Annotated in this window: 57 protein-coding genes (2 of these 57 only partly in view); 36 read left to right on the forward strand and 21 right to left on the reverse strand. The window is 60.3% G+C overall.

Translation table 11 applies throughout. The features are described from left to right. From QA644_RS15920 to QA644_RS15930, 3 genes are all read left to right on the forward strand, one after another. Nucleotides 1-424, forward strand: the end of a protein-coding gene (locus QA644_RS15920; RefSeq protein ID WP_074069622.1) for an MFS transporter. Its footprint begins 857 nt before the window's first position; only the last 424 of its 1,281 coding nucleotides appear in the window; its start codon lies off the left edge, out of view; the stop codon is at nt 422-424. A 21-nt stretch (nt 425-445) separates the two neighbouring features. Further along, nucleotides 446-634, forward strand: coding sequence for a DUF1192 domain-containing protein (locus tag QA644_RS15925; RefSeq protein ID WP_022715796.1), 189 nt, complete (start codon nt 446-448; stop codon nt 632-634). 366 nt (nt 635-1,000) lie between these two features. Continuing rightward, nucleotides 1,001-1,516 carry a DUF1465 family protein gene (locus QA644_RS15930; protein WP_022715797.1) on the forward strand — a complete coding sequence of 172 codons (516 nt, stop codon included), beginning with the start codon at nt 1,001-1,003 and terminating at the stop codon, nt 1,514-1,516. A 627-nt stretch (nt 1,517-2,143) separates the two neighbouring features. Here QA644_RS15930 and rpmE read toward each other — a convergent pair. Further along, a complete protein-coding gene (gene rpmE, locus QA644_RS15935) occupies nt 2,144-2,365 on the reverse strand; it encodes a 50S ribosomal protein L31 (protein WP_027508080.1) in 222 nt (73 codons plus the stop codon). A 192-nt stretch (nt 2,366-2,557) separates the two neighbouring features. Here rpmE and QA644_RS15940 point away from each other — a divergent pair, with 192 nt between their 5' ends. Further along, nucleotides 2,558-4,360 carry an ABC transporter transmembrane domain-containing protein gene (locus QA644_RS15940; RefSeq protein WP_283069483.1) on the forward strand — a complete coding sequence of 601 codons (1,803 nt, stop codon included), beginning with the start codon at nt 2,558-2,560 and terminating at the stop codon, nt 4,358-4,360. A 3-nt stretch (nt 4,361-4,363) separates the two neighbouring features. Here the strand turns inward: QA644_RS15940 and QA644_RS15945 are convergent, their stop codons facing one another. Next, nucleotides 4,364-5,581, reverse strand: coding sequence for an adenylate/guanylate cyclase domain-containing protein (locus tag QA644_RS15945; RefSeq protein ID WP_283069485.1), 1,218 nt, complete (start codon nt 5,579-5,581; stop codon nt 4,364-4,366). A 234-nt stretch (nt 5,582-5,815) separates the two neighbouring features. Here QA644_RS15945 and QA644_RS15950 point away from each other — a divergent pair, with 234 nt between their 5' ends. Further along, nucleotides 5,816-6,799, forward strand: a complete 984-nt coding sequence (locus QA644_RS15950) for a tripartite tricarboxylate transporter substrate binding protein (RefSeq protein ID WP_283069486.1) — start codon at nt 5,816-5,818, stop codon at nt 6,797-6,799. A 66-nt stretch (nt 6,800-6,865) separates the two neighbouring features. Further along, nucleotides 6,866-7,054 (forward strand): YegP family protein, encoded by a 189-nt coding sequence (locus QA644_RS15955; protein WP_039846052.1) that lies wholly within the window; start codon nt 6,866-6,868, stop codon nt 7,052-7,054. Between the two features lie 30 nt (nt 7,055-7,084). Here QA644_RS15955 and QA644_RS15960 read toward each other — a convergent pair whose 3' ends face one another. From QA644_RS15960 to QA644_RS15985, 6 genes are all read right to left on the reverse strand, one after another. Continuing rightward, complete coding sequence (locus QA644_RS15960; protein ID WP_283069489.1) at nt 7,085-8,722, reverse strand: FAD-binding dehydrogenase; 1,638 nt, start codon at nt 8,720-8,722, stop codon at nt 7,085-7,087. Nucleotides 8,723-8,894: 172 nt separating this feature from the next. Continuing rightward, nucleotides 8,895-9,926, reverse strand: a complete 1,032-nt coding sequence (locus tag QA644_RS15965; RefSeq protein WP_183926888.1) for a peptidoglycan -binding protein — start codon at nt 9,924-9,926, stop codon at nt 8,895-8,897. Nucleotides 9,927-9,929: 3 nt separating this feature from the next. Continuing rightward, nucleotides 9,930-11,024 carry a flagellar motor protein MotA gene (locus tag QA644_RS15970; protein ID WP_074069625.1) on the reverse strand — a complete coding sequence of 365 codons (1,095 nt, stop codon included), beginning with the start codon at nt 11,022-11,024 and terminating at the stop codon, nt 9,930-9,932. A gap of 114 nt (nt 11,025-11,138) precedes the next feature. After that, on the reverse strand, nt 11,139-11,939 hold the full coding sequence (locus tag QA644_RS15975) for an inositol monophosphatase family protein (RefSeq protein ID WP_022715806.1): 801 nt from the start codon (nt 11,937-11,939) through the stop codon (nt 11,139-11,141). Between the two features lie 195 nt (nt 11,940-12,134). Beyond that, a complete protein-coding gene (locus QA644_RS15980; RefSeq protein ID WP_283072403.1) occupies nt 12,135-13,214 on the reverse strand; it encodes a tetratricopeptide repeat protein in 1,080 nt (359 codons plus the stop codon). A gap of 10 nt (nt 13,215-13,224) precedes the next feature. Then, nucleotides 13,225-13,878, reverse strand: a complete 654-nt coding sequence (locus QA644_RS15985) for a thiamine phosphate synthase (protein WP_283069491.1) — start codon at nt 13,876-13,878, stop codon at nt 13,225-13,227. Nucleotides 13,879-13,985: 107 nt separating this feature from the next. On the opposite strand from QA644_RS15985, the gene QA644_RS15990 reads away from it, so the two are divergent. Both QA644_RS15990 and QA644_RS15995 read left to right on the forward strand, forming a co-directional pair. Continuing rightward, nucleotides 13,986-14,750, forward strand: a complete 765-nt coding sequence (locus QA644_RS15990) for a sulfite exporter TauE/SafE family protein (protein ID WP_283072404.1) — start codon at nt 13,986-13,988, stop codon at nt 14,748-14,750. 81 nt (nt 14,751-14,831) lie between these two features. Continuing rightward, nucleotides 14,832-15,092 (forward strand): metalloregulator ArsR/SmtB family transcription factor, encoded by a 261-nt coding sequence (locus QA644_RS15995; RefSeq protein WP_022715809.1) that lies wholly within the window; start codon nt 14,832-14,834, stop codon nt 15,090-15,092. A 161-nt stretch (nt 15,093-15,253) separates the two neighbouring features. On the opposite strand, the gene QA644_RS16000 is transcribed toward QA644_RS15995, so the two are convergent. Continuing rightward, nucleotides 15,254-15,427 (reverse strand): DUF465 domain-containing protein, encoded by a 174-nt coding sequence (locus tag QA644_RS16000; RefSeq protein ID WP_022715810.1) that lies wholly within the window; start codon nt 15,425-15,427, stop codon nt 15,254-15,256. Between the two features lie 228 nt (nt 15,428-15,655). On the opposite strand from QA644_RS16000, the gene QA644_RS16005 reads away from it, so the two are divergent. From QA644_RS16005 to ggt, 7 genes are all read left to right on the forward strand, one after another. After that, nucleotides 15,656-15,859: a DUF465 domain-containing protein gene (locus tag QA644_RS16005; RefSeq protein WP_194728163.1), complete on the forward strand. Its 204-nt coding sequence runs from the start codon at nt 15,656-15,658 to the stop codon at nt 15,857-15,859. 19 nt (nt 15,860-15,878) lie between these two features. Next, nucleotides 15,879-16,373, forward strand: coding sequence for a 5-(carboxyamino)imidazole ribonucleotide mutase (gene purE / locus QA644_RS16010; RefSeq protein WP_028739727.1), 495 nt, complete (start codon nt 15,879-15,881; stop codon nt 16,371-16,373). Next, nucleotides 16,370-17,434, forward strand: a complete 1,065-nt coding sequence (locus tag QA644_RS16015) for a 5-(carboxyamino)imidazole ribonucleotide synthase (RefSeq protein ID WP_239597012.1) — start codon at nt 16,370-16,372, stop codon at nt 17,432-17,434. Before purE ends, QA644_RS16015 begins: the two co-directional genes overlap by 4 nt. Before the next feature lie 157 nt (nt 17,435-17,591). Then, nucleotides 17,592-17,717 (forward strand): type B 50S ribosomal protein L36, encoded by a 126-nt coding sequence (ykgO, locus tag QA644_RS16020; RefSeq protein ID WP_003582204.1) that lies wholly within the window; start codon nt 17,592-17,594, stop codon nt 17,715-17,717. Nucleotides 17,718-17,830: 113 nt separating this feature from the next. Beyond that, nucleotides 17,831-18,445 carry a hypothetical protein gene (locus QA644_RS16025; RefSeq protein WP_283069494.1) on the forward strand — a complete coding sequence of 205 codons (615 nt, stop codon included), beginning with the start codon at nt 17,831-17,833 and terminating at the stop codon, nt 18,443-18,445. Nucleotides 18,446-18,511: 66 nt separating this feature from the next. Further along, nucleotides 18,512-19,522: an alpha/beta hydrolase gene (locus QA644_RS16030; RefSeq protein ID WP_283069496.1), complete on the forward strand. Its 1,011-nt coding sequence runs from the start codon at nt 18,512-18,514 to the stop codon at nt 19,520-19,522. A 68-nt stretch (nt 19,523-19,590) separates the two neighbouring features. Then, a complete protein-coding gene (gene ggt / locus QA644_RS16035) occupies nt 19,591-21,336 on the forward strand; it encodes a gamma-glutamyltransferase (RefSeq protein WP_283069497.1) in 1,746 nt (581 codons plus the stop codon). Nucleotides 21,337-21,348: 12 nt separating this feature from the next. On the opposite strand, the gene QA644_RS16040 is transcribed toward ggt, so the two are convergent. After that, the gene (locus QA644_RS16040) at nt 21,349-22,056 is read right to left on the reverse strand and encodes a hypothetical protein (protein ID WP_283069499.1); all 708 of its coding nucleotides are present in this window, start codon (nt 22,054-22,056) and stop codon (nt 21,349-21,351) included. 157 nt (nt 22,057-22,213) lie between these two features. On the opposite strand from QA644_RS16040, the gene QA644_RS16045 reads away from it, so the two are divergent. Beyond that, nucleotides 22,214-23,284 (forward strand): helix-turn-helix domain-containing protein, encoded by a 1,071-nt coding sequence (locus QA644_RS16045; protein ID WP_283069500.1) that lies wholly within the window; start codon nt 22,214-22,216, stop codon nt 23,282-23,284. 70 nt (nt 23,285-23,354) lie between these two features. Further along, complete coding sequence (locus QA644_RS16050) at nt 23,355-24,329, forward strand: threonine/serine dehydratase (protein ID WP_239596998.1); 975 nt, start codon at nt 23,355-23,357, stop codon at nt 24,327-24,329. 17 nt (nt 24,330-24,346) lie between these two features. Here QA644_RS16050 and QA644_RS16055 read toward each other — a convergent pair whose 3' ends face one another. Next, the gene (locus QA644_RS16055) at nt 24,347-25,264 is read right to left on the reverse strand and encodes a LysR substrate-binding domain-containing protein (RefSeq protein WP_283069501.1); all 918 of its coding nucleotides are present in this window, start codon (nt 25,262-25,264) and stop codon (nt 24,347-24,349) included. A 115-nt stretch (nt 25,265-25,379) separates the two neighbouring features. Between QA644_RS16055 and QA644_RS16060 the strand changes: the two genes are divergently transcribed. Next, nucleotides 25,380-25,808 (forward strand): tautomerase family protein, encoded by a 429-nt coding sequence (locus QA644_RS16060; RefSeq protein ID WP_283069502.1) that lies wholly within the window; start codon nt 25,380-25,382, stop codon nt 25,806-25,808. Continuing rightward, nucleotides 25,805-26,353, forward strand: a complete 549-nt coding sequence (locus tag QA644_RS16065; protein ID WP_239596996.1) for a DUF4865 family protein — start codon at nt 25,805-25,807, stop codon at nt 26,351-26,353. Before QA644_RS16060 ends, QA644_RS16065 begins: the two co-directional genes overlap by 4 nt. Before the next feature lies 1 nt (nt 26,354). Here QA644_RS16065 and QA644_RS16070 read toward each other — a convergent pair whose 3' ends face one another. The 3 genes from QA644_RS16070 to QA644_RS16080 all read right to left on the reverse strand — a co-directional run bounded on the left by QA644_RS16070 (nt 26,355) and on the right by QA644_RS16080 (nt 29,015). After that, entirely contained in the window at nt 26,355-26,990 is a 636-nt protein-coding gene (locus QA644_RS16070) for a LysE family translocator (protein ID WP_283069503.1), read from the reverse strand. A gap of 118 nt (nt 26,991-27,108) precedes the next feature. Further along, complete coding sequence (pyk, locus tag QA644_RS16075; RefSeq protein ID WP_283069505.1) at nt 27,109-28,548, reverse strand: pyruvate kinase; 1,440 nt, start codon at nt 28,546-28,548, stop codon at nt 27,109-27,111. After that, nucleotides 28,548-29,015: a DUF1036 domain-containing protein gene (locus QA644_RS16080; RefSeq protein WP_283069507.1), complete on the reverse strand. Its 468-nt coding sequence runs from the start codon at nt 29,013-29,015 to the stop codon at nt 28,548-28,550. The genes pyk and QA644_RS16080 overlap by 1 nt, the downstream gene beginning before the upstream one ends. 218 nt (nt 29,016-29,233) lie before the next feature. Between QA644_RS16080 and QA644_RS16085 the strand changes: the two genes are divergently transcribed. From QA644_RS16085 to QA644_RS16100, 4 genes are all read left to right on the forward strand, one after another. Next, a complete protein-coding gene (locus tag QA644_RS16085; protein ID WP_283072405.1) occupies nt 29,234-30,025 on the forward strand; it encodes an N-formylglutamate amidohydrolase in 792 nt (263 codons plus the stop codon). A gap of 11 nt (nt 30,026-30,036) precedes the next feature. Further along, nucleotides 30,037-30,342: a DUF1244 domain-containing protein gene (locus QA644_RS16090; protein WP_074069639.1), complete on the forward strand. Its 306-nt coding sequence runs from the start codon at nt 30,037-30,039 to the stop codon at nt 30,340-30,342. A 90-nt stretch (nt 30,343-30,432) separates the two neighbouring features. Beyond that, nucleotides 30,433-30,696 (forward strand): DUF2312 domain-containing protein, encoded by a 264-nt coding sequence (locus tag QA644_RS16095; RefSeq protein ID WP_003585771.1) that lies wholly within the window; start codon nt 30,433-30,435, stop codon nt 30,694-30,696. Nucleotides 30,697-31,044: 348 nt separating this feature from the next. Then, complete coding sequence (locus QA644_RS16100; protein WP_283069510.1) at nt 31,045-31,866, forward strand: alpha/beta hydrolase; 822 nt, start codon at nt 31,045-31,047, stop codon at nt 31,864-31,866. A 110-nt stretch (nt 31,867-31,976) separates the two neighbouring features. On the opposite strand, the gene QA644_RS16105 is transcribed toward QA644_RS16100, so the two are convergent. Together QA644_RS16105 and QA644_RS16110 are read right to left on the reverse strand one after the other, a co-directional pair. Continuing rightward, entirely contained in the window at nt 31,977-33,800 is a 1,824-nt protein-coding gene (locus QA644_RS16105) for a DUF882 domain-containing protein (protein WP_283069512.1), read from the reverse strand. Nucleotides 33,801-33,980: 180 nt separating this feature from the next. Next, nucleotides 33,981-35,528 carry a sigma-54 dependent transcriptional regulator gene (locus tag QA644_RS16110; protein ID WP_194728175.1) on the reverse strand — a complete coding sequence of 516 codons (1,548 nt, stop codon included), beginning with the start codon at nt 35,526-35,528 and terminating at the stop codon, nt 33,981-33,983. A 207-nt stretch (nt 35,529-35,735) separates the two neighbouring features. Here QA644_RS16110 and QA644_RS16115 point away from each other — a divergent pair, with 207 nt between their 5' ends. The 10 genes from QA644_RS16115 (at nt 35,736) to QA644_RS16160 (ending at nt 47,055) form a co-directional block, all read left to right on the forward strand. Next, nucleotides 35,736-37,589, forward strand: a complete 1,854-nt coding sequence (locus QA644_RS16115; protein ID WP_283069515.1) for a M3 family oligoendopeptidase — start codon at nt 35,736-35,738, stop codon at nt 37,587-37,589. Between the two features lie 291 nt (nt 37,590-37,880). Continuing rightward, nucleotides 37,881-39,041, forward strand: a complete 1,161-nt coding sequence (locus QA644_RS16120) for an aminodeoxychorismate synthase component I (protein WP_283069517.1) — start codon at nt 37,881-37,883, stop codon at nt 39,039-39,041. Continuing rightward, nucleotides 39,038-39,664 (forward strand): aminotransferase class IV family protein, encoded by a 627-nt coding sequence (locus QA644_RS16125; protein ID WP_283069518.1) that lies wholly within the window; start codon nt 39,038-39,040, stop codon nt 39,662-39,664. Before QA644_RS16120 ends, QA644_RS16125 begins: the two co-directional genes overlap by 4 nt. 88 nt (nt 39,665-39,752) lie before the next feature. Continuing rightward, the gene (locus QA644_RS16130) at nt 39,753-40,037 is read left to right on the forward strand and encodes a YciI family protein (protein ID WP_239596983.1); all 285 of its coding nucleotides are present in this window, start codon (nt 39,753-39,755) and stop codon (nt 40,035-40,037) included. A gap of 209 nt (nt 40,038-40,246) precedes the next feature. Next, entirely contained in the window at nt 40,247-41,701 is a 1,455-nt protein-coding gene (locus tag QA644_RS16135) for a homospermidine synthase (RefSeq protein WP_283069521.1), read from the forward strand. A 169-nt stretch (nt 41,702-41,870) separates the two neighbouring features. Further along, entirely contained in the window at nt 41,871-42,233 is a 363-nt protein-coding gene (omp10, locus tag QA644_RS16140) for an outer membrane lipoprotein Omp10 (protein ID WP_027508040.1), read from the forward strand. Between the two features lie 207 nt (nt 42,234-42,440). Then, a complete protein-coding gene (locus tag QA644_RS16145; RefSeq protein ID WP_239596979.1) occupies nt 42,441-44,300 on the forward strand; it encodes a bifunctional UDP-sugar hydrolase/5'-nucleotidase in 1,860 nt (619 codons plus the stop codon). Between the two features lie 123 nt (nt 44,301-44,423). Beyond that, complete coding sequence (hemH, locus tag QA644_RS16150; RefSeq protein WP_283069523.1) at nt 44,424-45,458, forward strand: ferrochelatase; 1,035 nt, start codon at nt 44,424-44,426, stop codon at nt 45,456-45,458. A gap of 127 nt (nt 45,459-45,585) precedes the next feature. Beyond that, entirely contained in the window at nt 45,586-46,596 is a 1,011-nt protein-coding gene (locus QA644_RS16155) for an SPFH domain-containing protein (RefSeq protein WP_283072406.1), read from the forward strand. Between the two features lie 3 nt (nt 46,597-46,599). Further along, the gene (locus tag QA644_RS16160; RefSeq protein WP_074069651.1) at nt 46,600-47,055 is read left to right on the forward strand and encodes an NfeD family protein; all 456 of its coding nucleotides are present in this window, start codon (nt 46,600-46,602) and stop codon (nt 47,053-47,055) included. Here the strand turns inward: QA644_RS16160 and QA644_RS16165 are convergent, their stop codons facing one another. Next, entirely contained in the window at nt 47,056-48,048 is a 993-nt protein-coding gene (locus QA644_RS16165) for a KpsF/GutQ family sugar-phosphate isomerase (protein WP_074069652.1), read from the reverse strand. 145 nt (nt 48,049-48,193) lie between these two features. Here QA644_RS16165 and QA644_RS16170 point away from each other — a divergent pair, with 145 nt between their 5' ends. Further along, nucleotides 48,194-49,768 (forward strand): outer membrane beta-barrel protein, encoded by a 1,575-nt coding sequence (locus tag QA644_RS16170; RefSeq protein WP_283069524.1) that lies wholly within the window; start codon nt 48,194-48,196, stop codon nt 49,766-49,768. A gap of 2 nt (nt 49,769-49,770) precedes the next feature. Here QA644_RS16170 and galU read toward each other — a convergent pair whose 3' ends face one another. Further along, nucleotides 49,771-50,658, reverse strand: a complete 888-nt coding sequence (gene galU / locus QA644_RS16175) for a UTP--glucose-1-phosphate uridylyltransferase GalU (protein ID WP_074069654.1) — start codon at nt 50,656-50,658, stop codon at nt 49,771-49,773. A 203-nt stretch (nt 50,659-50,861) separates the two neighbouring features. Between galU and QA644_RS16180 the strand changes: the two genes are divergently transcribed. Then, complete coding sequence (locus QA644_RS16180; RefSeq protein WP_194728184.1) at nt 50,862-52,085, forward strand: lytic murein transglycosylase; 1,224 nt, start codon at nt 50,862-50,864, stop codon at nt 52,083-52,085. Nucleotides 52,086-52,173: 88 nt separating this feature from the next. Next, nucleotides 52,174-53,385 (forward strand): DUF459 domain-containing protein, encoded by a 1,212-nt coding sequence (locus tag QA644_RS16185; protein ID WP_194730238.1) that lies wholly within the window; start codon nt 52,174-52,176, stop codon nt 53,383-53,385. 187 nt (nt 53,386-53,572) lie between these two features. Here the strand turns inward: QA644_RS16185 and QA644_RS16190 are convergent, their stop codons facing one another. The 3 genes from QA644_RS16190 to gltB form a co-directional block, all read right to left on the reverse strand. Beyond that, nucleotides 53,573-55,027, reverse strand: coding sequence for a glutamate synthase subunit beta (locus QA644_RS16190; RefSeq protein ID WP_239596971.1), 1,455 nt, complete (start codon nt 55,025-55,027; stop codon nt 53,573-53,575). 19 nt (nt 55,028-55,046) lie between these two features. Then, a complete protein-coding gene (locus tag QA644_RS16195; RefSeq protein WP_156886478.1) occupies nt 55,047-55,220 on the reverse strand; it encodes a hypothetical protein in 174 nt (57 codons plus the stop codon). A gap of 64 nt (nt 55,221-55,284) precedes the next feature. Then, nucleotides 55,285-56,386: the 3' end of a glutamate synthase large subunit gene (gltB, locus tag QA644_RS16200; protein WP_283069528.1), read on the reverse strand. The gene runs 3,620 nt beyond the window's last position; 1,102 of the gene's 4,722 nt are visible here — the last part of the coding sequence; its start codon lies beyond the right edge, outside the window; its stop codon occupies nt 55,285-55,287.

The following is a 56,386-nucleotide window of genomic DNA, read 5'->3' on the forward strand; positions in this document are numbered from 1 at the left end:
TTCGCCCGCGCTTCTGATCGGCCTTGTCATCCTCTACGGCGCAGTTGCCAACACGCTCTATCCGATCGCCGTAGCGCATGCGAACGACTTCGCCTCCGCCGAGGATTTCGTGAAGGTTTCCGGCGGGCTCTTGCTGCTCTATGGTATCGGGACGGTGATCGGACCAACGATCGGCGGCCCTGTGATGGCGATGACAAGTCCGCACGCACTCTTCCTCGTCACGGCGCTGTCGCATGTCTTCATCACCGCTTACGCAATCATCCGCAGCCGCATTCGCGCCGCAGTGCCGGCAAGCGAACGCGACACTTACACGACGATGCCGACCGGCACCTCGCAGATGCTGACGCCCGAAAGCATGTCGCTTGTCGAGCCCATGTCGAACAAGCCTCCCGAAAGCGACGATCCTGCTGTAAAATACGGTTGAGAACCGGACGGAGGATTGCTCATGAGCTTCATTGACGATGACCTGCCTAAGAAGGCGGCTTACGAAATCGGATCCGATCTCTCCATGCTTTCCGTGGACGAGCTGAAGGAGCGTGTCGAACAGCTGAAGGCGGAGATTACCCGCATAGAGGCCGAAGTCACGAGGAAGGCTTCGGGCCGCGCCGCAGCCGAAAGCCTTTTTCGCTCCTAGCGTTCGATCAAAGGCGAATAACCGCTGCCGCAAGTCTTAATACGAAACAATGTTAATAGAATATTAAGCTTTATGAGATATTACTGTTCTTATCCAGATTTCGTCTGGATCTCAGACAGTTTTCCATGCGGCGAATTGGTCTGATTTTTCTCCCTGTTTTACCTTGAGAGCCGCTTTTGCGGCTCTTCTTTTTGCGCCGGCGCCGATTTCCCACGAAACTGTGGAAGTTAACCTTTTCTTAAGAAACGCCTTGCGCATTTGGGCTAAAGATACCATCCTAAAGACATAAAGACAGGCCTCTGAAACTTTTGTTTCAGGCTGGCGTTACCTGAACATATGTAGACGCGTGCAACAGGAACCATTTGAATGTCGGAACTCGGTTTGAACACCATCAGTTTTGCGGGCCGCGTTGCCGCATCCTCGCAGTTCAAGACACTGTACGCGGAAGGCATGTCGCTGGTCGAGGAAACTGCCGCCTATTTGGATGGCAATGGCCGCGCCGCATCCAAGGTTCTGCCCCGCATGGCTTCTGTTCTCTACGCTGCCGAATCGATGCGCCTCACGACCCGCCTGATGCAGATGGCGTCCTGGCTGCTCCTGCAGCGTGCCGTTAATAACGGCGAGATGTCGCGAGACCAGGTTCTCGCTGAAAAGAATAAGGTCCGCCTCGACGGGTTCAACGTGGACCGCAATGCTCCGGGCTGGGGCGATTTGCCGGAAGCCTTCCGCGATCTCGTCGAACGCTCGCTGCGCCTCCAGAACCGCGTTGCCCTTCTCGACCGTGAAATCTATCGCCCGAATGAAGCGCCGATCGTTCCGGACAATCAGAACAGCGTCCAGGCACAACTGAGCCTTCTGCAAACGGCTTTCGGCAACAACTGAGAGCTTGCATAGGCTAAAGATGGACCGGCTGCGTGATACGCGGCCGGTTTTTTGTTGCATACTGCTTATCGCTACATCCAGGAGGAAGGCGATGTCCGCACATGCCGTGGTGCGCGCGAGAATATAGATACAGAAACAATAGAGAAGGCGACTGCCGACCTCGAAGCGATGGGGTTTCCGTTTCCGACGCAATCCGTCTTCTGGTGATGCGGTGCCAACGAGCATCGCCTGCCATTTGAAGTGTGCCGAAGCGTTCCACGGAAAAAGCAATGAAGGAACCGGAAGATGGCCAAGGCAAGCGGTTCGAAAATGCCGACGCCCTCTTCGACGATCTTGGCCGCTGATCTGTGCTGACGCCTGTTCAATCCGGAAAGTTCAAACGGGACGTCCAGCGCATGGAAAAGTGCTGCAAGATATCCGCAAGCTAAAGGATGCCTGCTTTTCATGATCAATGAACAGCCACTACGTGCAGAGTACTCGGATTATCCGTCGCGCGGCGATTGGTTGCCGCTGTATCTCATCGAGGATCGTGAACTGCAGCTTGCATGCCCCGGCACTCATTCAGGTTCAAGCAATAAAAAAGCCCGGAAACCCGGGCTCTTTTCAAATTCCGTACCGCAGAAGCGATTAGAGGCCGAGGCCGCCGAAGCGCTTGTTGAACTTGGACACGCGGCCGCCGCGGTCCATGAGCTGCTGGTTGCCGCCGGTCCAGGCCGGATGGGACTTGGAATCGATTTCGAGGTTCATGACAGCGCCTTCCGAACCCCAGGTCGAGCGGGTTTCGTATTCGGTGCCATCGGTCATCACCACCTTGATGACGTGGTAGTCGGGATGGATATCAGCCTTCATAACAATCTTCCTGCGATGCCAGGGTCCAATTTGACGCAAGTCATTGCGGCAAGAGAACCGATTGAATAAATGAAGCCGCAGTCGCTAAGGCTACGGCTTCCCATTCGGATGCGGTGCCTATACATGAAGGCCGCCCGGATAACAAGGGCCTACAAACCGCTGATCAGCGGTATTGGGGCGATTGGAGATGATTTGGCAAACGCAGTGCAGACCGCGGAAAAGAAGTCGCGTTCCTTGAAGCCGCTCGGAAGGCTGGCACCCTATGTGAAGCGTTACCGCGGCATCGTCGCAGGCGCGCTGGTTTCGCTTGTCGTTGCCGCCGTGACATCGCTCACACTTCCGCTTGCCGTGCGCCGCATGATCGATCATGGCTTCACGCAAGCTGACGGCACCTTCATCAACAGCTACTTTGCCATGTTGTTGGTCATCTCCGTAATACTCGCGGCCGCAAGCGCTTTTCGCTACTATTTCGTCATCACGCTCGGCGAACGCATCGTCTCGGACCTGCGCCGGGATGTCTTTGCGCATGTCACACGGCTTTCTCCCTCCTTCTTCGATGTCAACCAGTCCGGCGAGATTGTGTCACGCCTGACGGCCGATACCACGCAGATCAAATCGGCTGTCGGCGCCACCGCCTCGGTGGCGCTTCGCAATCTGATCCTCTGTCTCGGTGCCATGGGCATGATGATCGTGACCTCGCCGAAGCTTTCAAGTCTTGTGCTCGGCGCAATCCCGCTGATCGTCTTCCCGCTCGTCGGCTTCGGGCGCTCCGTGCGCAAGCGCTCCCGTGCCGCGCAGGATACGCTCGCCCAAGCTTCCGCCTTTGCCACCGAGACGATTGCTGCCACGCGCACCGTCCAGGCCTTCAACGGCGAGGATGCGGCCGCAAGCCGCTACGGCGCTGCCGTCGAATCCGCCTATGAGGCAGCACGCTCCGCCGTCCGCTCGCGCGCGCTTTTGACAGGCATTGCGATCACCCTGATCTTCAGCAGCGTCGTTGCTGTCCTTTGGGTTGGCGCGCACAATGTGCTGACGGGAACGCTGTCCGCCGGCACGCTCGGGCAGTTCCTGCTCTATTCGGTCATCGCCGCCGGCTCTCTCGGCGCCTTGTCGGAAGTCTGGGGAGAACTCTCGCAAGCGGCAGGCGCCGCCGACCGGCTGACCGAGCTGCTGGACGAAGTCTCGACGATCGCAGCACCGGAAAAGCCCGAGACCCTGCCCGTTCCGGCCCTAGGACGCGTCGAATTCTCGAACGTGCACTTCGCCTATCCGTCACGCCCCGGCAAATCGGCGCTGCATGGCCTGAGCTTCAATGTGACGCCGGGCGAGACCGTCGCCATTGTCGGCCCATCAGGCGCCGGCAAGAGCACCGTCTTCTCTGTGCTGCTCCGCTTCTACGATCCGCAGCAGGGCAGCGTCGGGATCGATGGCATCGATGCGCGCGAAGTAACGCCCGGCGATCTGCGCGAACGCATGGCGATCGTGCCGCAGGACGTCACCATCTTTGCCGCTTCAATCCACGACAACATCGCCTTCAGCCGCCCCGGCGCGACGCGCGAGGACGTACGCGCCGCAGCGATTGCCGCCCAGGCCGATGAATTCATCGCGAGGCTGGACAAGGGCTACGACACCGAGGTCGGCGAGCGCGGTATTACCCTTTCCGGCGGCCAGCGCCAGCGTATCGCCATCGCCCGCGCGATCCTGAAGAACGCCCCGATCCTCCTGCTCGATGAAGCGACGTCAGCCCTTGACGCCGAGAGTGAAACGCTGGTGCAGAAGGCCCTCGACGGTCTCATGCACGGCCGCACGACGCTCGTCATCGCCCATCGCCTTGCGACCGTTTTGAAGGCCAACCGCATCCTCGTCATGGATCAGGGCCACATCGTCGAGGAAGGCACGCATCAGAGCCTGATCCGCCACGGCGGCATCTATGCCAAGCTGGCGAAGCTGCAGTTCGATGCAGGTGCAGAAGAGTTCCTGACTACCGCCAAATAGACGCTACTCCTGAGGAAACGCGTAGACATCCACAGGCTCATCCAAGCCGCGCAGCGGGTGGGATCCGAGGCTTTCCAGGTCGCTTTCGCACCCTGCCATTTCGACGAAGGCTTTCGACAGCAGCACAGGACGCTTAATTTCCTTGGTCAGGCTCTCCAGCCGCGATGCAATGTTGACGGCCGGGCCGATGACGGTGAAATCGAGCCGCTTGCGCGAGCCGATATTGCCGTACATGACATCCCCCACATGCACGCCGACGCCATAGCGCAGCTCCACATGTCCCCTTTCCGCGTTGAAGAGATTGAGCTCGGTCATTGCCGCTTGCGCTTCCTTGATCGCCCGGAGAAGATTGATGCAGGCATCCGGATTGGTCAGCGGAAATATGGCGAGCAAGCCGTCGCCCATGAATTTCAGGATTTCGCCGCCGTGCTTTTCGATTGGCTCCGACATGGCATCAAAATAGGCGTTGAGCAGTTCGATGACATCGTCGCGCGGCCATAAGTCGGAGATCGTCGTGAAGTCGCGCAAGTCGCAGATGAGGATCGCTGCGCCGACCGTTGCGCCGCTGCCGCGGGTCGTGGCGCCTGCAAGAATCTGCTCGCTGGCATGCGGCCCGACATAGGTCTGCAGCAGCGTGCGGGCAAGAATGTTCTTGATCCGGATTTCGGTGACAAGCGTGAGCGCCGGTAAAAGATCCTTGAGGAAAATCAGATGGTCTTCCTTAAAGCCGCCTGGCGTGTCGCTTGAGAAGGTAATCACGTGCCGTTTTCCGAGCGTGTGCTCCATCGGCCAGGCCACATAGTCCGTCAGCCCCTCACCCTGCAACTCGCCATAGAGCGGATAGGAAGCAACTTCGCCTTCGAGACCCTGCCGCACTTCCCTACCGCCGCTGAAGATCTCGTTGATCGGGCTGTTCAGGAATTGCGACGTTGTCTCGACGCCGTAGCCGAAGGTGGTGATCTTTGCTTCCTGCAAGCCGGGACGCCAGAGGATGCGCGCGCCGAGCCATTGAGGATGCAGCGTCCGGAAATGCATCGTCGCGCGGGCGACGGGAATGCCCGAAGCTTGCAGCCGCTCGCACATCTCCACTAAGATATTGTCGATGAACCGCTGGTTGCGCGTTTCATTAATCAGCCAGTCGAGGATCTTGTGCCGGCGCACCGGCCAAAGACCGTCCTCCTCGTTCTCAACTGCCGGAAATGGATTGGATACCGGCTGCATGTCAAACTCCACGATCTCGTCCCGCCAAGCGTACACATTCGATTGCGTCTTTCGCATAGATGGTTATCGGAGGACGGATTGTAATATCAATAGTCGGATAGTTTACCTCAGCGACTAAAGTTGCAATTCCATGCGGCGGCTTCGGTTGCTTTTATCCGCCTCCGCCCTACCCTCCTTTTGCCCGATTTGATGCAGTCGGGCGACATCATCGCTGAATTCCGGGAGGAGAATCGAATGGCACTTTTCAATATGACCCGCCGCATGGCACTCGGCCTCGGCTTGCTTGCGGCCTTGAGCGCCGGAGCCGCGCATGCCGAAGGGTTTCCGGAGCGCGCGGTTACGCTCGTCGTTCCCTTTGCCGCCGGCGGGTCGACCGATGTCGTGGCGCGCATCATCGCCGAGAAGATGTCGGAAGACCTTGGTCAGCAGGTGATCGTCCAGAACGTCGCCGGTGCGGGCGGCAATCTCGGTGCGGGCAACGTGGCTCGTGCAGAACCGGACGGCTACACCATCTTGATGGGAACGGTCGCGACGCACGCGCTGAACCCGCTGATCCTTAAATCCACGCCTTACGATCCGGAAAAGGATTTCGCGCCGGTTTCACTGCTCGTCATCGTGCCCAACGTGCTCATCGTCAATCCGGAGCTGCCTGCAAAGAACGTCCAGGAACTGATCGCGATGCTGAAGGCCGAGCCGGACAAATGGAGCTATGCTTCCTCCGGCAACGGCACGCCGCTTCATCTTTCCGGCGAATTGTTCAATTCGATGGCCGGCGTCAAGATGCAGCACATCCCCTATAAGGGTGCAGGCCCGGCGCTGACCGATCTGCTGGGCAATCAGGTATCGATCATGTTCGATAACCTGCCGTCGTCGTCCAGCCACATCAAATCCGGCAAGCTGCGGGCGCTGGCGGTCACTACGGCGAAACGTGCTCCATCCTTCCCGGATATTCCGACCATCGCTGAGTCCGGCGTTCCGGGTTACGAGACCTATACCTGGAACGCGCTCTTCGCGCCGGCGAATACGCCCGCGGATGTTGTGGCAAAGCTCAACGCGTCCGCCAACAAGGCTCTGAAGGACCCGGCCGTTGCCGAACGCATGAAAGACTTCAGCGCCACGATCGTCGGCTCCACGCCGGAGGAACTTGGCGCACATGTGAAGGCCGAACTGGCCAAGTGGGGACCCATCGTCAAGGGTGCGAATATCCAGATGGAATAGACTCAACTTTTGCACTAGATTGTCTCCCGTTACCGAGACAACTTCCTGATAATTGGGAGAAAATCGATGTATAAGTTTGAAGTGTACAAGGATAAGGCTGGCGAATTCCGTTTCCGCTTCAAGGCTTCGAACGGCGAATCCATGTTCAACTCGGAGGGCTACAAGGCCAAGGCATCCGCGCTGAGCGCCATTGAATCCATCAAGAAGAACGCGCCCGACGCAACGGTCGACGACCAGACCAAGGCAACGGCTTAACGAGACTGGCGGCGCTCGAAAGGCGCCGCCTCATACGGCTCTTCCCGCCACCCGGCCCGAAAAGATGCAACCGCCGAGAAAAGTTCCTTCAAGCGCTTTGTAGCCGTGCATGCCGCCTCCGCCGAAACCGGCGACCTCGCCGGCGGCATAGAGACCCGCCACCGCATCACCATTTATACTGATCACCCGCGCCGAAAGATCCGTCTGCAGACCGCCCAGCGACTTTCGCGACAGGATATGCAGCCGCACGGCGATCAACGGCCCTGCCTTGGTATCCAGTAGCCGGTGCGGCTTTGCCGTCCGCAACAGCTTGTCGCCAATGTAATTTCGGGCGCCGCGAATGGCAGTTACCTGTGCATCCTTGGAATAGGCATTGTCGATTTCCCGGTCGCGCGCCTCGATCTGCCCTCGCAGATGCGCAATGTCGAGCCGGTTTTCTCCGGTCAGCGCATTCATGCCTTCGACCAGTTCTTCGAGCGTCTTGCGGACGATGAAATCTTCGCCCTTCTCCATGAAGGCTTGCACCGGCCCGGGCGGGTTCTTGCCGAGCCGTTTCAAAAGCAACTGAATATCCCTACCGGTGATGTCGGGGTTCTGCTCCGAACCCGAAAGCGCGAACTCTTTCTTGATGATCGCCTTGGTGAGAATGAACCAGCTATAATCATGCCCGCTGGCGCGGATCACCTTCAAGGTGGCAAGCGTGTCAAAGCCCGGCATCGCCGGCGGAGCAAAACGGTTGCCGTCGGCATCGCACCAGAAGGACGACGGACCGGGAAGGATGCGGATGCCGTGGTTCGCCCAGATCGGATCCCAGTTCCTCACGCCTTCCGTATAGTGCCACATGCGGTCGCTGTTGATGATGCTCGCGCCGGTACGCTCGCCGATCGCCAACATGCGGCCGTCGACATAAGCGGGAACGCCCGCAACCATCGACGCAGGCGGAGGACCAAGACGCTCTACCGGCCAGTTCCGGCGCACGAGATCGTGGTCGCCGCCGATGCCGCCGGAAGTGATGATGACGGCGCCCGCACGGAATTCGAATGTTCCGGCAGCCCTGCGAACCGTTGCCTTGCCACGCGGCGCAGCATCGGGCTCGAGGATCGTCCCCTGGACGCCGCAGACGGCGCCATTTTCGACCATGAGCTCGTCCACGCAGTGGCGGAAGGCAAATGTGACGCGCCCTCTCGCCTCTGCCTCCCGAACGCGCCGGACAAATGGCGTAAGCACGGCAGGCCCCGTGCCCCAGGTCAGATGAAAGCGCGGCACGGAATTGCCGTGACCATGCGCCATGCCGCCGCCGCGCTCCGCCCAACCGACGACCGGAAACCAGCGCATGCCCTGTTGATGCAGAAAGGAGCGTTTCTCGCCCGCCGCAAAATCGAGATAGGCGTCCGCCCAAAGCCGCGGCCAGTAATCCTCGGGCCGGTCGAAGCCTGCCGAACCCGCCCAATCCTGTCTGGCAAGATCGAGGCTGTCGCGAATGCCCAGGCGGCGCTGCTCGGGACTGTCAACGAAAAAAAGGCCGCCCAGCGACCAGAAGGCCTGCCCGCCGAGGCTCTGTTCGCCCTCCTGGTCGAGAATGCAGACCTTGCGTCCCCCATCTGCCGCTTCCGCCGCAGCAACAAGCCCGGCAAGACCCGCACCAACGACCAGCACGTCATATTCCATCCCGAACGCCTCCCCGCATCCATCGGCATGAAATTACGCACACGTAAACGTCAATGCAACCGCAGGACTTCCCATCGCGAATTTTTCATCGATGATTTCGAATGGGTGGCAGAACCTTTGGTGGGGCCGCCCGTCCCTTGCGGCTGGAAAGGGCAGGTGTGCCTATCACCAACTATTTCTCGGTCAGCTTGAGCTCGATGCGGCGGTTGGTGGCGCGGGCTTCTGGCGTATCGCCGGGCGCGATCGGCTGGAATTCGCCAAAACCTGCCGCAACGAGCCGGTCGGAAGGCACGCCCTGCGAAATCAGGTATTTGACGACGGAGATGGCACGCGCCGAGGAAAGCTCCCAGTTGTCGCGAAAGCGGCCGGCCCCGGAAAGCGCCACATTGTCGGTATGGCCGTCGACCCGGAGCACCCAGTTGATTTCCGGCGGGATTTCCCTGGAAAGATCAAGCAGCGCAGTGGCAAGTTTCGTCATCTCCGTCGTGCCTTCAGGATTGAGATCGGAACTGCCGGAAGGGAACAGAACCTCTGACTGGAAGACGAAACGGTCGCCGACGATGCGGATGTTTTCGCGGTCGGACAGGATCTCGCGCAGGCGCCCGAAGAAGTCGGAGCGGTAGCGATTGAGTTCCTGAACCCGCTGCGCCAGCGCAACATTCAGCCGCCGGCCCAGATCGGCGATCTTCGCCTGCGAACTCTGGTCCTTCTGCTCCGATGCCTGAAGCGCCGCCTCGACGGCTGCGATCTGGCTGCGCAGGGCCGCAATCTGCTGGTTGAGAATTTCGACCTGGCTGAGCGCCCGGTCGCTTAACTGCTTCTGTTCGTCGAGTTCTTTTGTCAGGCCGCCGATGCGCTGTTGTGCCGCATCCTTTCCGCCGGAACCGGCATCGAGCAATGCCTGCAGCCGCGAGCGGTCACCTTCAGCGGTCGCGAGAGATGCCTGCAGATTGGCAACGGAATCCTCAAGATCCTGCTTGCTGCCCTTCTCAAGCGCGAGCAGCTGCGTCAGTTCGTTGATCTGGCTGTTGAGGCGGGTCAGCACTTCGTCGCGACCGGAAATCTCGCGGCTTAGAATGAACTGGCCGACGACGAAAACCGTCAGCAGGAACATGATGGCGATCAGCAGCGTCGACAGTGCGTCGACGAAACCCGGCCAGTAGTTCATTTCGCCGTGGCGGCGGCGGTTTCGGGCGAGCGCCATGGCTTACTTGCCCTCGCTCTTTTCGATCTGGCTGACGCGGTGGCTTCTCTCGGCGCCACTCTGCTTTTCCTGCGCGCCGATGCGTTCGGCCAGTCGGTCCAGCGTGCGGCGCATGGCCTTTGCCTCGTCCTGCTGCGCTTCGATCCAGTCGCGCAGCATCTGCTGTTCGTTGCGCATGTTCTTGACGAGACCCTGAATGCCTTCGGCAAGGCTTGCCATCGCGGCAACCGAGCGCTGGCTGCCGGCTCCGCCTTCTTCGGCAACCTTCTTCAGATAGTCCGACATCGCGCGAAGGTCCTCGGAAGACGTACCGGAGTCGAGCGCCGGAACGGCAATATCCGACCCGACATCGGTCACCGAGGAAAGCCAGTTTTCGAGTTCCGTGTAGAAGCGAGTCTGCGCCCGACCGGCCTGAAGATCGAGGAAGCCGAGAATGAGCGACCCGGAAAGGCCGAGCAGCGAAGACGAGAAGGCTTGGCCCATACCGGAAAGCGGCAAGGACAGACCTTCCTTGAGCGTGGTCAGCACGTCGCCGGTGCCGTTCGAGCCTGCATCCAGCGACTGAATGACGCCGCTGATCGAGCCGATCGTGCCGATGAGACCCCAGAAGGTACCGAGAAGACCGAGGAAGACGAGAAGGCCGATGAGGTAACGCGACGTATCACGCGATTCATCGAGGCGGGTGGCGATCGAATCCAGAATAGAGCGTAGCGCGGTGGTCGAAAGCGTCGCCGTTGACTTACGGTTACCGATCAGCGCCCGCATGGGGGCAAGCAGTCTCGGATTGCGGTTTACCTTGTCCGCACTGCCGGCTGCGCGAAAGGAATTGAACCAGCGCACTTCCGGACGAAGCGCCAGCACATGGCTGAAGACCAGGATGATGCCGACCGCGAGCACGCCGACGATGAGGCCGTTGAGGCCCGGATTGTGCATGAACGCTGTCTGCGTCTGCCGGAAAAGGATGGCGGCGATGAAGCCGACGATGACCAGGAACAGGAGCATCGTCCAGAGGAACGGCATCGGGCTGGAGAGTTTATAGACATAGTTGCTGCTCGGTTTTTCGGTCGAGCCGAATTCCGCCGCATTCACATTTTCCATGGTGGCGCAGCCCTCCGGATTGCTTGCAGCCGAAGACTAGATCAACATTGTGCCGAATTGAAGTGCGCGGGCAGAGAAAACCGTGTCTTTACAACAGTCGGTTTCCGACGTGTCTCACTTCGCAGGTATGGGGCGCTTGATGGTCTCGATCAGCGCCTTGTGAATATATTCATTGCCGGCGACGATCGCGCCGCCATCGAGGATATCCGTGCCGCCGTTCCAATCGGTCGCATAGCCGCCAGCTTCGCGGATAAGCAGGATGCCGGCTGCCATGTCCCAGGGCGACAATCCCATTTCCCAAAAGCCGTCGAAGCGGCCAGCCGCGACATAAGCGAGATCGAGCGAGGCAGCGCCCATGCGGCGGATGCCGGCCACTTCGCCCATCACATGACGAAGCTCGACGAGGAACTTGCCGTGGTTGCCGCGGCCGAGATGCGGCACGCCGCAGCCGATGACGGAATCCGAAAGAACGCGGCGCGCACCGACGCGCAGCCGGCGGTCGTTCAAGAAGGCGCCGCCGCCGCGCTCGGCAGTATAGAGCTCGTCCATCGCCGGATTGAAGACGACGCCCGCAACGACTTCGCCATTGCGCTCAAGCGCGATCGACACGGCAAACGTCGGAATGCCGTGCAGGAAGTTGGTCGTGCCATCGAGCGGATCGACGATCCAGCGGTGCGCCCCGTCCGTTCCCTTGATCTCTTCGCTCTCCTCTCCAAGGAACCCATAGGTCGGGCGCGCCTTCAGGAGCTCGTCCCTGACGATCTTTTCGGCTTTCCGGTCAGCATTGGAAACGAAATCGCCGGGCCCCTTCACCGAAACCTGCAGGTTCTGCACTTCCCCGAAATCACGCCCCAGCGACTTTCCTGCCTTGACGGCAGCCTGAACCATGACATTGAGAAGAGCAGAACGGGCCATTGGGGCATTTTCCTTGGAACTGGTACGGGGTGCGCTGTCAGGGCGGGAAAGGTCCCTGATCGCCGGAAAGGGCAGCGCTCTTAATTAGATGGCGGCCTCAAGACCACAAAATCAGGCAAATTTCAAGGGGGAGCGTTGCGGACGCTGAAAGAGGTCGCCGGCACCGAAGGCTTCGCCGATGCGCTGTTGTGAACCTCAGGGCAGGCGGCGGAACTTGTTTGCCCGGTCGATCGCCTGCTTTTGCTGAGCGTGCTCGATGCCGAGATAGAAATCCTCAAGCTCCGGATCGGGCAACCCTGCCCGGCGGGAGAGCACGTACCATTTCGCCGCTTCGACCGGGTCCGGCTTGGTGCCGAGCGCACCGATATAAAGATGTGCGAGCTTGTTTTGCGCCGCCACGTTACCGCGATTGGCAGCGAGCTTCATCCACTGAAAGCCCTTCACGAAGTCCCGCGGTCCATTTGTGCCATTGACGAGCCATACGCCGAGATCGAGCTGCGCGGTGTCGTAACCTGCGCGCGCTGCGCGGGCGAGCCATTCGCGCGCCAGCTTCTTTTTCTGCTTCGGCAGATCGGCAAGCACGGAATAGATTTGCGCCACGGCATATTGGGCGTCGGCAATACCCTGCTGGGCGGACTTTTCATAGTAGGGAAGCGCGAGCTTCAGTCCTTCGGGGCCGGGATGATCGGTCGTCAGCAACTGCCCCCAGTTGAACTGCGCTGAAGGATTGCCGCCGTCGGCCGCCCGGCGCATATAATCGTCCGCCTTCGCCTTGTCGCGCGGCACGAGCTCTCCCGCCATCAGGATCAGCGAATATTTGAACATCGCCGCCACATCGCCGCCTTCGGCGGCCTTGCCGTACCAGAATGCTGCGCTCTTCAGATCGCGACGAACACCGAGCCCGGCATACTGCATTTCCGCAATGAGCGTCTGCGCTGCCGGATCCCCAAGCTGCGCGCGCGGCAGCGCCAGCTGCATCGCCGTCAGATAATAACCGCGCTGATAGGCGCCGTAAGCCGTATCGATCGGCCCTTTGTAATCCTTCTCCGGCGGCAGGTCGGGCAGCTTGGCGCCCATGCGATCCAGCACGCCGAGACCGGTCGAGGGCTGCGCTCCTTCCGCCGGCCGGTTGGTCTTGAACGGTTCAGCTTCCGAACCCAGCGGACGTGTCACGACGTTGTCGACCGTTTGCGCCGAAGCGCCATACGGCAAAACAACCGCGAAAACGGCGGCAGACAGGAGGGATCGGCGCAAACAGGCGGAGAGGATCGGCATGGCCGCGATATCAATCCCCAAACCGTGGCGCTTTTTCGTCAAGAAGTGCGTTGACCTGAGCGACGACCGACGGGGCCAGCCCCGGCTCGCCAAACACCGCCAGGCGCAATGCTACGAACTCGGCACCGGACTCGGCGACGACAAGGGCAGAAGCCGGATCGGTCCCACCCATGACGATGCAGGGAATTTCGATCATCGAGGCCCACCATTCGCCGAGCGCCACGTTCTTCGGATGCGCCTCCGGCTTGATGTCGCCGTCGAGTTTGCCGAAGAAAATATAGTCCGGCCGTGCCTCGCCGATCTCCAAAGCCGTGTGGCGGTCGGTCGCTTTACCGCCGCCGATGATCAGCTTGCCGGCATGTTTATCGATCGCCTCGGCGATTTCGGCGGCTAAACCCGTCAAATGCAAACCGTCTGCCTTCGCGCGTCCGGCGACGCGGCTGTCGCCCGCAATTAACGCCGCTGCCCCTGCATTCTGGATGATCGGAACCAGTTTCTCGGCATGTTTCTGAAACGCGCCGGCATCGAGCCCGTATTGCGGCACGATCACCGAGGCAACGTCGCCGCCCTTCAGCGCGTCGGCGACAATATTTGCCTGCTCGTCGGCATCCGCGATGTCCGGGACGATCAGGACAAGGCGGCAGCGGTCTTCCGGTCCGGTCATGAACTCTTTCCATTTTCAGCGGGTTTCGCCAGTAGGCGGCAAATCCACACTCGTTTTGTGTGAGTAATTCCGTTAGACGGGGCTGGCAAGGGGAGGACTTGAAAAGCATGCTGCCGGAACTGTCATTCTTTTATGCCGCGGTGCCGGCCGTGCTGCTCGTCGGCCTCGCCAAGGGCGGCATGGGCGACGCACTGGCCTTGATCGGCGTCCCTATTTTAGCCCTGGTTGTCTCGCCTGTCGAAGCAGCCGCCATCCTGCTGCCGATCCTGATCTTCATGGACATGATCTCGCTCGTTGTCTGGCGCAAGCACGGCGACTGGACGACGCTGAGGATCATGCTGCCGGGTGCCCTCTTTGGCATCGCGGTCGGCTGGGCAACATCCGCACTGGTGCCCGGCAATGTCTTGCGCGTGGTCATCGGTGCAGTCACCGTACTCTTCTGCGCCCGCTATTTCTGGAACAATTTCGGCCCCGGTGCAGGAAGGGTCGTCCTGCCGCGCGGCCAGCGGCCCTTGCTTGCGAGCGCCTGGGGCACGCTTTCCGGCTATGGCAGTTTCGTCGCCCATGCCGGCGGTGCGCCGTTTCAGATCTACGCCCTGCCCTTGAAACTCCCGCCACGCGAATTCATCGGCACCAGCGTGCGTTTCTTTGCCATCTTGAACGCGGTGAAACTCATTCCTTATTTTGCGCTCGGCCAGCTCGATACCAAGAATCTCGTAACATCGGCGACATTGCTGCCTTTCGCCCCGCTTGCGACCATTGCTGGCGCCTGGTGCGTTAAGCGCATGAAGCCGGAGATATTCTATCCGTTCATGTATGCGATGGCACTGATCGCAGCGCTTCTGATCATTCACGAAGGGCTTGGATTCTAGGTCCTGACGCCGGCCAAGCGCCGCTCGGTTGCGGCGCACAATTTCCTTGCCCGGAGGCTGCCTTTGACGTAGCTTTTCGCCATGTCGACCACCGACCCTTTCGCCGCGATATCCGATCCGAACCGGCGGTTCCTGCTGGAGCAGTTGCGGCGCGCGCCGAGAACGGTCAACGAGCTCGCCGAAAGCCTGCCGATCAGCCGGCCGGCGGTCTCGCAGCATCTGAAGGCGCTGCTTGACAGCAACCTCGTGTCGGTAACCTCTGAGGGCACGAGGCGCATCTATGCGGTCAACAACCGCGGCTTCGACAAACTCAATCTGTGGCTTGATCAATTCTGGGCGTGAACGCCTTCGTCCAAAAGAAATGCGCCAGCCCAACTCCGCACTGTTTGGGACTGGCGCATGATTTTCTCAAAAATCGCCGGTTATTAACTAACCCGTTTGAAAGATTGGATTTTATCCTCTTTATGCTGCAGGATCAGCGCGCCGGCAATCGGCATTATCGCTTAGTGAACGGATGATTTCAGACGTTGGATTTCGTCTTTGATGCGCAGCTTTCTGCGCTTGCAATCCGCAATGTCGGTGTCTTTTCTGGAGGGAGATGCCATCAGCGAATGTAACTCCTCCTCAAGAGCTACATGCTTTTTTTCGAGTGACTCAAGATGAGCTTGAACAGTCATTTGACCCTTCCTTCCTCTTGCCTTCCCCAGCCATCCATCGCTGGAGTTCTAGGCGTCAACTTTTGGAATGTGACATATTTTTACATCCTTGTCGAAGGCGAAAACGTGCTCAGTCCATGGCAAATTCATGATCAACACCAACTAGCCGCTGCCGCTATTTGGTGATAGGAGCTTGCGGAAATCATCGGCAGGCCGGACAACGTCCGAAGACGATTATGGGGAATACGAATGGCCGATCAGGAACAGGCGGAAATCAGGCTCATGGCAGCGCGCTTGCGTCAGGAGCACGAGGATTACGACGCCGCGATCAACGCCATGATTGCCATGGGATGCGAGGCGCTGCGCATCCAGCGCATGAAAAAGAAGAAGCTCGCCATCAAGGACAAGCTGACTAAGCTGGAAGACCAGATCATTCCGGATATCATCGCCTGAAAGGGTAATGCCGTTGACGCTGACAGACAGACCGCCCGTCGCCATCATCATGGGCAGCCAGTCCGACTGGGAGACCATGAAAAACGCCGCCGACACGCTGGAGGCGCTGGAAATTCCTTATGAAGCGCGCATTATTTCGGCGCATCGGACGCCCGAGCGCATGGTGAATTTTGCCAAGACCGCGCGCGACGAGGGCTTCAAGGTGATCATCGCCGGTGCGGGCGGCGCCGCCCACCTTCCCGGCATGACGGCCGCGCTGACGCCGCTTCCGGTTTTCGGCGTTCCCGTCCAGTCGAAGACGATGTCCGGCCAAGACAGCCTTCTTTCCATCGTCCAGATGCCGGGTGGCATTCCGGTCGGCACTCTTGCGATCGGCAAGGCAGGTGCAATCAACGCAGCACTCTTGGCCGCCGCCGTTCTTGCGCTTTCGGACGAGGATATCGCCGAGCGTCTCGATGAATACCGCGAACGGCAAAGCGCCTCGATTGCAGAATATCCCATGGACAACCTATGACGGCAAAGACGATCGGCATCATCGGCGGCGGCCAGCTCGGCCGCATGCTTGCGATGGCCGCAGCACGGCTGAACTTCCGCACGATCATCCTGGAACCGCAAGCCGATTGTCCCGCCGCGCAGGCCGCCAACCGCCAGATCGTTGCAGCCTATGACGATCCCGCCGCGCTGGCCGAACTCGCAAAGGCCTGTGACGTGGTGACTTACGAATTCGAGAATGTGCCGGTTTCCGCAGCCGAGGCCTTGGCAAGGGATGTTCCCGTCTACCCCCCGCCTAAGGCGTTGGAAGTGGCACAAGACCGTCTCGTCGAAAAGCGCTTCATCAATGAATGCAGCATCCCGACCGCGCGCTTTCACGCCGTCGACAGCCAAAGCGAGCTTGACACAGCGCTGAAGGACTTCGGCGGTCAGGGCGTGCTCAAGACGCGCCGCCTCGGCTATGACGGCAAGGGCCAGAAGGTATTCCGTTCCACCGCCGACAGCGCAGAAGGCGTCTATGCCGGCCTCGGCGGCGTGCCGCTGATTCTGGAGAGCTTCGTCGCCTTCGAGCGCGAGATTTCGGTCATCGCCGCCCGCGCGGCGAACGGCACCGTCGTCGCCTTCGATCCGGCGGAAAACGTGCATCGCAACGGCATTCTGCACACGTCGACGGTGCCCGCGTCGATCTCAGAGGCGACCGCCGCGGCCGCACACCAGGCGGCGGAAGCAATCCTCTCCTCGCTCGGCTATGTCGGCGTCATCGGCATCGAATTCTTCGTGCTCGCAGACGGCAGCCTGATCGCCAACGAGATGGCCCCGCGCGTCCACAATTCCGGCCACTGGACCGAGGCAGCTTGCGTTGTCTCGCAGTTCGAGCAGCACATCCGCGCCGTCGGCGGCCTGCCGCTCGCCAACGCGGACCGTCATTCCGAATGCGTGATGCAGAACCTGATCGGTGACGATATCTTGAGCCTGCCGGAATGGCTGAAACGCCGCGATACCTTCGTCCACCTCTATGGCAAGACCGAATCCCGCCCCGGCCGGAAGATGGGGCATGTGACGGTACTGACGGGGAAAGCCTAGGTTTTTGCCCGAGAAAACGCCTTCATGTGGTTGACACAGACATGAGGCCGGGTTATCTGCACGCCCAACCTAAAGAGCGCGCACAGACGCGCTTTTTGATTGTTTAAAAGATACGGGCGAATGTGAAATTCCCCCACAGAGATCGCGGATCAGAAAAATGAAGATCAAGAATTCGCTCAAGTCGCTCAAGGCTCGCCACCGTGACAACCGTCTGGTTCGCCGCAAGGGCCGCATCTACATCATCAACAAGCTGAACCCGCGCTACAAGGCTCGTCAGGGCTGATCATAGCGTGAGCCGGATTACGCCTGCGCGTTTATGCGCTGCGGGCTTTTCCACTAGGGTCGCTTCGGTGATCACATCAAATTTTCTTTGATCTTCGGCGCTGGCGGGCTACATTGTCCGCCATGCGCTTTTTTGCTTTGACCTGCGCGGCGCTGCCGCTTGCTCTCGGTTTCCTTGCTCCTGCTTTCCCTGCCGCTGCCGCGGAGAAGGAAGTTATTGTCGACCAGTCGGATGCCAACTCCTCTCCGAAACAGCATCTCGACAATCTCTATGCCCAGCTGAAGCGCGAGCGCGATCCGGACAAGGCGAGCGGCATTGCGGAGGAAATCCGCCTCGAGTGGAATAATTCCGGCAGCGCCACTGTGAACTTGCTGATGCAGTGGGCCGACAAGGCGATCGAGGAAAAGCGCAGTCCTGCAGCCCTTGATTTCCTCGATCAGGCGATTGCGCTGAAGCCTGACTACGCCGAAAGCTGGAACCGCCGCGCAACGCTGAATTACGCCATGGGCAACTACCGGAAGTCGATGTCCGACATAGAGCACGTGCTCGATCTCGAGCCGCGCCACTTCGGTGCACTCTCGGGATTGGCGACGATTCTCAGTATGTCGGGCAATGACCAACTCACCTTGAAAGCCTGGGAGCGCTTCCTGGAGGTCTACCCCGCAAACCGCGCGGCGCAGCAGCAGGCGAATACCCTCTCCGAAAAACTCGCCGGAAGCCGGACCTGATCTTGACGCCGAACCGGCATGCGCAATCTTACGGATTTCTGCCGTAACTGTTGCCGATTCAAAGCCATGTTTGCCGAAATTTCCGCCATTCTCGTCCCCATCGCTGCCGCAATCGGGTATTCGTCTTACAAAGCCCGGCAGTTTGAACAGGCATTTCCCAATATCGGCGAACTGGCCGATATCGACGGCTACAGGATGAACGCCGTGCACATCCCCCGCCCCGACACCGCCGACCTACCGCCCCTGGTCTTTATCCATGGCGCGAGCGGCAATCTGCTCGACCAGATCGGCGCCTTCCTACTGCCGCTCGAAGGGCGCGCGGAAATGCTCTTCGTCGACCGTCCCGGACATGGCTATTCGGAACGCGGAGGACCGGAGAACGCTTTTCCCTCCGGCCAAGCGGATGCGATCGCAAAGCTCATGGAAAAGCGCGGGATTGAAAAGGCGATCATCGTCGGTCACTCCTTCGGCGGCGCGATCGCCGCGGCGCTCGGCGTGCACCATCCGGAAAAGACCGCCGGTCTCCTCTTCCTTGCCCCGGCGACGCATCCGTGGCCGGGCGGCATCGACTGGTACTATCATATCGCGACCGTGCCGCTGATCGGCTGGCTCTTTAGTCGAGTTGTTGTCGTACCACTGGGCCTGTGGCGGCTGGAGCAGGTTACGCTTAATGTCTTCCGGCCCAATCCGCGCCCGGCTGATTACATCTCAAGGACTGGGCCGTCCCTGGTGTTGCGGCCGAAGACCTTCCATGCCAACGCCACCGATTTCATCAGGTTGCTTGAATATCTGAAGGCGCAATCGCCCTTCTATACCCGCATCAAGGCGCCGACCGTCATCATTACCGGCGACAGCGACGGCATCGTCTGGGAGCACCTGCATTCTCAAGGCCTTGCCCGCGACATCGCCGGCTCCAAACTGCTGAAAATCAAGGGCGTCGGCCATAAGCCTGATTATCTCGCAACCGATGTCGCCATCGCCGCACTGGAAAATATCGCCGGAATTCCGCGCGATCTTGAGGCCGCCGTGCGCGTTGCCGAAGAAAGGTTGTCAGGCGGCAGCGCAATTGCCGCCTGAACGGACTTGCGCACCGCCAAAACGAAACCATATCCCTCCGAATAATTTGATGGTTTGGAGGGAAAGTGATGGCACGCTTGCGCATTAAAGCCATTTCGCTATTTACCGCTTTTGCCTTTGTCGTCTCGCCGTTCGCACCGGCTTTCGCCGCCTCGCCTGCGCCCGTCGAAGCCGAACATGGCATGGTCGTAACCGCACAGCATCTGGCGACGGATGTCGGTGTCGAAATCCTCAAGAACGGCGGCAATGCCGTGGATGCGGCAGTGGCGGTCGGCTACGCGTTGGCAGTCGTCTATCCGACGGCGGGCAATATCGGCGGCGGCGGCTTCATGACGATCCGGCTGAAGGACGGCAAGACGACCTTCCTCGATTTTCGTGAGCGCGCACCGCTTGCCGCCACCAAGACCATGTATCTCGATGCCAAAGGCGATGTCGTTCCGCGCGCCAGCCTGGACGGTTATCTCGCCGTCGGCGTACCGGGCTCGGTCATGGGCTTCGAAACGGCGCGTGAGCGATATGGCACCAAACCCCGCGCCGAGTTGCTGGCGCCGGCGATCCGCTTTGCCAAGGACGGCTTTACGTTGGAACAGGGCGACGCCGCGACTTTCGCCTCAAGCGCAAAGCGCCTCGCAAAAGATGAAGCTGCCGCAAAGATCTTCCTGAAGCCGGATGGCAAACCTTATTCCGCGGGAGAAAAGCTCCTGCAGCCCGAGCTCGCCGCGGTGCTGTCCGGTATTTCCGAGAAGGGCACGGACGCCTTCTACAAGGCCGCACCTGCCGAGGCGATCGTAAAGGCAAGCCAGACGAAAGGCGGCGTTCTCGCGAAGGAAGATTTCGAGCAATATAGCGTGCGCGAATTAAAGCCGGTCGAATGCAACTACCGTGGCTACGACATCGTCTCCTCGCCGCCCCCTTCTTCCGGCGGCGTCATCATCTGCGAGATCCTGAACGTGCTGGAGGGCTACCCGCTTTCCTACATGGGTTATGGTTCGTCCGAGACAGTCCGCGCCATGGTCGAGGCCATGCGTTACGCCTACGTCGACCGCAACGCCGCGCTTGGTGATCCGGACTTCGTCGACAACCCGGTTTCGAAGCTTCTGGACAAAGGCTATGCCAAGGAAATCCGCGAGAAGATCGATCCCTACAAGGCCGGTAAATCTGTCAACCTGAAGCCGCTCGGCGCCAAGGAAAGCGTTGAAACCACCCATTATTCGATCGTCGACGACGAGGGCAACGCGGTCGCCGTCACTTATACGCTGAACGGCTCCTTCGGTGCCGGCGTGGTTGCCCCCGGCACCGGTATCCTGCTCAACAACGAAATGGACGACTTCACCTCGAAGCCGGGCGTGCCCAACCTCTACGGGCTCGTCCAGGGCGAGGCCAACGCCATTGCGCCGAAGAAGACGCCGCTCTCCTCCATGAGCCCGACGATCATCTCCAGGGACGGCAAGCCCTTCATGGTGATCGGCAGCCCCGGCGGCTCGCGCATCATCACCATCACGCTGGAAGCGATCCTGAACGTCATCGATTTCGGCATGGACATCAGCCAGGCCGTCAATGCACCGCGCATCCATCATCAATGGCAGCCGGACAAGATCTATCTCGAACCCTATACCCTTTCTCCGGATACGATAAAGACGCTCGCCGCCATGGGCTACAGCTTCGACGATGGCAGTGGTCCGCCCCAATGGGGCCAGGCGGCCGGCATTCTTGTCGGCGGCAAGAGCCTTGCCGATATCGAGAAGGGTGGCGGCGCGCGCTATTATGGTGCGATGGATAGCCGCGCCACCGAGGGTGCGGCAAAGGGATATTAAGCGCCGGCTGGGCTACCGGATCCGGGCGCGTACATAATCTCCTTTGATGTTCACCAGCGGGCGCGTGCCCGGGACGCTTGGAACGAGGCTGTCAATGTAGGACGCCTTGGCGGTCACAGTGTAATCGACTGGGACATCCTTGCCGAATCCGAGATAGGCATCGAGCGACTGTGCGGCGATCTCGATCTTTTCGTCGTGTTTGACGGCATCGTAGGTGAGGGTTGCGCGAACGGCGGCGCCGGAGATATCGACGCTGGAAGCGTGGCCGTCGAGCGTGATGTCCGCCGCCTTTCCCGACGTGCCAAGACTTGCGAAGTCGCCGTTCAGTTTCGCCACGAATACCTGCTGCTCGATGCGCACGGCGCTGCCGGGCGGGACATTCGCCGATACTTCCGGCGAGCAATCGGCAATGTCGCTCCAGGCCGACATCGCTACGTCGAGCGTCAATGTCGCTCCGTCGATTTCTGCCCGGCTCGCGTCCTTGCAGATATTGAAGAACCAGCTCGAATACCAGGATGAAAACCAGCCGCTCCGGCGGCCGCTGGTTGCTGCACGATAGGGCTCATCGGATTTGGTGGTGATCTTGATTGAGCTTGCATCGCCAATGATCACGATCGTGCGGATGCTGGAAACATCAAAGGTCTCGCCGAGCGGCCTCACATCAGCGAAACTGGATATCAGCATCATGAAAAACAGGGGAATGGACAGGACTATCGACATCGGCTTTCTCCTTGATGGTGCCGTCGAAATGACCGGCCATATCAGGTTGCCTTCCAGTCCTCTTTGTTGAGACCTGAATCATGATCCGGGTCGCCTGCAATTGCGATCGAGGCCATTCTCGTGCTGATATCGAACCATCGAACCTGGACGCCGCCTCATGATCTTTGTTCCGCTACCCTTCGTCGTTGCACTGCTGCTCTTCATGGTCCAGATCCGCCTGCTGCGGCAGGAGGACTGGCGTGCGCCGGAAAAGCGGACGTTCCTGCTTCTCATCGGCATCTACGCGCTGCAGTCCGTGCTGATCGGAATTCGCTGGGGCTACGACGTCCTCGCGATCATGCCGGCACAAGCCATTCTGGCAGCGATGATTGCCGCACTCGCCTGGGTCAGCTTCCGGAGCCTGACGCTGGAAGGGCCGCGCTCATTCGCTCACCTGTGGCCTCATGCCCTTCCAGCGGTTCTGATCGCCGCCCTGCTGGTATTTTGGCGCGAGCCGGTGGGCGTTGCCTTGACCCTCATCTTCCTTGGCTATGGAGCGGCCCTGCTCTGGCTCGCGCGCCATGGCCCGGACGGACTTATCGCATCGCGGCTGGACGGCGCGCTACTTTCCTATCGTTCGCTCCTGATTACCGCAGCGGCGCTCATTGCTGCCGCCGTCGCCGATATCTACATCAGCCTGGACTTCGACCGCACCGGCGGCACACATGGCGGTGCCATCGTGGCGCTCGGCAACGTCATCACGCTCCTCGTTCTCGGGGGTGCTGCGTCCATCGCCAGCGGCGGCCAACCGGCGGAGGAGCAGAGCCTGGAAACACCCCCCACCCCGCCGCTGATGCCGACGGAAGAGGACGGCGCAGTTGCTGCCTCCCTCGATGCGCTGATGCAATCCCGCGAGATCTATCGCGATCCCGAGCTCAACCTTAACCGCATTGCGCGAAAGATGAGTCTGCCTGCCCGCCGCGTATCGATTGCCGTCAACCGCATCCACGGCGTCAGCGTCTCGCAATATGTCAATGAGTTCCGCATCCGTTCGGCCTGCGATCAACTGATCAAGACGGATGAACCGGTGACGCGCGTGATGTTCGATTCCGGCTTCATCAGCAAATCGAACTTCAATCGCGAGTTCCTGCGCGTGACCGGCACGAGCCCGACCGACTTCCGGCGCCGGCGCATCATCGGCATGGCTGACATCGCTGATGCGAAAGTGCCGGCTTTTGTGTCACGGTGACAAAGTCTGCGTTCACAAGTGAAGGCGGGCATCATATTCATGGATGAACTATCAGCCGAAAGAGCTCACAATGGCCAGCATTGAAATGATCGTCGCCGCTCGCGCCCGTCTCCGGGGCCATGCACGGCGAACGCCGCTTCTTTCTTCCCCATTCCTCAACGAGATCGCGCGAAGGCATGTCTTCGTGAAGGCGGAATGTCTGCAGCATTCGGGCTCGTTCAAGTTCCGCGGCGGCTGGTCGGCCGTTTCCGGCCTTGATCCTACAGTGCGTGCGAAAGGCGTTATCGCTTTTTCGTCCGGCAACCACGCGCAGGGCGTCGCCCTTGCCGCAAAGCTTCACGGCATTCCCTCCGTTATCATCATGCCGTCCGACGCGCCGGCGCTGAAGATCGACAATACCCGCGCTTTCGGTGCCGAAGTGGTGCTTTACGACCGCGCAAATGGGGATCGCGATGCGATCGGCGCCCGGTTTTCGGCTGAGCGCGGCCTCACTCTGATCAGGCCTTTCGACGAGCCGTTGGTGATTGCCGGCCAGGGCACGACCGGGCTTGAAATTGCCGAACAGGCAGAAGAGGAAGGCGTGAAGTCGGCAGAAGTGCTTGTTCCCTGCGGCGGCGGCGGGCTGACGTCCGGCATCGCGCTGGCGCTCGAAGCAAGTGCGCCGGGCTTCACCGTGCGGCCCTGCGAGCCGAAAGACTTCGACGACACCACGCGTTCACTGGCCTCCGGCAGGATCGAACGCAACGCGGCGATGACGGGCACGATCTGCGATGCGATCATGACACCAGAACCCGGCAAGATCACCTTCCCGATCCTGCAGCGGCTCGCAGGCGCGGGCATTGTCGTCACCGACGAAGAGGCGCTGCGCGCCATGGCGCTCGCATTCAAACGGCTGAAGATCGTCGTCGAGCCCGGCGGGGCGGTTGCGCTTGCCGCTGCCCTTTTCCATGGCGAGGCCCTCGAAAGCGACAACGTCATCGCCGTGACCTCAGGCGGCAATGTCGATGCGGATATCTTTGCCGCCGCTCTCGAGAAATACGGCTAACCCAGCGAAGTTACCGCCTACGCATTCTCCGATACCCGTTGCGGCATGAAATCCGAGATCGCCTCGCCTACCGCCCGCAGCAAGATCGAAGCGAGCCGTGCCGTCGCCGGATCAGGGTCAGCTTCCGCGCGGTGAAGCACGAGGCCCAACGACGGCAGCTCCGGCAATCCCAGTTCCGCGGGCTTCAGCGGCCTGACCTTTGCCGGCAAGCCGATCGGGGTGCGTATTGTCACCCCCAACCCGGCCGCGGTCGCAGCCCACAGCCCGCCGAGGCTGGGGCTGACGAAGGCAAGCCGCCAGGCAATATTGGCCCTGTCCAGCGCATTTGTCGCGGCGGTTCGCAGGAGACAGGGCGCCTCCAGCGAGGCGAGTGGCAGCGGCTCGCCGCTTGCGGCATTCCAGCCGGGCTCACCTGCGGCAGGACCGATCCAGCGCATCGGCACCTCGCCGATCTTTTTGCAATGGGCGGTCAGGGTTGCATCGCTCCAAGCGAGCGCCAGATCGAGTTTCCCCGTTGTGACCCGCTCGAGCAGTTCCGCGTTGCGGACGACTCGCGCCTCGATCCGCACCTTCGGATGGGCGCGGGCGAAACGGCCCAGAACATCGGGAAGCAGATTTTCGCCGAAGTCCTCTTGTAGGCCAAGCCGCACCCAGCCTTCCAACTCGACGCTTTGGACGGCCACTGCCGCTTCGTCGTTAAGGTCAAGCAGCCGTCGGGCGTAGGCGAGCATCGTCTCGCCCGCCTCCGTCAACGCCAGGCCACGGCCCGCCTTGCGGAAAATCGGCGTACCGGCCTGCTCCTCCAGTTTCTTGAGCTGTGCGCTGACGGCCGAGGTGGAGCGCCCAAGCCGGTCCGCCGCCTTTGCAAAGTTCCCGAGTTCCATTCCAGTCGCGAAGGTTCGCAGTACATCGAGGTCGAAGACCATCCTACGCATCGCTTAATCCCATTTTTCAGGACAATTAATCCACAAAATTCTGATTTTCTGCATCATCGTGGCGTGCGAGGATTATGAAGTCAAGGTTTGGATTAGCAAGGAAAAGGAGGCTCCAATGCCTTTCGTTCGAATCTCTCTGCTGAAAGGCAAGTCGCCGGATTATCTCCGTGCGCTCTCAGACAACATTCATCGTGCCATGGTCGAGACGTTCGACGTCCCTCCGAATGACCGCTTTCAGGTCATTCATCAGCATGAGCCTGGTGAACTGATCTTCGACCGCCACTATCTCGGGGGCCCGCGTTCGGACGATTTCGTGCTCTTTTCCATCACCGCGGGCAAGCCCCGCACGACCGGGATGCGCAAGGCCTTTTACCGGCGTGCGGCCGATCTGCTTGGACAGTCTCCGGGCGTGAGACCTGAAGATGTGATGATCGTGGTCAATACCACCTCTCCGGAAGAATGGTCCTTCGCCAATGGCGAAGCCTCGATGACGGAACCAGGTTGGCAAATCCGAGCGCTCGCGCCCATGGAGCCATCCCGATGATCGCCATGCAATACGGCTTCACGCTGCCGGCAGATTATGACATGACGATCATCGATCGCCGGATCCGCGACAAGGGGCCAATGCTGGACGGCTTTTCGAACCTTGGATTCAAGGCCTACCTCAGCGCCCGCAAGGGCGAATTCGGCAGCCGGGAGAACCTCTATGCTCCATTCTATCTTTGGAAGCAGCCGCAAGGCGCCAGCGATTTCCTCACCGGGCCCGGTTTCGAAGGGCTGACGCAGTCTTTCGGCTGGCCGCAGGTAAGGCACTGGATGGTATGGAATGCCGAGGTCGCGGACTTGCGAGCCGCAAAGTTTGCAAGCTGCGATATCCTGCCGATCCCTGCCTACGCGCCGCTTGCCGAAATCCGCAAGGAGGAGGTCACGCGGTCACGTGCTGAAGCGGCGCGACGCGGCGTGCTGGCCTCGATATCCGCCTTCGAGCCGTCCGGCTGGAGCCTTGTGCGCTTCACGCTTTTTCGCGACATGCCGTTGATCTCCAACGGAGACCAGATCTATCGCGTCGGCCATGTCTCCTTGCCGTAGGTCAGGCGGTCGCGCGCCGATAAAATGCCAATGACCCGGCGAGCGCGATGAGTGCGCCGCCGCTGATACGGTCAAGCCACATGGCGCCGGAGTTCTTGAGCAGGCGGACAGCCTGCGCGCCGAAGGCGGCGTATCCGAACATGATCACGAAATCGATCGAGGCGAAGATGAGGGCAAGCACCGCATACTGAGTAGGCTGCGGCAGCGTAGGATCGATGAACTGCGGCAGGAAGGCCGAGAAGAACAGGTAGCCCTTGGGATTCGTGACTGCCACCATGAAGCTTTTCAGCCCGATCGCAAAGGCTGAAGCGGCGCTGCCGGCGCTTTCCACCTTCATTGCCGTTTCGATCGTCCCCTGAGAGCGCAGCATCATGATGCCGAGAAAGGCAAGATAGGCGGCACCCAAATATTTCAGCACGGAGAACCAGAATTCGGAGGCCGCAAGCAGCGCACCGAGGCCGATCGCCACAGCACCGATCAGAACGAAATCCGAAAGCACGGCACCCAGCATGCCGGCAATCGCCCGGCGAGTGCCGTAACGCGAACCGTTGGTCAGCGCCAGGAGCACGGTCGGCCCCGGCGTTGCGATACCGACAAAGGAAACCGCGGCGAAAGCAAGAAGCGTGACGATATCCATAAGTCCCTCCAGAGCTCGGATATCGGAAGCTTGCATTTGCCGGGATCGCGATCAAGCCGAAAACGAAAAGCCCGTTTCCTTCCGAGGCAGCGAGCTGGTTCGAGCCAACGCGAACGGATCACATGCCGCTTTGGCCGTCGGAGCCGATATAGGCGATACGGAGCATGTTGGTGGCGCCCGGCGTTCCGAGCGGCACGCCGGCCGAAATGATGATACGGTCGCCCGGCTTGCCGAAACCCTCGCCGGCGACGATGCGGCAGGCCCGGTTGACCATGTCGTCGAGATCGGTCGCGTCATGCGTGACGACACAGTGCAGGCCCCAGACGATCGCCAGCCGGCGGGCTGTCTTGATGATCGGCGAGAGCGCCAGAACCGGCACCTGCGGGCGCTCGCGCGAAGCGCGCAGGCCCGTGGTGCCCGACGAGGTGTAACAGACGATCGCCGAAAGCTTCAGCGTCTCGGCAATCTGGCGGGCGGCGAGAGAAATCGCATCGGCACCGGTTGCTTCCGGCTGGGCGCGCTGGGCATAGATGATGCCCGGATAATGCGGTTCGCGCTCGATGGCGCTGGCAATCGACGCCATCGTCGCAACGGCTTCGACCGGATAGTCGCCCGAGGCGGATTCAGCCGAAAGCATGACGGCATCGGCGCCTTCGAAAACGGCGGTCGCGACGTCCGAGACTTCGGCGCGTGTCGGCACCGGCGCGGAGATCATCGATTCCAGCATCTGGGTCGCGACGACGACCGGCTTGCCGGAGCGGCGGCAGGCGCGGATCAACTGCTTTTGGATGCCCGGAACGGATTCGAGCGGCATCTCGACGCCGAGATCGCCGCGGGCGACCATCAAGGCATCCGAGAGTTCGATGATTTCTTCGATGCGCTCGATTGCCTGGGGCTTCTCGATCTTCGACATCAGGCCGACCCGACCCCTGGCGATCTTGCGGACCTCCGCGAGATCTTCCGGGCGCTGGACGAAAGAGAGCGCGACCCAGTCGACGTCATCGGTCGCCAGAACGGCATCAAGATCGGTACGGTCCTTGTCCGTCAGAACGCCGACGCCGAGCAGTGTGTCTGGAAGGCTGATGCCCTTCCGGTCCGATATCTTCGTGCCGGAAATGACCGTCGTAACGATGCTCTTTCCGTCGCACTTTTCGGCGCGCAATGCGAGCTTGCCATCATCGATCAGCAGACGGTGGCCGGGCTTGACGGCTTCAAGAATTTCCGGATGCGGCAGGAAGACACGGCTTGCATCGCCGGGTGCGTCATCGTTGTCGAGCGTAAAGGTCTGGCCCGGCTTTAGTTCAACCTTGGTTTCCGCAAACTTGCCGACACGAAGCTTCGGCCCCTGCAAATCGGCCAGGATGCCGATCGGACGGCCGGAGCGGGCCTCGACGGCGCGAATACGCTGGATCAGAGTGCGCATCAGGTCATGGCTTGCATGGCTCATGTTGATACGGAAAACGTCGGCACCGGCCTGGTGCAGCTTTTCGATCATCGCTTCTTCGCTCGAGGCGGGGCCGAGCGTCGCGAGGATTTTCACTTTGCGGTTACGCTTCATCAATTCGGACTTTCTTGCGTGCCGGGAGTGTCGGAAAGTTGAACCATCCAGCTGCCCTGGCGGCCCGTGTCATATTCCTTGAATCCCATCCTCTGATAACCGCGGGCATAGCAGTCCTGCACGCCCGCGATCTTGAACTCGTTTTCCGCTACGCACATCTGGATGTCACCCGTCCAACGTCCCCCCCGGGCGGCATCCTCTGCGTAGAGGTAATAGTATCGCGACTGCAATTCTCCTTCGATCAGCGTCGCGCAGGTCGTTGCCGGGACCTGCCACCAGCCTTCCGTGATCCACCCGTCCTTGGCACGGTATCCGATCGCCACACCCACAAGGTTCTGCGTGCCGTTGCAGACGCGAAGATCGGCGCGCGCAACATCGGCAGCGAAAAACGGTGAGAGGGCAGCGAATGCAAATAAGGCGAAACGGGCAATCCCGGACCGGGTGAGGAAACTTGGTGCGGCTTGCATCAACACGGCTTCCGAATGGCTCCCACGGTTATTCGTTGTCCGTGCCTTCTTGCGCCGCCATCAAACGAATGTCAACGCGATGCTAATCGATTATATTCCTTTCATAACCTGCTCGTGATCACTGACTTGCCGCGGGCTGGTGCGCATTGCGCTTGAACCTGCAGCATGTGCATGCGATCAGTGACGGCGAGCGCCAAATGACGATCGGCAATTCCCTGATGAATCCCTTCCAATCCTTCGAAATTCTACCTGGAAATCATGACAGCGGCATGGTGATTCTGGGCGATCACGCGATGAACCGCCTGCCTGAACGGTATGATAGGCTCGGGCTTGCCGAATCCGTCTTCTCCCGCCATATCGCCTATGACATAGGCATCGAAGGCCTGGTGCGGGAGCTTTCCGCGAGGCTGGGGGTTCCGGCCGTTCTTGGCGGCTTTTCGCGGCTTCTAATCGACCCGAACCGCGGCGAGGACGACCCGACGCTGATCATGAAGATTTCCGACGGCGCGATCATTCCTGGCAATCATCCGATCACGGATGAGGAGTGGAACTACCGCATCGAGGCCTTCCACCGGCCCTATCACAGTGCCGTTTCCAAGACGATCGACAAGGTCGCCAACGCGACCGGCAAGGCGCCGCTCGTGCTCTCGCTTCATTCCTACACGCCTGCCTGGAAAGGCGTACCGCGGCCATGGCATGCCGCCGTCCTCTGGGACAGCGACCACCGCGCCGTCGCCCCTCTGCTTGACATGCTGAGCCGCGATCCCGATCTGATGGTCGGCGACAACGAGCCGTATGACGGCGCACTCAAAGGCGATACGATGTACCGGCACTGCATGGTCACCGGCATACCGCATGCGCTGCTCGAGATCCGTCAGGACCTGATCGGAAACGAGGCCGGCATTTGCGAATGGGCCGAACGCCTGGCTCCGATCTTCGCGGCCATGAATGCCGATCCGGCGCTGCACGAATACGATGTCCATGTGTCGCGCACCGGCCCTTACGAATGAAGGAGAGCGAGATGACCGCACTCAGCAAGGAACAGCAGACCGAATTCGAAGCCGCCGCCTTCCGCCGCCTTGTCGCGCATTTGCGCGAACGGAGCGACGTTCAGAATGTCGACCTGATGAATCTCGCGGGTTTTTGCCGCAACTGCCTGTCGAACTGGTATCGCCAAGCCGCCGAGGCTGAGGGCGTGCCGCTGTCGAAGGACGAATCGCGCGAGATCGTCTACGGCATGCCCTACGAAGACTGGAAAAACCTGCACCAGAACGAGGCCTCGGACGCACAAAAAACTGCATTTGAACTGAACAAGCCGCACAAATAGGTTCATGACGCCCGATTGGACTTGACCGCGGCGCAGCTTCGCGGCAGTCACTCCCCACCGAATTCAAGACGAGAAAATCAGGAGAACACGATGTCCGATGCTCATGGCGTCGCCCGCGATCAGCTTCGCGCTTTCATCGAGCGCATTGAACGGCTGGAAGAAGAAAAGAAGACCATCGCCGACGATATCAAGGACGTCTACGGCGAAGCAAAGGGCATGGGTTTCGACACCAAGATCCTGAAGAAGGTCGTCGCCCTTCGCAAGAAGGACGAGCAAGAGCGCATGGAAGAGGAAGCCATCCTCGATACCTACCTGCACGCGCTCGGCATGATCGAGTCCCCGCCGGAAGGCTGAGGATTGCCGTTGGCAGTTTTCAAAGCCGCCGGATTTACCCCGGCGGCTTTTTGAATCATGCTTTGGAATTAGCCCGCTGTTTTCCCATTGTGCTTTGCATCCGGCGCGATAATATCCCTCCGCCGCATACTGGAGCCGCGTCCGGTTCCGCTTAATATTCAGTTATTTGACTTAATTGTAGCGAGTGGCTGCCGTTTTTTCTTTGCTGCGTGTCGCACACACAATGCATGCATTCCTATTCAGACATGCGCGAAGCCGCGAGCTTCGCTCACGCCCATCCGGTGCCTCGCATGGCGCCGAGATCAAAGCCGAAGCGAAAATCAACCCTGCTCAAGAGGAACTCAAATCATGTCGATGATTACCACGAAGGACGGAACGGAGATTTTCTACAAGGATTGGGGCAAGGGCCAGCCTATTCTTTTCTCCCACGGCTGGCCGCTTTCGGCCGACGCCTGGGATGCGCAAATGGTCTTCTTCGGCAATAACGGCTACCGCGTCATCGCACATGACCGTCGCAGCCACGGCCGTTCGAGCCAGACCTGGGATGGCAACCACATGGACCAGTACGCCGACGACCTGGCCGAACTGATCGAGACGCTCGACCTCAAGGACCTGATCATGATCGGCCACTCCACGGGTGGCGGCGAAGTCACCCATTACCTCGGCCGCCACGGCACGAAGCGCGTCGCCAAGGTCGTGCTGGTGGGCGCCGTGCCGCCGCTGATGGTCAAGACCGACAAGAATCCCGGCGGCTTACCGCTTGAAGTCTTTGATGGCATCCGCAAGGGCACGCTCGAAAACCGCTCGCAGTTCTACAAGGATCTCGTGACGCCCTTCTACAGCTATAATCGCGATGGCGCGACGTTCTCCGAAGGCATCCGCGACAGTTTCTGGATGCAGGGAATGATGGGCGGATTGAAGGGGCAGCTGGATTGCATCCACGAATTCTCCGAGGTCGATTACACCGACGACCTCAAGAAGATCGACAAGCCGACGCTCATCATTCATGGCGACGATGATCAGATCGTGCCGATCGGTGCTTCCGCATTGGAGTCCTCGAAGATCGTCGAGGGCTCTATTCTCAAGGTCTATCAGGGCGCTCCCCACGGTCTTGCTGAGACGCATTCCGACCGCTTCAACAAGGACGTACTCGACTTCCTGAAGGCCTGATCCTTCGGGCCATCAATCCTCCCGCCTCCAGTGCGGGAGGATGTGCCCAGCGCATAAACAAAGACCGCCGGATTTCTCCGGCGGCCTGTCGTTCATTTTGATTGATTCGCTCAGTTCGTATTGAACTTGCGCACTTCCATGAAGTTCACCGCCGAGCCGCTGAAGCGGGCCGGATCGATGGAAGCGGTCTTGACGTTGAAGCCTTCGGCGTAGACGGCGGTCGGCTGGGCGCGAAGCGTCTGGCTGACGAAACGGGGTGCCTTGACCGGCTTCGTGATCATTTCCATGCGGGAATTGGTCAGCGCCCACTGCGAAATTATCTTCTGGGTCAGCTTCGGCTCGGTACGGACCGTCGCGCGGCTTGCGTCGGCAGCGGCAGCAGCCTCCTTCGTCGGGCGCCCGCCCTTGGTTGCAACGCCATTGGCAGTGGAGTCTTCGGAAATCTGCTGTAGGTCGAAGGCGTCGCCGAAGCTTGCGGATTTGACAGGAGCGAGTGCGGCAAGTTGCACCGGTGCCTTATTCTCAGCCGGCTTGGCGGCAGGCATCGCTGCGCTGATGGCCTGCTCGACGGTGGCCGGCGCAAGGGCAGCCACCCGCCTATCAACTGCATTGTTCTGATCAAGCGCTTGAGCCAGTGCCGGAGAAAGCCGGTCCGCTTCGGCTTCGTCCGCATCCGCTTGCGGATCGATTACTGCCGCCGCAAGCAGATTTTCGGCGACCGCCGGACGTTCGGCCGGGGTTGGAACCATCGGATCGTTGGATGCGACTTCCGCATCACCTGGCGCGTTGCGCGGGCCAAGCAGCGAGGGAACCGGAACGTGATAGGCGCTGAGATCGGCGAACTGCTGCGGCTGGCCCTGCTCTTCGGTGGCAGCGGCAAGGGCCTGCTGTGCAGCATTGCCGGAATTCGGTGAAACGAGAGCATTTGCAACTTCGCCGCCGGCAAGCTGACCGGCAAAGGCTGGACGAACCTGGGGCACCGGTGCATTCACGGCGGCAACCTCAGTCGGCTGCGGCTCAGCCGCGGCAGCAGGCGCTTCGGCCTTCGGCGGCGTTGCCCTTGCAACGGCGACCGGAGCGGAATCCTCCGCGCTATCCTCTTCCTCGTCTGCGCCGCCGCCAAAGAGTGCAGCGAACAATGTCTTCGGCTTTCTCGTCTCGGCATCGCCGCCGCTTGCCATGACAAGCTGATTGGTGCTGACCCGGCGCTTATACTCGGCCATCGCCTGCTGGTAGCCCGGCAGGGGCTTGCCGTCCGACGGGATATGAATGGTGTTGCCGTTCGGGAAAAGCTGCGCCAGCTCCTGGCGGCTCATGCGCGGCCAGGCGCGAACGCCGCCGACATCCATGTGCACGAAGGGAGAACCGGACTTCGGATAGAAGCCAACGCCGCCGACCTGCATTTTCATGCCGATCGCACGCAGCTTTGCAAGCTTCACATCCGGAATGAAGAAGTCCATCGCCTTGCCGAGCATATGCTGGCTCTTCTCGGCAACGCCGGAATTGCGCGAACGGGACTTGAGCATTGAATTGGTGGCGGGCGAACGGAAGCCGCAGACAACGTTGATGTAGTCCCTGGAACCGCTCTGGCGGTAGACTTCCCAGATCAGATCGAAAAGATGGGGGTCCATCTTCGTCGGCTGGTTCTTGCGCCAGTCGCGAAGGAATCGATTCAGCTGCCCAAGACCCTTCGGGTCGAACCTGCCATTGCGTTTGTAGGTGATGACGGCCTTTTCGCCGGTATGGATGAAGTAGAGTTTCAGACTGCGCGTTTCGCCCGCTGCTTCGGACGGCGTGCCAACGAATACTGGTGAGGAAACCGCGAGTGCGAGAAGGACAGCCATGGCCGTCCTAACCGCCTTTCCGCCAATGTCGGCGCACACTGTACGCCAGCTCAAGCGCGAAGGCTTGGTGTTCTCATTCAGATCCGGCAAACTCAATCCCCGTCAGACTGCCCAGGTCCCCGAAATGTCCCAATGACTGTCAATTGCGGTGACACGATGGCAAAAATGCCACACTCGATCAACCTTTTCTTTACATAGTCAACGATCGACTAACAAGTAGTTTATATCGGGTAACAAAACATGCTTGCGGGAATATTAATGGAACGCCGCTTATGCCGCATCTTTCTGGGGATTGTCGGGATCGATGCCGTAATCCTTGAGCTTTCTGTAAAGCGTTGAGCGTCCGATGCCGAGTTTTCTGGCCACTTGACTCATCTGGCCGCGATAGAATTTAAGCGCGAATCGAATCAGTTCTTCCTCGACATCGGCAAGTTTGCGCACCTCGCCCGCCGGATTGACGCTCGCGATCGCATTCTCCGGCATCTCGTCGTGGTGCCCGCGTGACTCGCTCGCAGAGACCTGCGGAACGTGAAATTCCGCAAACTCCACCTCGTGCTCGCGATATGTATTGTCGGCAACCAGCGCCAGGTGATCGACCACGTCATATTGCGGCAGCTGGGCAGCGATCTGCGGAAAATCCGCTTCGCTGAGCTCGTGGCCTTCGGCGAGCACGACGGCGCGGAAGATCGCGTTCTCGAGCTGGCGGATGTTGCCCGGCCAGTCATAGGCCGTCAGCAATGCCAACGCACCCGCGCTGACCGTCATGCGATGGCCATTTTTCTGTTCGGACGAGAAGCGGTCGGCAAAGACGCGCACCAGATTCGGAATGTCCTCCTTGCGCTTGCGCAGCGCCGGAATGGTGATCGGAAAGACATTGAGGCGATAATAGAGATCTTCGCGGAAGTGGCCGTTTTTCACTTCCTCGATCAGGTCCTTGTTCGTCGCGGAAATGAGCCGGACATTGACCTTGTGCGCCGTGCGTGCGCCGACGGTCTCGACTTCGCCCTGCTGCACGGCTCGCAGCAGCTTGACCTGCACGTCGAGCGGCAGATCGCCGATTTCATCGAGGAAGATCGTGCCGCCGTCGGCCTCCATGAACTTGCCCGTATGGCGCTCGGTTGCACCGGTGAACGCGCCCTTTTCATGGCCAAAGAGGATGCTCTCGACGAGGTTGTGCGGAATGGCGCCGCAGTTCACCGTGACGAAGGGCTTACCCGAGCGGTCGCCGCCTGACTGGATGGCACGCGCAACCAGCTCCTTGCCGACGCCGGACTCGCCTTCGAGCACGACCGGAATGTTGGATTGCGCCGCTCGCTGCGCCAGATCGATGACGCGGATCATCGCCGGGCTTGCCGAAACAATGTCGTCGAAGCCGACGAGGCCGGAGCGCGAACGGCGACCCGAGCGGGCCCGCACTTCGCGCTGGTCCAGCTTCATTGCGTTGGCGATCGAGGTTGCGATGCGCTCCGGTGAAACGGGCTTGACCACGAAATCGAAGGCGCCGGCACGCATGGCCTGCACGACCGTTTCAATGCCGCCCTGCCCGGTCTGCACGATCACCGGGATCTGCGTGCCGAGTTCATGGAGCGCTTCGAGGAATTCGAGGCCGGTCATTTCCGGCATCATCAGGTCGAGAAGGATGACGTTGAAGAGACCACTGTCGCGCTTCACCATCTCCAGGCCGATGCGGCCGTTCTCAGCCTGATGGACGACATGCCCGTGACGCTCGATTGCGTTCTTCAGCAGACGGCGTTGCACCGGGTCGTCCTCGACCACGAGAATCTGCCCTGCACCCTTGAGCTCACTATAACCGGTCATTGTCGCCTCACTTCATGCGAAACCTGCGGGCACTCTGGCAGAAAGGCTTGAACATCCAGTTTTGAGAAATAATTGCATTTTAACGATTGTGGCGATACCGAATCCGTATCGAAGCGGGGCCTCCAGCATCCCGAAAACCCCTTGATACGGGGCCTTCCGGCGCTTAGACAGTCAGACCTGTTCGAAATGAGGAAGAGGAACCCAGCCATGAATTTCGTGCTCCCCGGCGCCGGTCTTAATTTTTCGGCAACAGTTGCCTCGGCCGCGACCGATCCGGCGCTCGGCGACCTCCCGGTCTGGAAGCTGCAGGATCTCTACCCTTCCGCCACCTCGACCGCCTTCACCAGCGACATGGAAAAGGCAGGCCGCAACGCGCTCGCCTTCGAGGAAAAATGGAAAGGCAAACTTGCCGATGCAGCGGCCCAAAAAGGCGCTGGAGGCATCGGCGAGGCGCTGAAGGAATACGAGGCGCTCGACGATCTCATCGGCCGTCTCGGCTCTTTTGCCGGCCTCACCTATTTCTCCGATACGACCAACCCGGTAAACGGCAAGCTCTACGGCGACGTCCAGGCGAAGATCACCGAATTCTCCGGCCACCTTCTCTTCTTCGCGCTGGAGCTGAACCGCATCGACGACGCGGTGATGGACGCCTGCATGGCAAACGACCCTGAGGCCGGCCATTACCGCCCCTGGCTGATCGACCTGCGCAAGGACAAGCCCTACCAGCTGGAAGACAAGCTGGAACAGCTCTTTCTCGAAAAGTCGATGACGAGTGCGGCTGCGTTTAACCGCCTCTTCGACGAGACCATGGCCGAGCTCCGCTACAATATCGACGGCGAGAAAGTGCCGCTCGAAGTCGCGCTCAATCTTTTGCAGGACGAGGATCCGGAAGCGCGCCGCAAGGCGGCAATGGCGCTCGCCGAAACCTTCAAGGCGAATATCCGCACCTTCACGTTGATCACCAATACGCTTGCCAAGGACAAGGATATTTCCGACCGCTGGCGCGGCTTCGAGGATATCGCCGACAGCCGTCATCTGGCAAACCGCGTCGAGCGCGACGTGGTCGATGCGCTGGCAGCTGCCGTCAAGCAGGCCTATCCGCGCCTTTCGCACCGCTATTACAAGATGAAGGCGAAGTGGCTCGGAATGGACCAGATGAATTTCTGGGACCGCAATGCGCCCTTGCCGGAAACCTCCAATGCAGTGATTTCCTGGGGCGAAGCGAAGGACACCGTTCTTTCGGCCTACGGCAATTTCGCGCCGGAAATGGCGGCCATCGCCAAGCGCTTCTTCGACGAGCAATGGATCGACGCGCCCGTGCGTCCCGGCAAGGCGCCCGGCGCCTTCTCTCACCCCACGGTTCCCTCAGCGCACCCCTATGTGCTGGTCAACTACATGGGCAAGCCGCGGGATGTGATGACGCTTGCCCATGAACTCGGCCACGGCGTTCATCAGGTGCTGGCCGGTGCACAGGGCGCGCTGATGTGCCAGACCCCGCTGACGCTTGCCGAAACCGCCTCCGTCTTCGGCGAGATGCTGACCTTCCGCGCGCTGCTTGACAAGACGACGGACAAGCGCGAGCGCAAGGCGATGCTCGCCCAAAAGGTCGAGGACATGATCAACACGGTCGTGCGCCAGATCGCCTTCTACGAATTCGAACGCGAGCTTCACACGGCCCGCAAGGCAGGCGAACTGACCGCCGAGGATATCGGCGAACTCTGGCTTTCGGTTCAGTCGGAAAGCCTCGGTCCGGCGATCAGGATCTCCGAGGGATACGAGACCTACTGGGCCTATATCCCCCACTTCATCCACTCGCCCTTCTATGTCTACGCCTATGCCTTCGGCGACTGCCTGGTGAACTCGCTCTATGCCGTCTACCGCAAAGCCGACAAGGGCTTCCAGGACAAATATTTCGCGCTTCTGAAGGCCGGCGGCACCAAGCATCACTCTGAACTCCTGAAGCCTTTCGGCCTCGACGCCACCGATCCGTCGTTCTGGAGCAAGGGCCTGTCGATGATTGAGGGGCTGATCGATGAATTGGAAGCGCTTGATAAGGCTTAAGACGCAGCTCCGGGTCAGGGGCTAACCGAAAGCCCTGACCTTGAGCTTCGGCCGTCGGTGCAAGCAGCCAGGCGGCATTGTGCAACGCTTACGAGGAATGATGAAGGCAACCCCTTCTCCCTCATTCCTGTGCTTGTCACAGGAATCCAGTGCACCCAAGGCCTTGGGAGCGGGAGACTCTTTGAAACGAAAAAAGTCATTCGCGACGCGGATGCGCCGGGGCTGGAACCCTGTGACAAGCACGGCAATGAGGAAATCCGGAGCGACCGGTCTCAGCAAATGGGAGCGCGGATGACAATTTCTCAGTCTTGCATCCTCTTCCGCGACGACACGACCGGCGAAGTCATGCTCTTCGCCGATCCCGCCGAGATCATCATCGCCCGGACGCGTGCCGAATTCTTCGCCGGCCTCGCGCAGATGGAGACGGCCAAGACGGACGGAAAGTGGCTGGCAGGATATCTATCTTACGAAGCGGGCTATCTCTTCGAGGAAAAACTCGCGGGCTTCGTGGAAGAGAACAGGCAGACGCCGTTGCTCTGCTTCGGCATCTTCGACGCCCCGCAGAAGGACGGTCGTCCGCTCGCGCAGCCGAAACAGCGTCTCGACAACGAGGAATTCCTGACAGCGCCCAAAGCCGCTTGGGCATTCCCCGCATACAAAGAGCGCTTCGACCGATTGCATCGGCATCTGCGCCAGGGCGATTGCTATCAAGCAAACCTCACGATGCCCATCGAAGCACGTTGGAATGGAGATCCGCGCGCGGCCCTCTGGTCGCTGATCGAACGTCAGCCGGTGAAATACGGTGCGCTCGTCGATCTCGGCGGCCCCGTCATCCTGTCCCGCTCTCCCGAGCTCTTCTTCCGGACGGACGAGGAAGGCTGGATCGAGACGCATCCGATGAAAGGCACCGCCAAGCGCGGCGCCGATGCGGCCGAAGATGCCGCCATTGTCGCGGCGATGCGTCACGATATAAAGACACAAGCCGAAAACCGGATGATCGTCGACCTGCTTCGCAATGACATCTCGCGCATCACGGAGGTCGGTACGCTCGATGTTCCGAAGCTCTTCGAGATCGAGACCTACCCCACACTGCACCAAATGGTAAGCCATGTGCAGGCGAAACTTCTTCCCGACCTTTCCATCCGCGATATCTTCGCCGCCCTCTTCCCCTGCGGCTCGATCACCGGCGCACCGAAGCTCAGCGCCATGCACATCCTGCACGAACTCGAAGACACGCCACGCGACGCCTATTGCGGCGCGATCGGCATGATCTCTCCGGCAGGCGCCATGCGCTTTTCGGTTGCGATCCGCACGATCAGCCTTTTTGCGGACGGCAGGGCAATCTTCAATGTCGGTGGCGGCATCGTCTTCGATTCCACTGCGGAAGCCGAATATGAAGAATGCCTGCTCAAGGCGCGTTTTGCGATCGGCGACCAGGAAATCGCGCGATGAGCGACTTCTCGCTGATTGAGACATTGCGTTTTGAACCGGGGACCGGCTTCATGCGCCTGCGGCTGCATCTTGCCCGTCTGACGCGCTCGGCCCGGCGGATCGGCTTTGCCGAGCCGCGACATGCGCTCGATGAGCTCAATGCCTCCGTCCAAGGCGCGACGGGCGCTCTGCGCATCCGGCTGACCTTCGATGCGCAGGGCCGCATAGACGTCACGACCGCGCCTTTCACACCGCTTGCGCCCGGCACGGTGTGGAACATCCGCATCGCTTCGACCCGCCTCGACAGCGCCGACAAGCTGCTGCGGATCAAGACCACCCGCCGCACGCTCTACGAAGCCGCCCGCGCCGAATACACGCCGCAGCAGGCGGACGAAGTGCTGATGCTGAACGAACGCGGCGACGTCTGCGAAGGCACGATCACTTCAGTCTTCCTCGGCGATGGTTCCGGCATCCTTCGCACCCCGCCGATTTCCTGCGGCCTGCTCGCTGGTGTGCTGCGCACAGAGTTGATCTGTCAGGGCAAAGCCCGCGTCGGTCGCATCCGGCTGGACGATTTGAACAACGGCCAGATCTACGTTGGAAATTCGCTCCGCGGCCTCATCCCTGCACGGCTTTTCATCTAAGCCGCGCAAATCCTAAAAAGAAGATGGATGGCAACGTTCCAATCGAATATTCAACAGATCCGCAACGATAGGCCGGAAGGATTTTGCCATGTTCATGCTGGCGCTCACCTATGTGAAGCCGAACGAAGAGGCCGATAAGCACATGGAGCCGCATATGGCCTGGGTCAAGGAAGGCTATGCCAAAGGCTGGTTCCTTGCCTCCGGCCGCAAGGTTCCCCGCACCGGCGGCGTCATCCTCGCTATCGGCAATCGTACCGAGATCGAGGCCTATGTCGCCGCCGATCCATTCATGGTTCACGGCGTTGCAGAATATGAGATCACGGAAGTCGCGGTGACGACGGTGGCCGAGGGGCTGGATATCCTGAAAAACTAGAGTCTCCTACAAAGGGGCTGACGCTGCACAAGGCCGAGCTCGGTGCGGAGCTTGCGCATGTTCGCGCGCTGATAAATCCATTTCCGGCCCAAACGCTCTTTATTGTGACGCCGATTTATGGTTAGAGCCGGTCACCTCGCATTTCTCGCGCCATTTCAGAAGAATTCTTAAAGGTTCATCGCCTTCGTCACCTTCCATAGGAGAAAAGAATGACGGAACAGACCCACCCGGTATATGCCGAAATTACCGGTCCGATCGTGATGATCGGCTTTGGCTCCATCGGCCGCGGCACGCTGCCGCTGATCGAGCGCCACTTCAAATTCGACAAGAGCCGGATGGTTGTCATCGACCCGCGCGACGAGCCGGCCGACATGGAGATCCTGAAGAAGTACGGTGTCCTCCACATCAAAGAATACGTGACGAAGGACAATTACAAGGATCTCCTGAAGCCGCTTCTGACCAAAGGCGGCGGTCAAGGCTTCTGCGTCAATCTCTCGGTCGATACCGGCTCGCTCGACATCATGAAGCTCTGCCGCAAGCTCGACGTACTCTATATCGACACCGTCGTGGAACCCTGGCTCGGCTTCTATTTCGACAAGAACATGAAGAACGCCGACCGCACCAACTATGCGCTGCGCGAAACCGTCCGCAAGGAAAAGGCGAAGAACCCTGGCGGTGCTACCGCCGTTTCCACCTGCGGCGCAAACCCAGGCATGGTGTCCTGGTTCGTCAAGCAGGCGCTTGTCAACCTCGCCAACGAAATCGGCGTGAAGTTCGACGAGCCGGATCAGCACGACCGTGAAGGCTGGGCGAAGCTGATGAAGAAGGTCGGCGTCAAGGGCATCCACATTGCCGAACGCGACACGCAGCGCACCAAGCATCCGAAGCCGCTCAACGTCTTCTGGAATACCTGGTCGGTCGAAGGCTTCATCTCCGAAGGCATGCAGCCCGCAGAGCTCGGCTGGGGCACCCATGAAAACTGGATGCCGAAGAACGCCAAGAAGCAGAAAAAGGGCTGCAAGGCCGCGATCTATCTGGAGCAGCCGGGCGCCAATACCCGCGTGCGCACCTGGTGCCCGACGCCCGGTCCGCAATACGGTTTCCTTGTCACTCACAACGAGTCGATTTCGATCGCCGATTATTTCACGGTCCGCGACAAGGATGGCGAAGTCACGTTCCGCCCGACCTGCCACTATGCCTACCATCCGGCCAACGATGCGATCCTGTCGCTGCATGAGATGTTCGGTAACGGCGGCACGTCGCAGCCGGTCCACCACGTTCTCGACGAAGACGAACTGGAGGACGGCATCGACGAACTCGGTGTGTTCCTCTACGGCCACGAGAAGAACGCCTACTGGTTCGGCTCGCGCCTGTCGCTCGAAGAAACCCGCCGCATCGCGCCCTATCAGAATGCGACCGGCCTGCAGGTGACCTCTGCCGTTCTCGCAGGCATGGTCTGGGCTCTCGAACACCCGAAGGCCGGTATCGTCGAAGCCGACGAGATCGACTACAAGCGCTGCCTCGAAGTGCAGCTGCCTTATCTCGGCCCGGTTGAAGGTCACTACACCGACTGGACGCCGCTTAATGGTCGTCCGGGCCTCTTCCCGGAAGACATCGACACCAAGGATCCCTGGCAGTTCAAGAACATCCTGGTTCGTGCGTAACCGGGCATTCAAATCCGCATCGATGCCCGCCGAAAGGCGGGCATTTTTGTAACGCCTGCCGCGTAATTTCGCTTCATCGTTGCAGGAGGCTTGCCATGGCGGCGGGCTCGCGCCATGTTTTTCAAGACTTTCGCGGATAGAGTCCGCTCCGAATCGCCGGGAGAACCATATGACGTTCAGAAACATTCTCGTCCTTGCGGGTGCTGCAGCAGCGCTTGCCGCCTGCGTCTCAGACCGCCCCATGCCGGTAGCGACACGCGCTGCGCCGACCGGCGTCGAGGGTTCCTGGGCCGATCCGAACGGCATCATTTCTACCTTCCAGGCGGGCACCTTCACCACCCGCACGACCGACAGCAACCAGCTGCTCGCGTCCGGCACCTATATCAACACCTCACCGTCACTGGTCGAAATCAGCATGACATCGCTGGTTCGCAAGACGCAGTCGAAGGTCAATTGCGCGCTCGTCAACCAAAGTCAGCTGAACTGCACCTCGGATGCAGGTTCGCAATTCACGTTGACGCGCCGCATGTAATTTCCCCCGCTTTTAATGAAGAAGCTCTCCTTTGCGGGAGCTTTTTTCGTTTTTGCCTCTTGGAAAGCACCCCGAGAACAACAGCTTTTTTGCACTTGCGGTCGGTCATCGTTGATGAAAACATCCGCACGCCGGGTAGCCGCCAAACGAGTAAGGGAAGGACGAAGTCAGGGGTACGGGGCTTCGCCATTAAATCAGGAGAACAGTATGACCAAGTCATTTAGCTTCGGTCTGTTGACCGCATCGATGCTGGCGCTTAGCGCTGGCGCAGCTTTCGCGGACTACCAGCTCAATATTCTTCATATCAATGATTTCCATTCACGCATCGAGTCGATCAACAAGTTCGATTCCACCTGCTCGGCGGAGGACGAAGGCAAGAACGCATGCTTCGGCGGCGCCGCCCGCTTGAAGACCGCGATCGACCAGCGCCGCCAGGCGCTGTCCGGCCAGAACGTCCTGCTTTTGAACGCCGGCGACAACTTTCAGGGTTCGCTCTTTTACACGACCTACAAAGGTACTGCGGAAGCCGAGATGCTGAACGCCATGAAGTTCGATGTGATGACCGTCGGCAACCATGAATTTGACGACAGCGAAGACGGCCTCGCCGCCTTCCTCGACAAGGTCCAGTTCCCGGTTATTTCCGCAAACGTCCTTGCCGCGGACGGCTCGAAGCTCGGCGATCGCATCAAGCCTTCGCTGGTGCTCGATGTCGGCGGGCAGAAGATCGGCATCGTCGGCGCCGTGGCCAATGATACCGAAGAGCTTTCCTCTCCCGGCCCCAAAGTGATGATTGCCGAGGACGTCCAGACGATCAGCGCGGCTGTCCAGGAATTGAAGGCCCAGGGCATCAACAAGATCATCGCGCTCACCCATGTCGGCTATCCGCGCGATCTCGCAGCCATCGCCAAGATTCCGGATGTCGATGTCGTCGTTGGCGGCCACTCGCACAGCCTGCTTTCGAACACCGATCCGAAGGCGGAAGGCCCCTACCCGACGATGGTGGACAATCCGGGCGGCTACAAGGTGCCCGTCGTGCAGGCGGCATCCTACAGCAAGTATCTCGGTGATCTCGTTGTCGACTTCGACGACAGCGGCGTCGTCAAGAGCGCCAAGGGCGATCCGATCCTGATCGACTCCTCCTTCACGCCCGACCCGGCCCTTGTTGCCCGTATCCAGGAACTGGCGAAACCGATCGAAGAACTCCGCAAGAAGGTCATCGGCTCGTCCGAAGCCCCGATCGAGGGCGACCGCACCGTTTGCCGCGTCAAGGAGTGCTCGATGGGCAACCTCGTTGCCGATGCCATGCTCGACCGCACGAAGAACCAGGGCATACAGATCGCCATCCAGAACGGCGGCGGCCTTCGCGCCTCGATCGACGGCGGCGATATCACCCAGGGCGAAGTCATCACCGTGCTGCCGTTCCAGAACACGGTGGCCACCTTCCAGCTGACGGGCGCAGACATCGTCACGGCGCTAGAAAACGGTGTCAGCCAGATCGACGAGGGCGCCGGCCGCTTCGCGCAGGTCGCCGGCCTGAAGTACAGCTTCGACAAGTCGAAGCCGGCGGGCAGCCGCGTCAGCGGCGTTGAGGTCAAGGAGGGTGACAAATTCGCACCGATCGATCCGGCCAAGACCTACGGGGTCGTCACCAACAATTTCATGCGCGCCGGCGGGGATGGCTATTCGATCTTCGAAACAGCCGGCAAGAATGCCTATGACTTCGGTCCGGATCTCGCCGACGTGACGGTCGAATATCTGGCAGCCCATAACCCTTACAAGCCCTACACCGACGGCCGCATAGCGGAAGCCGCCCCGGCTGCGACCGCTGCACCTGCCGCGCCGGCTGCTCCATCCGCTCAAGCTCCAGCCGCAACTGCGCCAGCTGCCAGCGCACCGGCTGCGGTGACGCCGGCAAGCCATGTCATCGCCGCAGGTGATACCCTTTGGGATCTTGCCAAGCAGTTTTACGGCGATGGCGAGCTCTGGAAGAAAATCTCCGAAGCCAACGGCGATCCCGATCCGCGTCGCCTGATGGTCGGCAAGGAGCTGCAGGTTCCCGCGAAGTAAGGCGATTGTCTGGATGTTGAAGACCGGTCCGGGGTTTCCCGGGCCGGTTTTTCCACTTATAGGGATATACCACCGCGCCGGCTGCCTATGAGCGGGAAGGGACTATCAAACGTTGGGGCCAAGATGACCATTGCACCTTCATACCTCCCGGCGGAGCATCCTCCGGTCAAATTCGGCAAGGTCGGAGTCCTTCTCGTCAATCTCGGCACGCCCGACGGCACCGACTACACGTCGATGCGGCGCTATCTGCGCGAATTCCTGACCGACAGGCGCGTCATCGAATGGTCACCGTTGAAATGGTACCCGATCCTCTTCGGCATCGTCCTGAACACCCGCCCGCAGAAGGTCGGCAAGGCCTACGAGACGATCTGGAACATGGATAAGAACGAGAGCTATCTGCGCACCTATACGCGCAACCAGTCCGATCTCATGGCCGCGCGTCTGAAGGACCTGCCGAATGTAAAGGTAGACTGGGCTATGCGTTACGGCACGCCCTCGATCGCTTCGCGCATCAACGCACTGAAAGAGGAAGGCTGCGACCGCATCGTTCTTTTCCCGCTCTATCCGCAATATGCGGCAGCGACGACCGCCACGGTCAACGACAAGGCATTCCAGCATCTCTTGAAGATGCGCTGGCAGCCGGCATTGCGCACGGTGCCGGACTATCACGACGACGAAACCTATATCGAAGCGCTCGCCAATTCGGTGAAAAAGCATCTTGCGGGGCTCGACTGGGAACCGGAGGTGATCCTCGCCTCGTTTCACGGCATCCCGCTCTCCTATTCCGAGCAGGGCGATCCCTACTTCTTCCAATGCCAGAAGACGGGCCACTTGCTTCGCGAAACGCTCGGCCTTGCGAAGGAGAAGTTCATGATAACCTTCCAGTCCCGCTTCGGGCCGGAAGAATGGCTGCAGCCCTATACCGACAAGACCGTCGAAAAGCTGGCACAAGACGGCGTCAGACGCATCGCCGTTCTCAATCCCGGTTTCGTCTCCGACTGCCTGGAAACACTGGAAGAGATTGCCGAGCAGGCGGCCCATTCCTTTCATGAAAACGGAGGCGAGAAGTTTGCGCATATTCCGTGCCTCAACGACAGTGAGGACGGGATGCGCGTGCTGGAAAAGGTCGTGCGCCGCGAACTACTGGGTTGGGTCTGAGACGGACGTCTGCTGCCAGCCGCGCCCCGGTCTTCGGGCTGTTGTTTAAAACCTTGGCGTGCGCTTGTGAATATCCCGCTCGTTGAATACGATCGCCGCGATCATAGGCGGTGAAGGAGACTGAGTGATGATTTTAGGCGGGTTCGATATCGTCGTTATTGCCCTCGTCGTCTTCGTCATCCTTGTGCTTTTTGCAGGCATCAAGACGGTGCCGCAGGGCTATCGCTATACGATCGAGCGCTTCGGCCGCTATACGCGCACACTGGAGCCCGGCCTCAACATCATCACGCCCTTCATCGAGCGCATCGGCGCCCGCATGAATGTGATGGAGCAGGTGCTCGACGTACCCACCCAGGAAGTCATCACCCGGGACAACGCCTCGGTCGCCGCCGATGCCGTCGCCTTCTATCAGGTCCTGAATGCCGCGCAGGCAGCCTATCAGGTCTCCAATCTCGAAAACGCCGTTCTTAACCTGACGATGACCAATATCCGTTCCGTCATGGGCTCTATGGACCTCGACGAGCTTCTGTCCAACCGCGATGCGATCAATGACCGGCTGCTGCGGGTTGTCGATGATGCCGTGCAGCCGTGGGGCATCAAGGTCACCCGTATCGAGATCAAGGACATCCGTCCGCCGACCGATCTCGTCGACGCCATGGCGCGGCAGATGAAGGCCGAGCGTGAGAAGCGTGCCCAAATTCTGGAAGCCGAAGGTTCGCGCAACGCTCAGATCCTTCGCGCCGAAGGTGCCAAGCAATCGGCAATCCTGGAGGCAGAAGGCCAGCGCGAGGCAGCGTTCCGCGAAGCGGAAGCCCGAGAGCGTCTGGCCGAGGCGGAAGCCAAGGCGACAAAGATGGTCTCCGAGGCGATCGCCGCCGGCGACGTGCAGGCGATCAACTATTTCGTCGCGCAGAAATATACAGAGGCGCTGTCTGCCATCGGGACGGCCGGCAATTCCAAGATTGTCCTGATGCCGATGGAGGCCTCATCGATTATCGGCTCGCTGAGCGGTATCGGTGCAATCGCTAAGGAGATCTTCGGCGACGGCAATAGTCCGCCCTCCCCGCCGCGGCCGCGTCAAGTGCCGCCGCGCACGACCCCGCCGGTCAATCCGTTCAACCAGGCCCCGGAGCGCTGACGAATGCTGACACGCGTCGTTGCCGAACTGGGACCATGGACCTGGTGGATTGTGGGCCTGGCGCTGCTTGCCGCCGAAATGATGGTGCCGGGCTTTTTCCTCGTCTGGATCGGTCTTGCCGCGCTCGCCGTCGGCGTTCTGTCGCTGCTGCTTTGGAATGCCGCCTTCTGGATCTGGGAAACGCAGCTCATCCTTTTTGCCATCCTGGCCGTTGCTGCGACATTCCTTGGCCGCCGGCTGACGCTTCGCCATGATGCGACCGACGAACCCTTCCTCAATCAGCGGGGCGCAAGTCTCGTCGGCCGGACGGCAACGCTCTTAGAACCGATCGCCGAAGGCCGCGGCCGCATCCGCATCGATGATACGATCTGGCGGGTGACAGGCCCGAACCTCCCCATCGGAACGCAGGTGAAGGTGGTCGCAAGCAACGGGCGCGACCTGACGGTCGAGCCGCTCTGATCAGGCGACGCCGATCCGCAAGAGATCGTGAAAATGCACCAGGCCGGCCGGCTTGTTATCGTCATCGATGACGATCAGTGCGCCGATTTGATACTGCTCCAGCAATGCCAGCGCGCTTGTCGCAAGCGCCGTCGGCCTGACCGTCTTCGGCGTGCGCGTCATGACGTCGTCGACGCAAAGCTCGGACAGGTTGCGCGTCAAGTTACGGGCAATGTCACCTTCGGTAACGATGCCGCAGAGCCGCCCGTCCTCGTCCAGAACGCCGACGCAGCCGAAATGCTTGCGCGACAGCACGCGGATCGCCTCCGGCATCGGTGTCCCCTTCGCCACCAGCGGGACGCGGTCGCCGGTATGCATGACGTCGCCGACATGCATCAGGCTGGCGCCGAGCTTTCCGCCTGGATGGAAGACATGGAAATCCCGCGCCGTGAAGCCGCGCGCTTCAAGCAGCGCGATCGCGAGCGCATCCCCGAGGGCGAGCTGCATCAATGTCGATGTCGTTGGCGCAAGGCCGTTCGGGCATGCTTCCTGTTCGTTCGGGATCAGCAGTACGATGTCGGATGCCGTCGCCAGCGACGAGTGTTCGCTGCACGTGAGCGCGACCAGGGGGATGGAAAATCGGCGCGTATAGGCAATGATGCTGCGCAGTTCCGCGCTTTCGCCGCCCTTGGATATGGCGAGCACAAGATCGTCGCTCGCGATCATCCCAAGGTCGCCGTGATTGGCTTCCGCAGCGTGAACGAAAAACGCAGGCGTGCCCGTCGAAGCAAAGGTAGCAGCCAGTTTCGTTCCGATGTGTCCACTTTTGCCGACACCCGTTACGATGACACGACCGCTGATACTGCCGATCGTCTCCACCGCTTGAGAAAACGGCTCCCACAGACCGTCGCTCAAGGCGCGCTCCAGCGCTTCCAGTCCGCGTCTCTCCGTCTCGATCGTCCGCTTGGCGGATTCGAGCACACCGTTCTCAACAAGCTTGACTGCTTTTCTCATGGTCCTGCGTTAGCGCTTTTCATTTGAGGTGTCTACCCACGTCGTTTTGCAACCTGTGAACAGAGCCTCGCGGCCGCAACGAATGATTAACCACGAGGGTTTACGTTCGGGTAACGAATTGAAGCATGCCACGCGCGGAATCCGGATGGCCAAGGAAAGAGAGACGAGCAGTTTGACGCCGCTCTGCGCGGCGCGCTTTGCCGTGTCTTCTATCGCTTGCTTCGCTTTGTTTCTTCCACCTCACCCTGGTTTTGCTCAGTCCGCGCAAAACAGCACCGGCAGCGGCACATCCGGCTATTCGTCTGCATCTAGCGCGCAGTCCTACAGCAGTTCGCCGAATGCACAGCAGTTGCCCGCCAATGGCGCAGCCGACGGTAGCGATATCGCAAATCCCTCAGCCGATGGAATGAGCGGCACACCGCCCAGCTCAAACCAACAAGCCGGAACAACGATGGCAACCGGGACGACTGATCAGGATCCGTCCGGCGAGACGACCGGCTCCATTCTCGATGAGGACATTCGTCGCCTGAATACCCGCGAACCGGCAATCGATGACAGAAGGGCGCCACGCAAGCCGGAGGAAAACCTCTCAGGCCAGGAGACGCCGGGCATCCGCATCGGCACCTTCGTGCTGCGCCCTTCCGTTACCCAGTCGATCAACACCGAAACGACGAAGGACGGAGAGACAAAGGAGACGCGCGCTTTCCTCCAAACCGACGCCCACGCAACACTTGCCTCCGACTGGGCGCTCCATCAACTGATCGTCACGAGTGAGGGCACTTGGCAGCGCAATGTCAGCGGTACCGGCGAAGAACAGCCCGCCTTCGACATCGACGGGGACCTTCGACTCGACCTGCCGGACGATACGGTCGCTCATATCAAGGGCGGATACCGGTTTTATCGGGAAGATACCGACGATCCTGACGCAATCGCCGATGCCGAGCAGCAATCGGATGTGCAGGAGTTCTCAGCCGGCGCATCCATCGAGCGCGGTTTCGGCATCCTGCGCGGTACCGCGGCACTCGATCTGACCCGGACCATCTACTCCGACGCCGTGCTTTCGAACGGCACGAGGATCTCGCTCAGCGACCGCGATCAGACGTCCGGCACATTTCGGACCCGTGTCGGCTATGAGCTTTCGCCGGCCCTCATTCCCTTCGTCGAGGCCTCGGTCGGTAAGACTGTCTACGACGAAACCCGGGATTCGGCGGGTTTTGCGCGCTCCGGCAACAGCTACGGCGCCAAAGCTGGCGTCGAGGTCGATCTGGGAGAAAAGTTGAAGGGTGAAGTCGGTCTCGGCTACGAAACCGCAACCTTTGACGATAGCCGCCTCGAACCGATCGATACCGCAACCGTCGATGCAAACCTCCTCTGGTCGCCGCTGCGTGGAACCGACGTTCGTTTTGATCTATCGACCAGCATCCAACCCTCAACGACAGCTGGTCAGAGCGGCTATATCTCGCACGAACTGACAACGGCGGTCACGCATCAGCTGCGCGACAATCTCCAGGCAACGGTGCTGGGTGGGGTGACTTTGCGGGACTATCCGTCCGGCGGCAGCAGCGACGAGACGGTCTATACGGCGAGCGGCGGGCTCACCTGGAACATCAACCGCTATCTCGATTTCACCAGCACGCTGGGATACGAGCTGACGACGCGCGATGTGGGCGCCGACTCGCAGCAATGGCGAGCCGGCGTCGGTCTCAAGCTGAAACGCTAGGCTCAAAGGCCTTTCAGCAATGCCTTGAAACCGGCTTCGACGGTCGGGCGGATATCCGCACGTTCGAGTGCGAAGGCAACATTGGCTAGGATGAAGCCATCCTTCGCGCCGCAGTCATAGGTCGTGCCGCGGAAGTGGTAGCCTGCAAAATCCTGTTCCTTGAGCAGCTTCAGCATGCCGTCGGTCAGCTGGATTTCATTGCCGGCGCCGCGCTCCTGCGTCTCGAGGATCTTGAATATCTCAGGCTGCAGGATGTAGCGGCCGTTGATGAAGAAGTTGGAAGGTGCCGTCCCCTTGGCCGGCTTCTCGACCATGCCGGTGATGCGGAAGCCCTCGCCGATCGGTTCGCCGGCTCCCACGATGCCGTATTTATGCGCTTGCTCCGGAGCACATTCCTCGACGGCGATGATGTTGCCGCCGCTCTGGGCATAGAGATCGATCATGCCCTTCATGCAGCCCTTGCCTTCATTCTTCATGATCATGTCCGGCAGCAGCAGCGCGAAAGGTTCGTCGCCGACGATCTCACGGGCGCACCATACGGCGTGGCCGAGGCCGAGTGGCTCCTGCTGGCGGGTGAAGCTGACCGTTCCTGCTTTCGGAAGCTGATTGGCGAGCAGCGTCATTTCCGCCTGCTTGCTGCGTTCGCGCAGCGTCTGCTCGAGCTCGAAGTGAATGTCGAAATAATCTTCGATGATATGCTTGTTGCGGCCGGTCACGAAAACGAAGTGTTCAATGCCGGCTTCGAGCGCCTCGTCGATCACATACTGAATGATCGGTTTATCGACGACAGTCAGCATTTCCTTCGGAACGGCTTTGGTGGCCGGGAGGAAGCGTGTCCCCAAACCTGCAACCGGGAATACCGCTTTACGAACTTTTTTCTGCTGTCCCACTTAGACCTCCTGGGGGGGCTGGATCGCTTTTACACTCAAGCTATTTAGGGTGAACTAGATTAGAATCGCTACCGTTTTGCAAAGGATGACGGGAGAAGCCGGTCATGGTAAAGAATTTGTTGACTCCGTTCCGGTAGTGTCGGGTTTGGCCGGAAACTGCAACTCCGCCGCACGTGCAACGAAGATGACGGATACGACTGCCGATGACCCAGAACCGCAAATACTCCCTTCGTGGTCTTGCTCTCGCCCTCATGGTGACCGCTTCCGCAGGTCTGGCTCCCGATAGCGCGGCGGCCGACCAGCGGTTCCAGAAGTGGATCGCGGACTTTTATCAAACTGCCGCGCAAAATGGCATCAGCAAGGCAACCTATCGGAAAGCTTTCGCAGGCGTGACCGAACCGGACCCGACAGTCCTTGAAAAGGCGACCTTTCAGCCGGAATTCACGACCAAGATTTGGGACTATGTGGACTCCCGCGTCAACCCCTACACAGCCGAGATTGGCCGCAAAATGGCCACAAAGCATGCGTCGACCCTGACGGCGATCGAACGGCATTTCGGCGTCGACAAGAACATCATACTGGCGATCTGGTCGATGGAATCGAACTACGGCGCAGTCCTCACAAAGGACGACCGGCTGCACTATGTGCCACGCGCGCTTGCAACCCTTGCCTACGCGGACGACCGCCGCTCCAAATATGCCAAGAAGCAGCTCGTCGCTGCGCTGAAGATCCTGCAGAACGGTGATATCTCTGCCGATGGCATGACGGGATCCTGGGCAGGCGCCATGGGCCATACGCAGTTCATCCCGACAAGCTATCTGCTCTATGCCGTCGATGCCGACCGCAATGGTCATCGCGACATCTGGAATTCCGTGCCGGATGCACTTGCGACCTCGGCCAACCTTCTCGCAAAGAACGGCTGGGACACCGGCAGGACCTGGGGCTACGAAGTCTCGGTTCCGGCGAGCCTCGCAAAGCAGGTAGGCAAGACACATACGATCGCGCAATGGGCAGCGATGGGCGTCACCCGCCCCAACGGCAAGGGTTTTCGAGACGGCTCAACAAGGGCCGTCCTGAAGATGCCGGCTGGCGCCGGCGGTCCCGGCTTCCTGATGACCGCGAACTTTTTCACGATCAAGAAATACAACGCTTCCGACAGCTATGCGCTCGCCGTTGGCCTGCTTGCCGATGAAATTGCCGGTTATGGTGGCATGAAACAGCGCTGGCCGCGCCCGGAGGGCACGCTCGACATGAAGGAAAAATTCGAGCTGCAAAATCGCTTGAAGACGCTCGGCTATTACAACGGCGAGGTCGACGGCAATTTCGGTTCAGGTTCGAAAGCCGCAATTTCGGCGGTTCAAGAACGCCTCGGCATGCAGGCCGATGGCAAACCCTCGCTCCCGCTCCTGAATGCGCTCCGGCGCTAGAAAGGAGAAATCCGCGACATAGCTTTCATGGAGAGTGGACGTGCGTGTCCCCTCCATGCGAAAATGTCGCGAGATATGGGGCATGACGATGCGTAGATCGGGTGACAGGCTGAAACTGGGCTGGAGGACGCTGCTTTCCGCCGCTCTGGTGCTTTCCTTCGGCATCACCGCGCCCGTTGATTTTGCCGACGCGCAGGAGCGCTATTACTACCGCCGCTCGATCTTCGATTTCTTCACCGGCCGCCGCTACATCAACGAAGATTATGCGCCGCCGCCCGAGGTTCGACGCCCGCCGCAGCGTCAGCGCAAACGGACGCCGCTTGCGCCCAAACCCCCAACCGTCGCCACTGCGCGGCCTGTAGCGCCCGTCCTTCAGGAGCCGGTGGTCCAGAAACTCGAGAATGCCCAAAAGATCCTGATCGTCGGCGATTTTCTCGCAAGCGGCCTGGGCGATGGCATGACGGAAGCATTCAAGACTTCGCCCGGCGTGATCGTAGAGGCCCGAGGCAACGTCTCTTCGGGCCTGGTGCGCGACGATTATTACGACTGGCCCGAACAGCTCCTGAAGATAATGGACGAACTGAAGCCGGCGATGGTCGTCGTCATGATCGGCGCCAACGACCGGCAGCAGATGGTCATCGGCGGCGCCAAGGAGAAGTTCCGCACCGACGCCTGGTATGGCGAGTATCAGAAGCGTGTGCTGAACTTCGGCAAGGAAATAACGAACCGCAAGATACCATTGCTTTGGGTCGGACTCCCTGCTTTCGAATCGCCCTCGATGACGGCCGACGCCGTTCAGATGAACCAGCTCTATCGCAAGCAGGTGGAAAGCATCGGTGGCGAATTCGTCGACATCTGGGATGGCTTCGTGGACGAGAACGGACAGTTCGTCGTTACCGGTTCCGACATCAATGGTCAGCAGGTGCGCCTGCGCACCTCGGACGGCATCAATCTGACACAGGCCGGACGCCGCAAGGTCGCCTTCTATGTTGAAAAGCCGGCCCGCCGCCTTCTCGGCACCCAGGCAAGTCCCGACCTTGTGCGCCTCGACACCAGCAACCTGCCCCATCTCGGTCTGCCGTCGGACCCGGTCGCGCATACGCAGCCGATCAGTCTTTCGGACCCCAATCTCGATGGAGGAGCTGAGCTTCTCGGCGGCAGGCAGCCTCCGGCCACTTTGGCGAACTCGCCACGCGACATGCTCGTGCAGGAGGGCAAGATGGAGCCGGCCCCGGCAGGACGCGTGGACGACTACAGTCTTCCGGCCCTGAAAGAGCCGAAGCAGGTCTCGGCTAAATAAGCTTCAGTTCTTTGCCCGAGCGACGGTGCATGGAGATGAAATTTTCATGACGCTCGCCTTCGAACTCGAAGTCGGTCGAGCCTCGCCTTTCGAAGCCCTTGAACAGATGCCCTACAGACTGATCAATGATCGGCCGCCCGCAACCTCTTGCGAGCAGCGCGTTCTGTTCGGCTTTAAGCGAGAGCAATCAGCGCGGCAGAACCGTCGAGCCCATCAGCGCTTCATCGATCGCACGCGCTGCCTGGCGGCCCTCGCGGATCGCCCAGACGACCAGCGATTGGCCGCGGCGAACGTCGCCTGCCGTCCATAGCTTGTCGACCGAAGTCTTGTAGTCGTGGTCGTTGGCAACGACATTGGTCGAGCCACGGCGGTCGGTGTTGAGCGTCAGTTTGCCGTCCAGTTCCTTGAGCACGCTGTCAGTGAACGGTCCGCGGAAACCGATGGCGATAAAGGCGAGATCCGCCTTGATGACGAATTCCGTACCGGGAACCGGCTTGCGGCGCTCGTCGACTTCGCAGCACGTGACGCCTGTCAGCACGCCGTCTTCGCCGATGAACTCCAGCGTCGCCACCTGGAACTCGCGGACGGCGCCTTCGGCCTGCGACGAAGAGGTGCGCATCTTGGTTGCCCAGAACGGCCAAACGGCGAGCTTGTCTTCCTTCTCCGGCGGCTGCGGACGAATGTCGAGTTGCGTAACCTTCACAGCGCCCTGACGGAACGCCGTGCCGACGCAGTCCGAAGCGGTATCGCCGCCACCGACGACGACCACATGCTTGGCGCCCGCCAGGATCGGGTCCGACGCCCAGCCGACGCTGTCGATGTTTTCGCGGCCGACACGCTTGTTCTGCTGCACGAGATAGGGCATCGCGTCATGGACGCCGGCAAGTTCGATACCGGGAATGCCGGCTTCGCGCGGCGTTTCGGAGCCGCCGCAGTAAAGCACGGCATCGTAATCGGACAGTAATTGGTCGACCTTCATGTCGACGCCGACATTGACGCCGCAATGGAAGGTAACGCCCTCGCCCTTCATCTGCTCGACGCGGCGATCGATGAAGTTCTTCTCCATCTTGAAGTCGGGAATGCCGTAGCGCAGCAGGCCGCCAGGGCGGCTTTCGCGTTCGTAGACATGGACCTCATGGCCGGCGCGGCCGAGCTGCTGGGCAGCCGCCATACCAGCGGGACCGGAGCCGATGACCGCGACCTTCTTGCCGGAATGGACCGTTGCCGGCTGCGGACGGATGAAGCCGAGCTCGTAAGCCTTGTCGGCAATTGCCTGCTCGACCGTCTTGATCGCAACCGGCGCATCTTCGAGGTTCAGCGTGCAGGCTTCTTCGCATGGCGCCGGGCAGACACGACCGGTGAACTCCGGGAAGTTGTTGGTCGAATGCAAGTTCTGGATCGCCGCTTCCCAATTGTTGTTGTAGACGAGGTCGTTCCAGTCCGGAATTTGGTTATGGATCGGGCAGCCGGTCGGGCCATGGCAATAGGGGATGCCACAGTCCATGCAGCGCGCGGCCTGTTTCTGCACTTCCTGGTCCGACATCGGGATCGTGAATTCGCGGAAATGCCGGATACGATCCGACGCCGGCTGATATTTCGCCACCTGCCGGTCGATTTCCAGAAACCCTGTGACCTTACCCATATTTTCGTCCCTCATCATCTTAAAGCCCAAGACCCAAAGGTCCCCAGTACCAGTAGGCCAGTCCCATGACTGCGCCCAGGGCTACGAATTCCGTTTCAAGGCCGCCGCCGGCAAAAGAGGTTCCGGCGGAAACTGCGACGGCGAGGCACAGAGAGATGAAGGAATGAAGCAGCGAAAACCGATTTTTCATCATCGTTCTTTCCAGCATCCTCCATGCCGCTCGTCAGAGCAGTGGCTGATTTAGCGATTTAGAGCACTCACTCCGCGGCGATCCCCATCCGGCTCCGCTCCATTTCCTCGAGCGCACGACGGTACTCGACCGGCATGACCTTGCGGAATTTCGGACGATAGTCGACCCAGTTGTCCAGGATCTGCTTGGCGCGAGTCGAGCCCGTGTAGTGCAGATGGTTGGAGATCAGCTGGTAAAGGCGCTCCTCGTCGTGACGCGTCATGTCGCCGGAGACGTCGACGCGTCCCTTGTGCATGAGATCGCCGCCGTGATGGTGCAGCTTCTCCAGCATGTCGTCCTCTTCGGGAACCGGTTCGAGTTCGACCATCGCCATGTTGCAGCGCTTGGCGAAGTCGCCGGCCTCGTCGAGAACGTAGGCGACGCCGCCGGACATGCCGGCGGCAAAGTTGCGGCCCGTTGCGCCGAGCACGACCACCACGCCACCCGTCATGTATTCGCAGCCGTGGTCGCCCACGCCCTCGACAACGGCAATGGCGCCTGAGTTGCGCACCGCGAAACGCTCGCCCGCAACACCGCGGAAGTAGCACTCGCCTTCAGTCGCACCGTAAAGCACGGTGTTGCCGACGATGATGGAATCTTCAGCGACGATCTTCGAGTTCTCCGGGGGCCGGATGATGATCTTGCCGCCCGAAAGGCCCTTGCCGACATAGTCGTTGCCGTCGCCGATGAGGGTGAAGGTGACGCCGCGCGCGAGGAAGGCACCGAACGACTGACCGGCTGTCCCCTTGAGTGTGACGTTGATCGTGTCGTCCTTCAGGCCGCGGTGGTTGTAGCGCTTCGCAACCTCGCCAGAGAGCATGGCGCCCGCCGAACGGTCGACATTCTTGATATCGACTTCGAAGGCGACCGGCGTCTTCGAGGAGAGCGCAGGCTCGGCCTTCTCGATCAGCTTGCGGTCGAGAATGTCGTCGATCGGGTGCTTCTGACGCGCCGTCCAGTAGGTCTCTTCCTTTGCTGCATCAACCTTGTGGAAGATGCGGCTGAAGTCGAGCCCCTTGGCCTTCCAGTGCGACAGCATCTCGTCCTTCTCAAGCAGTTCCGAAGCGCCGATGATGTCATCGAGCTTGGTGAAGCCGAGCGAGGCCAGGATTTCGCGCACTTCGTTGGCG

It is taken from the genome of Rhizobium sp. CC1099, from assembly GCF_029714385.1.
Taxonomy (GTDB): Bacteria; Pseudomonadota; Alphaproteobacteria; order Rhizobiales; family Rhizobiaceae; genus Rhizobium.

Excerpts from the sequence above, each read along its gene's own strand:
- QA644_RS15925 (WP_022715796.1), top strand. The coding sequence starts at position 446 with ATGAGCTTCATTGACGATGACCTGCCTAAGAAGGCGGCTTACGAAATC.
- QA644_RS15930 (WP_022715797.1), top strand. The coding sequence starts at position 1,001 with ATGTCGGAACTCGGTTTGAACACCATCAGTTTTGCGGGCCGCGTTGCC.
- rpmE (WP_027508080.1), bottom strand. The coding sequence starts at position 2,365 with ATGAAGGCTGATATCCATCCCGACTACCACGTCATCAAGGTGGTGATG.
- QA644_RS15945 (WP_283069485.1), bottom strand. The coding sequence starts at position 5,581 with ATGCAGCCGGTATCCAATCCATTTCCGGCAGTTGAGAACGAGGAGGAC.
- QA644_RS15950 (WP_283069486.1), top strand. The coding sequence starts at position 5,816 with ATGGCACTTTTCAATATGACCCGCCGCATGGCACTCGGCCTCGGCTTG.
- QA644_RS15955 (WP_039846052.1), top strand. The coding sequence starts at position 6,866 with ATGTATAAGTTTGAAGTGTACAAGGATAAGGCTGGCGAATTCCGTTTC.
- QA644_RS15960 (WP_283069489.1), bottom strand. The coding sequence starts at position 8,722 with ATGGAATATGACGTGCTGGTCGTTGGTGCGGGTCTTGCCGGGCTTGTT.
- QA644_RS15965 (WP_183926888.1), bottom strand. The coding sequence starts at position 9,926 with ATGGCGCTCGCCCGAAACCGCCGCCGCCACGGCGAAATGAACTACTGG.
- QA644_RS15970 (WP_074069625.1), bottom strand. The coding sequence starts at position 11,024 with ATGGAAAATGTGAATGCGGCGGAATTCGGCTCGACCGAAAAACCGAGC.
- QA644_RS15975 (WP_022715806.1), bottom strand. The coding sequence starts at position 11,939 with ATGGCCCGTTCTGCTCTTCTCAATGTCATGGTTCAGGCTGCCGTCAAG.
- QA644_RS15980 (WP_283072403.1), bottom strand. The coding sequence starts at position 13,214 with ATGCCGATCCTCTCCGCCTGTTTGCGCCGATCCCTCCTGTCTGCCGCC.
- QA644_RS15985 (WP_283069491.1), bottom strand. The coding sequence starts at position 13,878 with ATGACCGGACCGGAAGACCGCTGCCGCCTTGTCCTGATCGTCCCGGAC.
- QA644_RS15990 (WP_283072404.1), top strand. The coding sequence starts at position 13,986 with ATGCTGCCGGAACTGTCATTCTTTTATGCCGCGGTGCCGGCCGTGCTG.
- QA644_RS15995 (WP_022715809.1), top strand. The coding sequence starts at position 14,832 with ATGTCGACCACCGACCCTTTCGCCGCGATATCCGATCCGAACCGGCGG.
- QA644_RS16000 (WP_022715810.1), bottom strand. The coding sequence starts at position 15,427 with ATGACTGTTCAAGCTCATCTTGAGTCACTCGAAAAAAAGCATGTAGCT.
- QA644_RS16005 (WP_194728163.1), top strand. The coding sequence starts at position 15,656 with ATGGCCGATCAGGAACAGGCGGAAATCAGGCTCATGGCAGCGCGCTTG.
- QA644_RS16015 (WP_239597012.1), top strand. The coding sequence starts at position 16,370 with ATGACGGCAAAGACGATCGGCATCATCGGCGGCGGCCAGCTCGGCCGC.
- ykgO (WP_003582204.1), top strand. The coding sequence starts at position 17,592 with ATGAAGATCAAGAATTCGCTCAAGTCGCTCAAGGCTCGCCACCGTGAC.
- QA644_RS16030 (WP_283069496.1), top strand. The coding sequence starts at position 18,512 with ATGTTTGCCGAAATTTCCGCCATTCTCGTCCCCATCGCTGCCGCAATC.
- ggt (WP_283069497.1), top strand. The coding sequence starts at position 19,591 with ATGGCACGCTTGCGCATTAAAGCCATTTCGCTATTTACCGCTTTTGCC.
- QA644_RS16040 (WP_283069499.1), bottom strand. The coding sequence starts at position 22,056 with ATGTCGATAGTCCTGTCCATTCCCCTGTTTTTCATGATGCTGATATCC.
- QA644_RS16045 (WP_283069500.1), top strand. The coding sequence starts at position 22,214 with ATGATCTTTGTTCCGCTACCCTTCGTCGTTGCACTGCTGCTCTTCATG.
- QA644_RS16050 (WP_239596998.1), top strand. The coding sequence starts at position 23,355 with ATGGCCAGCATTGAAATGATCGTCGCCGCTCGCGCCCGTCTCCGGGGC.
- QA644_RS16055 (WP_283069501.1), bottom strand. The coding sequence starts at position 25,264 with ATGCGTAGGATGGTCTTCGACCTCGATGTACTGCGAACCTTCGCGACT.
- QA644_RS16060 (WP_283069502.1), top strand. The coding sequence starts at position 25,380 with ATGCCTTTCGTTCGAATCTCTCTGCTGAAAGGCAAGTCGCCGGATTAT.
- QA644_RS16065 (WP_239596996.1), top strand. The coding sequence starts at position 25,805 with ATGATCGCCATGCAATACGGCTTCACGCTGCCGGCAGATTATGACATG.
- QA644_RS16070 (WP_283069503.1), bottom strand. The coding sequence starts at position 26,990 with ATGGATATCGTCACGCTTCTTGCTTTCGCCGCGGTTTCCTTTGTCGGT.
- pyk (WP_283069505.1), bottom strand. The coding sequence starts at position 28,548 with ATGAAGCGTAACCGCAAAGTGAAAATCCTCGCGACGCTCGGCCCCGCC.
- QA644_RS16080 (WP_283069507.1), bottom strand. The coding sequence starts at position 29,015 with ATGCAAGCCGCACCAAGTTTCCTCACCCGGTCCGGGATTGCCCGTTTC.
- QA644_RS16085 (WP_283072405.1), top strand. The coding sequence starts at position 29,234 with ATGAATCCCTTCCAATCCTTCGAAATTCTACCTGGAAATCATGACAGC.
- QA644_RS16090 (WP_074069639.1), top strand. The coding sequence starts at position 30,037 with ATGACCGCACTCAGCAAGGAACAGCAGACCGAATTCGAAGCCGCCGCC.
- QA644_RS16095 (WP_003585771.1), top strand. The coding sequence starts at position 30,433 with ATGTCCGATGCTCATGGCGTCGCCCGCGATCAGCTTCGCGCTTTCATC.
- QA644_RS16100 (WP_283069510.1), top strand. The coding sequence starts at position 31,045 with ATGTCGATGATTACCACGAAGGACGGAACGGAGATTTTCTACAAGGAT.
- QA644_RS16110 (WP_194728175.1), bottom strand. The coding sequence starts at position 35,528 with ATGACCGGTTATAGTGAGCTCAAGGGTGCAGGGCAGATTCTCGTGGTC.
- QA644_RS16115 (WP_283069515.1), top strand. The coding sequence starts at position 35,736 with ATGAATTTCGTGCTCCCCGGCGCCGGTCTTAATTTTTCGGCAACAGTT.
- QA644_RS16120 (WP_283069517.1), top strand. The coding sequence starts at position 37,881 with ATGACAATTTCTCAGTCTTGCATCCTCTTCCGCGACGACACGACCGGC.
- QA644_RS16125 (WP_283069518.1), top strand. The coding sequence starts at position 39,038 with ATGAGCGACTTCTCGCTGATTGAGACATTGCGTTTTGAACCGGGGACC.
- QA644_RS16130 (WP_239596983.1), top strand. The coding sequence starts at position 39,753 with ATGTTCATGCTGGCGCTCACCTATGTGAAGCCGAACGAAGAGGCCGAT.
- QA644_RS16135 (WP_283069521.1), top strand. The coding sequence starts at position 40,247 with ATGACGGAACAGACCCACCCGGTATATGCCGAAATTACCGGTCCGATC.
- omp10 (WP_027508040.1), top strand. The coding sequence starts at position 41,871 with ATGACGTTCAGAAACATTCTCGTCCTTGCGGGTGCTGCAGCAGCGCTT.
- QA644_RS16145 (WP_239596979.1), top strand. The coding sequence starts at position 42,441 with ATGACCAAGTCATTTAGCTTCGGTCTGTTGACCGCATCGATGCTGGCG.
- hemH (WP_283069523.1), top strand. The coding sequence starts at position 44,424 with ATGACCATTGCACCTTCATACCTCCCGGCGGAGCATCCTCCGGTCAAA.
- QA644_RS16155 (WP_283072406.1), top strand. The coding sequence starts at position 45,586 with ATGATTTTAGGCGGGTTCGATATCGTCGTTATTGCCCTCGTCGTCTTC.
- QA644_RS16160 (WP_074069651.1), top strand. The coding sequence starts at position 46,600 with ATGCTGACACGCGTCGTTGCCGAACTGGGACCATGGACCTGGTGGATT.
- QA644_RS16165 (WP_074069652.1), bottom strand. The coding sequence starts at position 48,048 with ATGAGAAAAGCAGTCAAGCTTGTTGAGAACGGTGTGCTCGAATCCGCC.
- QA644_RS16170 (WP_283069524.1), top strand. The coding sequence starts at position 48,194 with ATGGCCAAGGAAAGAGAGACGAGCAGTTTGACGCCGCTCTGCGCGGCG.
- QA644_RS16180 (WP_194728184.1), top strand. The coding sequence starts at position 50,862 with ATGACCCAGAACCGCAAATACTCCCTTCGTGGTCTTGCTCTCGCCCTC.
- QA644_RS16185 (WP_194730238.1), top strand. The coding sequence starts at position 52,174 with ATGCGTAGATCGGGTGACAGGCTGAAACTGGGCTGGAGGACGCTGCTT.
- QA644_RS16190 (WP_239596971.1), bottom strand. The coding sequence starts at position 55,027 with ATGGGTAAGGTCACAGGGTTTCTGGAAATCGACCGGCAGGTGGCGAAA.
- QA644_RS16195 (WP_156886478.1), bottom strand. The coding sequence starts at position 55,220 with ATGATGAAAAATCGGTTTTCGCTGCTTCATTCCTTCATCTCTCTGTGC.